Genomic DNA, 56,336 nt, shown 5'->3' with positions numbered 1-56,336 from the left:
CGCGATTTCATGAGCCGGTAAACCAATCCTTTTAAACGGTGAAAGTAATGACTCTAGCCCATCTGTGATCTCAATGGGTGTTGTTGTTAATGTTAGCAGCGTTGTCATCATGATGATTACAAGAAAACGAATAGAAATATAAATTCCCTGCTGCAGCCCTTTTTCATGGACAGCTACGGGGCCCAACTCAAACAAAAGAGTTCCTTCCTTCGTTGTCAATACATGAAGAAGGAAGGTGAACAGGAAAATCCATAGCATTGGTTTTAAACCCGTTAAGATGTAACGAAAAGGTACTCCCGAAAGAGCTGCAGGCAATAAGGAATACAGCAGCAATAAACCGTAGGAAGCAGAATTATTAGCAAGAAACACAATAAACACATAGAAGAAAACGATAGAGAGCTTCGCACGCGGATCGAGACGGTGAATAAGAGAGTCCCCTGGTATATACTTTCCAATCATCAATTGCTGCATTACCGCCTCTCTCCCTTCCGTATCAATTGAAGCAGCTCACTTGTCAGCTTCTCTATTGTAAGCGTGGAAGCAGGTAAGGATATACCGCACGTTTCCTCAAGCAGCTTTTTGTATTGAAGGGATAGAGGAAGAGATACACCAATGCCTTCTAGTTCATTCGAATAAGAAAATACATCTGTCGGCTCCCCCTGCAAAAACACAGTACCGTTATGCATAACAATTACTTCATCTGCATAACGTGCAGCATCGTCCATATTATGTGTCACAAGGATAACAGTAAGATCTTTTGCTTTATGAAGTTCATAAAACATATCCATTAATTCCTGTTGCCCTCTTGGATCAAGTCCAGCTGTTGGTTCATCAAGCACAAGTACCTCAGGATCCATTGCTAAAACACCAGCAATGGCCACTCGCCGCATTTGGCCCCCGCTTAATTCAAATGGTGATTTGTCTAGGAATTCTTCAGGAAGCCCAACCAAACCGATCACATCTCTTGCCTTTTGCTTTGCCTGCTCTTCTGTTGCACCAAAGTTTATCGGCCCAAAGCAAATATCTTTTTCTACTGTTTCTTCGAAAAGCTGATGTTCAGGAAATTGAAATACAACGCCTACCTTTTTACGAAGCGGCTTAAGCTTTTTCTCTTTTTTCCGAGATGAAATGACTTGTTCTCCAACTTGAATTTCCCCAGCAGTCGGCTGCAGCAAGCCGTTCAAATGCTGAATGAATGTAGATTTTCCTGAACCTGTATGTCCAATAACAGCATAATAGCATCCGCTCTTTAAACGAAGATCAATATCGTAAATTGCAAGCCGCTCAAACGGAGTGTTCCGTTGGTAACGATGCTCTACCTTTTGAAATATAATGTCCAAAGCTCATTCACCAAACTTTCCATTGTAAGATGCATGGATTGTAACGGAACAGTCCCTTTTTGCAGGCCTTCTGCCAATTTTACAGAAAATGGAACATCCAAACCAATCTTCCGTAACTCATCACCATATCGAAATACCTGTTCCGGTTTTCCTTCTCTTAAAATACTTCCTTCATTGAGAACAATCACTCTATCAGATTGTGCAGCTTCCTCTAGGTCATGCGTAATCGAAAGAACAGTAGCCCCTTTTGTGCGCACAAGCTCCCGTACCGTTTCTAGTACTTCTCTTCTCCCTTTTGGGTCCAACATTGAAGTAGCTTCGTCTAAAATAAGAATAGATGGCTCAAGTGCTAAAATACTAGCTATTGCAACACGTTGTTTTTGACCGCCCGACAAGGAATGAGGCTCTTGATTCTCATATTCCTTCATACCGACAAGCTGAAGTGCATACTCAAGACGCACAGCCATCTCAGCTCGAGACATTCCGATATTTTCAAGACCAAATACAATGTCATCCTTAACAGTTGTACCAACAAACTGATTATCAGGGCTTTGAAATACCATACCGATTTTCTTTCGGACATCCCAAATTGTTTCTTCTGACAGGACAATTTCCCCGTCTATTGTAATGGTTCCCTCACTCGGCAAGAGCAGTCCATTTAACAACTTTGCTAAAGTTGACTTACCGGAACCATTCTGACCGATAATACTAACCCATTCCCCTTTTTGTACAGAAAAAGAAATACCTTGCAAAGTATACGAATGGGCATGAGGATATTGGAACTTTAACATATCGACACGAAGTTTCTCCATAACCGCACACCCCCAGGCAACATTTCCTAAGAAATAATCAATTTCGACATTAGAGCATACAAAAAAAGGGCTGTGATCAGTTGATCCTGCCCTTTTACTGTTATTATACTAACTCGATGATTACCATTGGAGCACCGTCACCACGGCGTGGTCCGATCTTAGCGATACGAGTGTATCCGCCTTGACGCTCTGTGTAACGCGGTGCGATATCAGCGAATAGCTTTTGAAGTGCATCTTGGTTTGTTTCAGCGTCAGCTACTTCATTACGGATATATGCTGCTGCTTGACGGCGAGCATGAAGATCTCCGCGTTTCCCTAAAGTAATCATTTTTTCTACTACGGAACGAAGTTCTTTCGCACGTGTTTCAGTAGTTTGAATACGTTCGTTAATGATTAAATCAGTCGTTAAGTCACGTAACATCGCTTTACGCTGGGCACTTGTGCGGCCTAATTTTCTGTATCCCATTAGTAGTTCCCTCCTTTGTTAGTAGTATCGTAACAAAACAAAGAAACCTTAGTCATCTTTGCGTAAGCCTAAGCCAAGTTCTTCGAGCTTATGCTTCACTTCTTCTAAGGATTTGCGTCCTAAGTTACGAACCTTCATCATGTCTTCTTCTGTCTTGTTCGCAAGCTCTTGTACCGTATTGATACCAGCGCGCTTCAAGCAGTTATAAGAACGAACAGAAAGATCAAGCTCTTCGATCGTCATCTCCAAAACTTTCTCTTTTTGATCTTCTTCTTTTTCTACCATAATCTCAGCATTTTGTGCTTCGTCTGTTAAACCGACAAAGATATTTAAATGCTCTGTTAAGATTTTGGCTCCTAACGAGATTGCTTCTTTCGGTCCGATGCTTCCATCCGTCCACACGTCAAGCGTCAGCTTGTCGTAATTTGTCACTTGTCCAACACGTGTATTTTCTACTTGGTATGTCACACGTGAGACTGGAGTATAAATAGAGTCGATAGGAATAACACCTATCGGTTGATCCTCTCTCTTGTTCGCATCGGCTGGTGTATACCCGCGACCACGTCTAGCTGTAAGGCGCATACGTAAATGTGCATCCTTCGCAAGCGTTGCAACATGTAAATCTGGGTTTAAGATTTCCACGTCGCTGTCGTGAGTAATATCAGCAGCTGTGACAACACCCTCGCCCGTAATATCAATTTCGAGCGTTTTCTCTTCTTCAGAGTAAATTTTCAGGGCTAGCTTTTTTAAATTTAAGATAATCGTTGTGACATCTTCCACAACGCCCTCAATCGTAGAAAACTCGTGCAGTACACCATCAATTTGGATAGACGTTACAGCGGCACCAGGGAGTGAGGATAACAGAATACGACGTAAGGAGTTACCCAAAGTAGTACCATATCCACGCTCAAGCGGTTCAATGACGAATTTGCCATACTTGGCATCCTCGTTAATTTCAACCGTTTCGATTTTTGGTTTTTCAATCTCGATCATTTATTAAACCCTCCTTCAAAACGTCGAAACCCCGGCTAGACAACTTAAAATTGTCTAACCGAAAGTCCCCCTTAGGCAGTTCCCGATTGTGCACAACAATAAGCAATGTTTCTGTATAACTATTGTATCATATCCCATTATAGACAATGTTTAGAAATTTATACAGAACAATTACACACGGCGACGTTTTGGCGGACGGCATCCGTTATGAGGTACTGGAGTAACGTCTCTGATAGCTGTTACTTCTAATCCTGCAGCTTGAAGCGCACGGATAGCTGCTTCACGACCGGCACCAGGACCTTTAACAGTAACCTCCAAAGTTTTAAGACCATGCTCCATGGATGCTTTTGCAGCTGTTTCTGCAGCCATTTGCGCTGCAAATGGAGTGGATTTACGAGAACCCTTGAAACCAAGTGCACCTGCACTAGACCAAGAAAGTGCATTACCATGAGCGTCTGTAATCGTTACGATTGTGTTATTGAATGTAGAACGGATATGCGCGATACCAGTCTCAATATTCTTTCTCACACGACGTTTACGAGTGTTAGTTTTGCGTGCTGCCATTGTTTGTTCAACCTCCTTTACTTATTATTTCTTTTTATTTGCTACAGTACGACGAGGACCTTTACGTGTACGTGCGTTATTTTTCGTATTTTGACCACGAACTGGTAAGCCGCGACGATGACGAAGACCACGGTAAGAACCGATTTCCATCAAACGTTTGATGTTTAAGGATACTTCACGACGAAGGTCACCTTCTACCTTTAGACGATCGATGATATCACGGATCTTCCCTAATTCTTCTTCAGTTAGGTCACGAACTCGAGTATCTTCAGAAACACCAGCTTCCGCAAGAACTTTTTGAGCAGTCGGACGACCAATACCATATACGTAAGTTAAAGAAATAACGACGCGCTTGTCACGAGGAATATCTACACCTGCGATACGTGCCATTATGAACACCTCCTTTGATTAACCTTGTTTTTGCTTATGTTTCGGATTTTCACAGATCACCATTACTTTTCCTCTTCTGCGAATAACTTTACATTTTTCGCAAATCGGCTTAACGGATGGTCTTACTTTCATGTCTCGAACCTCCTTAACGATTACGGAGTGCTATATTATTTAAAACGATACGTAATACGACCACGATTTAAGTCATACGGAGATAATTCTACCGTAACTTTGTCTCCTGGTAAAATACGAATGAAGTTCATACGGATTTTACCAGAAACGTGAGCTAATACTACGTGTCCGTTCTCCAATTCTACTTTAAACATCGCGTTTGGCAAAGTTTCTACAACTGTGCCTTCTACTTCAATTACATCATCTTTAGCCATTTCATGTTCTCCCTTCTTCAAATCAGTAACCTTCTTAAACTGCTCTGAAATCTCGGAGAGTTTACTGCTTACAGGGTTGTCAGGATTTCATATCCTGCTTCCGTAACGGCAACAGTATGTTCAAAGTGAGCACACCATTTACCATCAACAGTCACCACTGTCCAGTTATCAGAGAGTGTTTTTACATATCTTGTTCCTTCATTAATCATCGGTTCAATGCAAATGACCATACCCGGTTTCAACCTAGGACCTTTATTAGGAGGACCGTAGTGTGGAATTTGCGGGTCTTCATGTAAGTCTTGCCCGATTCCATGACCGACATACTCTCTCACAACGGAAAAGCCATTGCTCTCCGCATATGTTTGAATCGCATGTGATACATTTGACAATCTTTCACTAGGCTTCACTTGCTCCAAACCGAGATATAATGATCTCTCTGTAACATCAAGCAGCTTTTGAACAGATTCTGAAATGCTTCCTACGGGATATGTCCATGCGGAATCTCCATGATATCCATTATATTTCGCACCTATATCGATGCTGATCACATCGCCATCCTTGAGCCTGCGGTCGCTTGGAATTCCGTGCACCAATTCTTCATTTACAGAAGTACAAATGCTTCCTGGGAAACCATGATATCCTTTAAAGGAGGGGGATGCCCCATACTTGCGAATGATTTGTTCCGCAATTGTGTCAAGCTCCTTTGTTGTGATATCCGGAACAATATGCTTTTTCAACTCTTGGTGAGTCAAGGCTACAATTCTTCCAGCCTCTCGCATAATCTCAATTTCGCGAGGTGTCTTGCAAATGATCATTATGCCAAATCTCCGATAAGGGCTTCAATATCTTCAAATACCTTGCCGATTTCCTGCACGCCGTTGATATTTCGCAAGTAACCAAGTTCTTCATAGAAATTAAGCAAAGGCTGTGTTTGCTTAATATTAACCTCTAAGCGGTTTGCTACAGTCTCCTCATTATCATCAGAGCGCTGGTAAAGCTCTCCGCCACATTTATCGCAAACACCCTCTACTGCAGGTGGATTAAAGACAAGGTGATAAGTTGCACCACAGTCTTTGCAAATACGTCTTCCAGTCAATCGTTTAAGCAATAAATCAGAATCTACATCAATATTGATGACATAATCGATTTTCTTGCCAAGATCTTTCACGATTTCTTCTAAAGCAGATGCCTGAGCCACTGTTCGAGGAAAACCATCTAGCAAGAAGCCGCCATTGCAATCTTCTTTGCTTAAACGTTCACGAACGATTCCAATTGTTACCTCGTCTGGAACAAGCGCACCTTGATCCATGAAAGATTTTGCTTTTAAACCTAGTTCGGTTCCTTCTTTAATAGCAGCACGAAACATATCTCCTGTTGAAATGTGAGGGATGTTATACTTGGCAATAATTCTTTCAGCCTGTGTACCTTTTCCGGCACCCGGAAGTCCCATTAAAATTAAATTCATCACGATTCCCCCCAGAATATAAATGAGCTATTAGGGAAGATTGCCTTCCCGCTTTGCTCATTGCTTAATGAAGCCTTTATAATGGCGTTTTACTAATTGGCTTTCCAGCTGTTTCATCGTTTCTAAAGCCACTCCAATTACAATCAACAAACTTGTTCCCCCAATTTGTGCAGAACTAGGTAAATTTGCAAGCTTGATGAAGATAACAGGCAGAATGGCGATTGCTGCTAAAAATATAGAACCGACAAAAGTTAAACGATAGAGAATTTTTGTTAAGTATTGCTCTGTATTTTTACCTGGACGAATACCAGGAACATATCCACCTTGCTTGTTCAGGTTCTCAGCCATCTGTTCAGGATTGACTTGAACAAATGCATAGAAGTACGAGAAGGCAATGATTAATGCAACATATATAATCATCCCCACAGGATGGGAATAGTTAAAGTTTTGAATAATCCATTGCGACACATCGTGTTTCGGGAAAAACTGAGCAATCGTCGGCGGTGTAATCAAGAACGAAACGGCAAAGATAACTGGAATAACGCCTGCGCTATTTACCTTTAACGGTAAATGCGTATTTTGTGCACCAGCATAACCGCCGCTTCCCGCTGCACGCTTTGCGTACTGAATCGGGATTTTTCTTGTTGCCTGTTGAATATAGATAACTCCAACAATAACTGCCAATATAGCAATTACAATTAGTGCTACTTTCACAATACGAATGAATAAATCTTCTCCAGCGTCTTGGAACTGCTGAACATAAATTTGATTCATTACGTTTGGAATTGCTGCTACGATACCAGCAAAGATGAGGATCGAAATTCCGTTTCCAACACCCTTCGCCGTAATTTGTTCGCCAACCCACATTAAAAAGGCTGTCCCTGCAGTAAGAACAGTAGCGATATACAAATATGTCGTCCAGCCCGGATTCTCAATTAACTGTCCGTTCGCTAAGTTATTGAATCCGATAGACATACCGATTGCTTGAATAAAAGCCAGCACAATTGTGAAATAGCGGGTAAACTGAGCTAATTTACGACGGCCCATCTCACCTTGCTTTGCCCATTCCGTAAACTTAGGCACAACATCCATCTGCAAAAGCTGCACGATGATGGATGCTGTAATATACGGCATGATTCCCATCGCGAAGATGGAGAAGTTTTGCAACGCTCCGCCGCCGAAGGTATTAAGAATACCTAATACGTTGAGTTGATCTTGGGCCTTTAGAACTTCAGCGTTAACATTAGGTACCGGAATAAACGTACCAATTCGGAAGACGATTAACATCGCCAAGGTAAATAGGATTTTATGTCTTATCTCAGCAACGCGCATAAAGTTGGAGATTGTACGAAACATTAAATCACCTCAGTTTTTCCGCCAGCCGCTTCAATTGCTGCTACTGCAGCAGAAGAAAATTTAGTAGCTTTCACAGTAAGCTTCTTCTCAAGTGTACCGTTCGCAAGAACTTTTACACCGTTGTTCAACTTGCTGATTACGCCAGTTTCAAGTAACAATTCAGCTGTTACTTCTGTACCATCTTCAAAGCGATTTAAAGCATCAAGGTTTACAATCGCGTATTCTTTACGACCGATATTAGTGAAGCCGCGTTTTGGAAGACGACGGAATAGAGGAGTTTGACCACCTTCGAAGCCAAGACGAACACCGCCGCCAGAGCGTGCGTTTTGTCCTTTATGACCTTTACCAGCAGTTTTACCGTTACCAGAACCAATACCGCGTCCTACACGGTTGCGAACTTTACGAGAACCTTCAGCAGGCTTTAATTCATGAAGTTTCATTCCCAGGCACCTCCTTATAGTATTGAATTACAATAAAATTAAGCTTCTTTTACAGTTACAAGGTGAGAAACCTTGTTTACCATTCCAAGAATAGCAGCATTTTCTTCTTTAACTACAGTTTGATGAAGCTTTTTCAAGCCAAGCGCTTCAACAGTCGCGCGTTGATCTTGCGGGCGACCGATCAAACTGCGAGTGAGGGTAATTTCTAATTTCTTTGCCATTGTCTATTCCCTCCTTATCTTAACCTAACAACTCTTCAACAGTTTTTCCACGAAGTTTTGCTACATCTTCAGCACGCTTTAATTGGTTCAATCCGTTCATAGTAGCGCGTACCATATTAATAGGCGTGTTAGATCCTAAAGACTTGGAAAGGATATCTTGTACGCCAGCTAATTCAAGAACCGCACGAACCGGTCCACCAGCGATAACTCCTGTACCTTCTGAAGCCGGCTTCAAGAATACTTCGCCTGCTCCGAATTGTCCAAGTACTTCATGTGGAACTGTTGTACCAACAAGCGGTACATGAATTAGGTTTTTCTTAGCATCTTCAATAGCCTTGCGGATCGCTTCTGGCACCTCTTGTGCTTTACCAGTACCGAATCCTACATGACCGTTCTTATCTCCAACTACAACTAACGCAGCGAAACGGAAACGACGACCGCCTTTAACAACTTTCGCAACACGGTTAACCGTTACTACGCGCTCTTCAAGTTCTAATTTGCTTGAGTCAATGCGACGCATCTTTTTTCCCTCCTTTTACCATTAAAATTGCAAGCCAGCTTCACGAGCAGCTTCAGCTAAAGCTTTTACACGACCATGATATAGGTAGCCGCCGCGATCGAATACTACCTCGCTAATACCCTTCTCAACCGCACGCTTTGCAACTAGCTCTCCAACCTTTTGAGCAGCAGCTGCGTTGCTAGTGCCTTCAAGAGAAAGCTCTTTATCAAGAGTAGATGCACTAACTAATGTAACACCGTTCACGTCGTCGATAACTTGAGCATAAATGTGCTGATTAGAACGGAACACGTTTAAGCGTGGACGCTGCGCAGTACCGGAAAGCTTTGTACGCACGCGCGCATGTCTTTTCTTACGAACCGCATTTTTATCAGGTTTAGTGATCATTGATGTCACTCCTTTCCTTTCATCTGCCAGGATTACTTACCTGTTTTACCTTCTTTACGACGTACAACTTCGCCTTCATAGCGAATACCTTTGCCTTTGTAAGGCTCTGGTGCACGTACTGCACGAATGTTAGCAGCTAAAGCGCCAACGCGCTCTTTATCGATACCTTTAACAAGAACCTTCGTGTTTGCAGGTACTTCGATTTCGATTCCAGCTTCAGGAGTAATCTCCACTGGGTGGGAATAACCAACGTTTAATACAAGCTTGTTACCTTGCTTAGACGCACGGTAACCAACCCCGATTAACTCAAGACCACGTTGGAATCCGTTTGTTACGCCCTCAACCATGTTGCCAAGAAGAGCACGAGTTGTACCGTGAAGCGCACGGTGCTCTTTTTGATCAGAAGGACGTGTCACTGTTAGTACGTTTTCTTCCATGTTGATTGTAATATCAGGATGGAAAGTACGAGTCAATTCACCTTTAGGGCCTTTTACAGTTACTGTGTTGTCCGCAGCTACTGTAATTGTTACGCCTGCAGGGATTTCAAGAATCTTTTTACCAATACGAGACATTTCTGTTACACCTCCGTTCGTTCAGAAAATATTACCAAACGTATGCTAGTACTTCTCCGCCAGTTTGTAATTGACGAGCATCTTTATCAGTCATTACTCCCTTAGAAGTAGAAACGATTGCAATACCTAATCCGTTAAGTACACGTGGTACTTCATCAGCTTTTGCATATACACGTAAGCCAGGCTTACTGATGCGTTTTAGTCCAGTGATTACACGCTCATTGTTTGGACCATATTTCAAGAAAATGCGCAGGATACCTTGCTTGTTATCCTCGATCATTTCTACATCACGAACGAAACCTTCACGCTTTAAGATTTCCGCGATTTCTTTTTTGATGTTAGAAGCAGGAACTTCTAATTTCTCGTGACGTACCATATTCGCATTACGGATGCGAGTAAGCAAATCTGCAATTGGATCTGTCATCACCATTTGTTTTACCTCCTTCCCATTCTTGGGTATTACCAGCTAGCTTTTTTAACACCAGGAATTTGACCTTTATAGGCAAGTTCACGGAAACAAATACGGCAAAGTTTAAATTTACGATATACGGAATGCGGACGACCGCAGCGCTCGCAACGTGTGTACGCCTGTACTTTAAACTTCGGCTCGCGTTTTTGCTTTGCAATCATTGATTTCTTAGCCACGTTTTCGCCTCCTCTACTTAGCGTTGGCTTCCATTATTTTTGGAATGGCATACCGAATTGTGTTAAAAGCTCACGAGCTTCTTCATCTGTGTTAGCAGTTGTTACGATTACGATGTCCATACCACGAACTTTGCTTACTTTATCGTAATCAATCTCAGGGAAGATTAATTGTTCTTTAACTCCCAGAGTGTAGTTACCGCGACCATCGAAAGAATTCTTAGAGATACCGCGGAAGTCACGAACACGTGGAAGAGAAACAGATACAAGCTTATCAAAGAACTCATACATTTTTTCTCCACGTAATGTAACCTTTGCACCGATCGGCATACCTTCACGAAGACGGAAGCCTGCGATCGATTTCTTCGCACGAGTTACAACAGGCTTTTGACCTGAGATTTGTGTTAACTCTTCAACAGCACTGTCTAATGCTTTAGAGTTTTGTACAGCATCACCAACACCCATGTTGATAACGATTTTTTCAAGTTTAGGAACTTGCATTACGGACTTATAGTTAAACTTGCTCATTAGAGCAGGTGTAATTTCCTTCTGGAACTTTTCTTTAAGGCGATTCAATTCAGGGACCTCCTTTCAAGAGAGATTATTTATCTAATACTTGACCTGATTTCTTTGCTACACGAACTTTTTTACCATCAACTACTTGATAGCCTACACGAGTAGGTTCACCTGTTTTTGGATCTAATGGCATAACATTAGATACATGAACTGGTGCTTCTTTCGTAATGATTCCACCTTGTGGATTCAACTGAGATGGCTTAGAGTGTTTCTTAACGATGTTAACACCCTCAACAATAACACGGTTTTCTTTAGGGAAAGCAGCGAGGATTACGCCTTGTTTTCCTTTATCTTTACCAGTGATTACTTGTACTTTGTCACCTTTTTTAACATGCATCTTTCTTGTGCACCTCCTTAGAAAGGCAATACTTCGAATTATAGAACTTCTGGAGCCAAGGAAACGATTTTCATGAAGTTGCTGTCGCGCAATTCACGAGCAACCGGTCCGAAGATACGAGTACCGCGTGGGCTCTTATCTTCTTTAATGATAACTGCTGCATTCTCATCAAAACGGATGTAAGAACCATCTTTACGACGAGCACCGCTCTTTGTACGAACAACTACAGCTTTAACTACATCACCTTTTTTAACAACGCCACCTGGTGTTGCTTGTTTTACAGAAGCAACGATAATGTCGCCGATGTTAGCGTATTTGCGGCCGGAACCACCTAATACTTTAATTGTTAACAATTCACGAGCACCAGAGTTGTCAGCAACTTTCAAACGAGTTTCTTGTTGAATCATGCTATGAAACCTCCCTTCGGATTTATCATTGATCCGATTCGTCTATTAAATAATAACAGCTTCTTCAACGACTTCAACTAAACGGAAGCGTTTAGTAGCGGAAAGCGGGCGAGTTTCCATAATCTTTACGATATCGCCAACTTTTGCTTGGTTTAATTCATCATGTGCTTTGTATTTTTTAGAATACTTAACACGTTTTCCGTACAAAGTATGTGTTTTGTAAGTTTCGACCAAAACTGTGATAGTTTTATCCATTTTGTCGGAAACAACACGTCCAGTGTAAACTTTACGTTGGTTGCGTTCGCTCACAGTGCAAACCTCCCCTCAATTATTATCCGTTAATTCCGATCTCTCTTTCACGAACTACAGTTTTCATACGAGCGATCGCTTTACGTACCTCACGAATACGTGCAGTGTTCTCTAATTGTCCTGTAGCCAATTGAAAGCGAAGGTTGAATAATTCTTCTTTCAAAGCTTTCACTTTTTGTTCGATTTCGACAGTGGTTAATTCACGAATTTCATTAGTTTTCATTAGATTCACCACCATTTTCTTCACGTTTTACGAACTTGCACTTAACCGGCAATTTATGAGCAGCAAGACGCAATGCTTCACGTGCCACTTCTTCGGATACACCTGCAATTTCAAACATGACTTTACCAGGCTTAACAACTGCTACCCAACCCTCTGGAGCACCTTTACCGGAACCCATGCGGACTTCTAGAGGCTTTGCAGTGTATGGCTTAGAAGGGAAAATCTTAATCCAAACTTTACCGCCACGTCTCATATAACGAGTCATCGCACGACGCGCAGCTTCGATTTGACGGTTTGTAATCCAAGAAGCTTCAGTAGCTTGTAAACCAAATTCACCGAAATGAACTTCTTTACCACCTTTAGCTTCACCACGCATTTTACCACGGTGTTCACGACGATATTTTACGCGTTTAGGCATTAACATAATTATTTTCCTCCTTCCTCAGAAGCTTTCTTTTTCGTAGGAAGGACTTCTCCACGATAAATCCATACTTTTACGCCAAGCTTGCCGTATGTTGTATCAGCTTCCGCTGTTGCATAGTCAATATCAGCACGAAGTGTATGAAGTGGAACAGTTCCTTCAGAGTAAGATTCTGCACGAGCGATATCAGCGCCCCCAAGACGTCCAGAAACTTGAGTTTTGATACCTTTTGCACCTGCACGCATAGCACGTTGAATTGTTTGCTTCTGTGCACGGCGGAAAGATACACGGTTTTCTAATTGACGAGCAATGTTTTCAGCAACCAATTTCGCATCAAGATCTGCTTTTTTGATTTCTAAAATATTAATGTGTACACGCTTGCCAGTTAATTGGTTAAGAGCTTTACGAAGTGCTTCAACTTCTGTACCACCTTTACCAATTACCATACCAGGCTTTGCAGTGTGTACTGTAATGTTCACACGGTTTGCAGCGCGCTCGATTTCAACTTTAGAAACAGCCGCATCTTTCAAACGAACGTTGATGTATTCACGGATTTTAATATCTTCGTGTAATAACTCAGCGAAATCTTTATCAGCGTACCATTTAGATTCCCAGTCACGGATAATACCAACCCGAAGACCTATCGGACTAACCTTTTGACCCATCGATTATCCCTCCTTCTTTTCAGATACCACGATTGTAATATGGCTTGTGCGTTTGTTAATTGCGCTTGCACGTCCCATTGCACGTGGACGGAAACGTTTCAATGTTGGACCTTCATCAGCGAATGCTGTGCTAACAACCAAGTTGTTGATGTCCATTTCATAGTTATGCTCTGCGTTTGCGATCGCAGATTTCAAAACCTTCTCTACAATTGGAGAAGCAGCTTTTGGAGTGTGGCGAAGAATTGCGATTGCTTCACCCACTTGCTTTCCTCGAACTAAATCTAATACTAGACGTACTTTACGAGGAGCAATACGAACTGTTCTAGCTACTGCTTTAGCTTGCATTGAAGTGCCTCCTCTCATTATCTTCTAGTTTTCTTATCTGCCTCATGGCCTTTGTACGTACGTGTTGGAGCAAATTCACCTAATTTATGACCAACCATATCCTCAGTAACGTAAACAGGAACGTGTTTACGGCCATCATACACAGCAATCGTGTGACCGATGAATTGAGGGAAAATTGTAGAACGACGAGACCAAGTTTTGATAACTTGCTTAGAGCCAGTTTCAGTAGCTTGCTCGACCTTTTTCATTAAATGATCATCGACAAATGGTCCCTTTTTTAAGCTGCGAGCCATTTTTGTACCTCCCTTCGTAATTGACGTACGGTTCTATAGAACCGTACTACAACCACGTTATTTTTTACGACGACGAACGATGAATTTATCAGAAGCTTTGTTTTTCTTACGAGTTTTCGCTCCAAGAGTTGGTTTGCCCCATGGAGACATTGGAGACTTACGTCCGATAGGTGCGCGACCTTCACCACCACCGTGTGGGTGATCTACAGGGTTCATTACGGAACCGCGAACTGTAGGGCGTTTGCCTAACCAGCGAGAACGACCAGCTTTACCGATTTTAATAAGTTCATGATGTTCGTTACCAACTTGACCGATTGTAGCACGGCAAGTTGCTAAGATAAGACGTACTTCACCAGAAGTTAAACGTACAAGTACGTATTTTCCTTCTTTACCAAGTACTTGAGCAGAAGAACCTGCAGAACGAACTAATTGTCCGCCTTTACCAGGCTTAAGCTCGATGTTGTGAATTAAAGTACCTACTGGAATGTTTGCAAGTGGTAATGCGTTACCTGGTTTAATGTCAGCTTCTGGGCCGGACATAATTTGAGTTCCTACTTCTAAGTTCTTAGGAGCAAGGATGTAACGCTTTTCACCGTCAACATAGTTGATCAATGCAATATTCGCAGAGCGGTTTGGATCGTACTCGATTGTAGCAACGCGTCCTGGAATTCCATCTTTATCGCGTTTAAAATCGATGATACGGTATTGACGCTTATGTCCGCCACCTTGATGACGTACAGTAATTTTACCTTGGTTGTTACGGCCAGCTTTTTTGCTTAAAGGTGCAAGCAAGGACTTTTCCGGTTTGTCAGTTGTGATTTCAGCGAAATCAGAAGCTGTCATGTTACGGCGACCGTTTGATGTTGGTTTGTACTTTTTAATAGCCATCTCAATTTCCCTCCTTCTCTGTTAGGATTAAACGCCTTCGAAAATTTCGATTTCTTTGCTATCAGCAGTTAATTTCACGATAGCTTTTCTACGACGATTTGTATAACCCGCATGGCGACCTACGCGCTTATACTTCGGCTTGTAGTTCATGATGTTTACTTTCTCAACTTGAACACCGAAAATTGCTTCAACAGCATCTTTTACTTCCGTCTTGTTCGCTTTCACGTCTACATCGAAAGTATATTTCTTTTCAGCCATCGCTTCCATAGAACGTTCAGTGATAACCGGGCGCTTAATGATATCACGAGGATCTCTCATTATGCAAGCACCTCCTCTACTTTTTCCACTGCCGCTTTAGTCAAGACAAGCTTCTCATGACCAAGAACGTCTAATACGTTCACGCCATTTGCAGTGACAACTGTTACTCCTGGGATATTACGAGCGGATAACTCAACTGCTTCATTTACATCAGCAGTAACGATAAGAGCTTTCTTCTCGATTGTCAATCCTTTAAGGATTGCAACCATATCCTTTGTTTTTGGTGCATTTAATACTAAATCTTCAAGAACGATTACGTTGTTCTCTAATACTTTAGTAGATAATGCAGATTTAATCGCCAAACGACGAACTTTTTTGTTTAATTTATAAGAGTAAGAACGTGGAGTCGGTCCGAATACAGTACCGCCGCCGCGCCATTGTGGGGAACGGATAGAACCTTGACGAGCACGACCAGTTCCTTTTTGACGCCATGGCTTACGTCCGCCACCGCGTACTTCTGAACGATTTTTTACTTTATGCGTACCTTGACGTAAAGATGCACGTTGCATAATTACTGCATCAAAAAGTACAGCTTCATTTGGCTCAATACCGAAAACAGCTTCTGCTAATTCGATTTCACCAACTTGAGATCCTGTTTGGTTAAATAACGTTACTTTTGGCATTTGGTTTCCTCCTTTCCGCTAAAGAATTATTTGCTTGCCTTAACGGCATTACGAACAGCTACTAACGATTTTTTAGCGCCCGGAACGTTACCTTTAATGAGTAACAAGTTACGTTCTGCATCAACTTTCACGACTTGTAAGTTTTGTACAGTAACTTGATCTCCACCCATACGTCCAGCAAGCTTTTTGCCTTTAAATACACGGTTCGGAGCAACTGGGCCCATTGAACCAGGACGACGGTGATAACGGGAACCGTGGGACATAGGTCCGCGGGATTGTCCGTGACGTTTAATCGCACCTTGGAATCCTTTTCCTTTAGAGATTCCAGTTACGTCAACTGTATCGCCTTCAGCGAAAATTTCTACTTTTACCTCTTGACCAACTTCGTACCCTGCTACGTCTGCATCGCGGAACTCGCGAATGAAGCGCTTAGGAGCAGTATTTGCTTTTGCAGCATGACCTTGCTCAGGTTTGTTAGCAAGCTTCGCACGCTTGTCTTCTAAACCTAATTGAACTGCATTGTAGCCGTCTGTTTCAACTGTCTTCTTTTGAAGAACCACGTTTGGAGCAGCTTCGATAACAGTTACAGGAATTAGCTCGCCGTTTTCTGCAAATACTTGAGTCATACCGATCTTTCTTCCTAAGATTCCTTTGGTCATGAGTCACACCTCCTACATATTAAGAATATTTCATTTATAGTTTGATTTCGATATCTACGCCAGATGGTAAATCTAAACGCATAAGTGAATCTACTGTTTGTGGAGTAGGATTCACGATGTCGATTAAGCGCTTGTGTGTACGCATCTCGAATTGCTCACGAGAATCTTTGTACTTGTGCACCGCACGAAGAATTGTGTAGATAGTCTTTTCAGTTGGTAACGGAATCGGACCAGATACCGCCGCACCAGAACGTTTAGCTGTTTCTACAATCTTCTCTGCTGATTGATCCAAAATACGGTGATCATAAGCTTTCAAACGGATACGAATTTTCTCTTTTGCCATTATTTTCCCTCCTTCTTCGCCTATTTTAAAAATAGACATTCTCCATGGAAATTTCCTCACACTCGCCATGGCAAAGCGGCCGGGTGTGTCAGCAACCTTCCACTTCATCGCAGTCAAAGACCAACATCGTCTATTATACATTATCTCTACAGCCTATGCAACATCAAAATGTAATTTTGCTGTTTTTGCCGTACCTTAGTTATTATACACACGGCTTCGTTGAATTTCAAGCTATGGACAAATGAGTTTATGTTCACAAATTTTGGTACTATGATGAACTTCCAAATTAGTAAGCAGCTCTTATCCATTATCTTAGTTAACACATCGAAGATGCAGTACACTTTAAACTGAAACGAACCTATAAAATTCAAAAGCCTATTCAATTCTATATAATAGAAGATTTTTTCTAACTCAGCTGAATAAAAAAGGGGAAAATCTGATTCAAACACCTATCAGAGAAACAAATTACTATAGAAGTAAGATAAGAATACTAATCCCATGATATAAGTTTTAGCACCCCTTCCTTCTAGCTTTTAAAGCAAAAAAGCTTGGAACCTTTGGTTCCAAGCTTTTTATTAAAAATTACTCAGTGATAGTAGCAACTACGCCAGCGCCTACTGTACGGCCGCCTTCACGGATAGAGAATTTAGTACCTTCTTCAACCGCGATTGGAGCGATAAGTTCTACAGTCATTTCGATGTTGTCGCCAGGCATAACCATTTCAACGCCTTCTGGTAATTGGATGATTCCAGTTACGTCAGTTGTACGGAAATAGAATTGCGGGCGGTAGTTAGCGAAGAATGGAGTATGACGTCCACCTTCTTCTTTAGAAAGAACGTAAACTTCCGCTTTGAATTTTGTATGTTGTTTAACAGAACCTGGCTTAGCAAGAACTTGTCCACGTTGGATTTCGTCACGAGCTACACCACGAAGAAGAGCTCCGATGTTGTCACCAGCTTGTGCTTGGTCAAGAAGCTTACGGAACATTTCAACACCTGTTACAGTTGTGTTCTTAGTTTCTTCAGCAAGACCGATGATTTCTACAACGTCACCAACTTTAACTGTTCCACGCTCTACGCGGCCAGTAGCAACTGTACCACGACCAGTGATAGAGAATACGTCCTCAACTGGCATTAAGAATGGCTTGTCAGTTTCACGCTCTGGAGTTGGGATGTAAGCATCAACTTCAGCCATAAGCTCGTTGATTTTGCCTTCCCACTCTGCATCTCCTTCAAGAGCTTTAAGAGCAGAACCTTTGATAACTGGAATGTCATCGCCAGGGAATTCATATTCGCTTAATAGATCGCGAACTTCCATTTCTACTAATTCAAGAAGCTCTTCGTCGTCTACCATATCACATTTGTTTAAGAATACAACGATGTATGGTACACCTACTTGGCGAGAAAGAAGGATGTGCTCACGAGTTTGTGGCATTGGACCATCAGTAGCAGATACTACTAGGATCGCGCCGTCCATTTGCGCAGCACCAGTGATCATGTTTTTAACATAGTCAGCGTGGCCTGGGCAGTCAACGTGTGCGTAGTGACGAGTTGCTGTTTCGTACTCAACGTGTGCAGTAGAGATTGTGATACCGCGCTCACGCTCTTCTGGAGCAGCGTCGATTTGGTCGTATGCACGAGCCTCAGCGCCACCTGCTTTTGCAAGTACTGTAGTGATAGCAGCAGTTAATGTAGTTTTACCATGGTCAACGTGGCCGATTGTACCAATGTTAACGTGTGGTTTGGAACGGTCAAATTTAGCTTTAGCCATTGGGAAATCCTCCTTAAATTTCAAATATATATAGGATAGAAGGCAGAAAGGGCAAAGCCCTTTCGCTTTCTAGACTTACATAAGTAGTTATACTTGAACAAGTGCCAAAAATCAATTATTGGCCTTTATTTTTTTTGATAATTTCTTCAGAGATTGCACGTGGAACCTCTTCATAGTGGTCAAATACCATAGAGAATGTTCCGCGTCCTTGTGTATTAGAACGCAAGGATGTTGCGTAACCAAACATTTCAGAAAGTGGAACCATCGCACGAACAACTTGAGCGTTACCGCGTGCTTCCATACCTTCTACACGACCACGACGGGAAGTGATATCACCCATGATGTCACCTAGGTACTCATCTGGGATTACAACTTCTACCTTCATGATCGGTTCAAGAATTGCAGGGTTACACTTAGAAGCAGCAGCTTTTAGAGCCATAGATGCAGCGATCTTAAATGCCATCTCAGAGGAGTCAACATCATGGTAAGATCCATCTACTAATGCAGCTTTGATGTCTACTACAGGGTATCCTGCAAGCACACCGTTTTGCAATGCATCTTCAAGACCCGCTTGTACAGCCGGGATGTATTCACGAGGAACAACACCACCAACGATCTTGTTTTCAAACTCAAAGCCTTTACCCTCTTCATTTGGTTCAAATTCGATCCAAACGTGTCCGAATTGTCCGCGACCACCGGATTGACGTGCGAACTTACCTTCAACACGCGCAGCAGCACGGAATGTTTCACGGTATGCTACTTGAGGAGCACCAACGTTCGCTTCTACTTTGAACTCGCGACGCATACGGTCAACGATGATATCAAGGTGAAGCTCACCCATACCAGAGATGATTGTTTGACCAGTCTCTTGGTCAGTATGAGCACGGAATGTTGGGTCTTCTTCAGAAAGCTTCACTAATGCTGTACCCATTTTATCTTGGTCAGCTTTAGATTTCGGCTCGATAGCTACAGAGATAACTGGCTCTGGGAACGTCATAGACTCAAGAATTACTGGGTTTTTGTCGTCACATAAAGTGTCACCAGTTGTTGTATCTTTTAAACCTACAGCAGCTGCAATGTCACCAGAGTAACATACAGAAATCTCTTGGCGAGAGTTTGCATGCATTTGTAAGATACGTCCTAAACGCTCACGCTTGCCTTTTGTTGAGTTGATAACGTAAGAACCTGCTTCTGCTTTACCGGAGTAAACGCGGAAGAATGTTAACTTACCAACATAAGGGTCAGTCATGATTTTGAATGCCAATGCAGAGAATGGACCGTTATCATCAGCAGGACGAGTTACTTCCTCATCAGTATCAGGAACGACACCTTTGATTGCAGGAATGTCAAGCGGTGATGGCAGATAGTCAATAACTGCATCTAGCATTAATTGAACGCCTTTGTTTTTGAAGGCAGAACCGCACACTACAGGGAAGAACTCTACGCTTAACGTAGCTTTACGGATAGCCGCTTTTAATTCTTCTGCTGTAATTTCTTCGCCTTCAAGATATTTCTCCATCAGTGCTTCGTCGAAGTCTGCAAGAGCTTCGATCAAACCACCGCGAAGTTCTTCAGCTTGATCTTGGAATTCTTCAGGAACATCTACAACTTGGATATCTGTTCCTAAATCATTTGTATACATATGCGCTTTCATTTCAATGATATCAATGATACCGCTGAATTGGTCTTCAGCACCGATCGGAAGCTGAATTGGGTGCGCATTTGCTTGTAAACGCTCATGCAATGTTTTTACAGAGTATAAGAAATCCGCACCGATCTTGTCCATTTTGTTAACGAACACGATACGAGGTACTCCGTAAGTTGTTGCTTGACGCCAAACTGTTTCTGTTTGAGGCTCTACGCCGGATTGTGCATCCAGAACCGCAACCGCACCGTCAAGTACGCGTAAAGAACGCTCTACCTCTACAGTGAAGTCTACGTGTCCAGGAGTATCAATGATGTTTACGCGATTACCTTTCCATTGGGCAGTTGTCGCAGCAGAAGTGATTGTGATACCACGCTCTTGCTCTTGCTCCATCCAGTCCATCGTTGCAGCGCCTTCATGCACTTCACCGATTTTGTGTACACGGCCTGTATAGAACAAGATACGCTCTGTCGTTGTTGTTTTACCAGCATCGATGTGAGCCATGATACCAATGTTCCGAGTGTTGTCTAAGGAGAACTCTCTTGACATGGGTGTTTTTCTCCTTCCTTTTAAAGGATTGGATTTTTATTTTTAAAAAAAGCATAAAATCTCTCTAATTGTCACACAGGTAAGTATATCCACAAACATTCCAAATATGTAAAGTGGACGTTCATTGAAGAGAGAGGAATTTCTCCCTCTCCCTGCTTTCCATGAACGACAACCAAAGCGAATTCATGCAAATAACTATAAGCTTAATTCTACCAACGATAATGAGCAAATGCTTTGTTAGCTTCTGCCATTTTATGAGTGTCTTCACGCTTCTTAACAGATGCACCAGTGTTGTTAGCAGCATCTAAGATTTCGTTAGCTAGACGCTCTTCCATCGTTTTCTCACCACGAAGACGAGCGTAGTTTACTAACCAGCGAAGACCTAAAGTAGTACGACGATCAGGGCGAACTTCTACCGGTACTTGGTAGTTAGCACCACCGACACGACGAGCACGAACTTCAAGAACAGGCATGATGTTCTTAAGAGCTTGCTCAAATACTTCCATAGGATCTTTTCCAGAACGATCACGTACGATGTCAAATGCATTATAAAGAATAGTTTGAGATTTACCTCTCTTGCCGTCGATCATCATCTTGTTAATAAGACGAGATACAAGCTTGGAGTTGTAAATCGGATCTGGTAAAACGTCACGTTTTGCAACAGGACCTTTACGAGGCATGTTGTATTCCTCCTTTCAGCAAAAAGTATTTATTATTTCTTAGCAGCTTTTGGTCTCTTTGTACCGTATTTAGAACGACCTTGCATACGGTTGTTAACACCAGCTGTGTCAAGCGCACCGCGCACGATGTGGTAACGTACCCCTGGTAAGTCTTTTACACGGCCGCCGCGGATTAATACTACGCTGTGCTCTTGTAAGTTGTGACCGATACCTGGGATATAAGCAGTAACCTCGATTCCGTTTGTTAAACGCACACGAGCGTATTTACGCAACGCGGAGTTCGGTTTCTTTGGAGTCATTGTACCAACACGTGTACATACACCACGCTTTTGTGGAGCAGACAGATCAGTTGCTTTTTTCTTCAAAGAGTTGAAACCTTTGTTTAACGCAGGAGATTTAGATTTCCATACTTTATCAGTACGACCTTTTCTAACTAATTGGTTAATTGTAGGCATGAGTTATCCTCCCTTCATTTCTTTTATAAGACCACTCATCCAGGTGGTTCATTATTAGTTGAAAACAAAGTTCTTGCAAGGGGAAGCGAAATGCTCCCGCCTCGCAAAAACAGTTTTAACTGACTATCATTAACTGTAAATCACTTACTCCTTCTACTCTGTTTTCACAGTGTGTAAGTATTATCGTAACGTACATGCTGTATCGTCCGTAATATCCCTCAGGAGCAACCTTGCTTATATTAACATCTTCAGTAAGACGATGTCAACCATTCCATACATGTTTTGCATGAAATTTATAATGGGAATTTTTAACTTTCTACATAAACCTCTTGATTTGCTACACTAGCCTCTTCAGGCGATGTTTTCACAAGATCTACCTTTCGGTATCTGTTCATACCTGTACCAGCTGGAACAAGTTTACCGATGATAACATTCTCCTTCAGACCAAGAAGTTCATCGCGCTTGCCTTTAATAGCTGCATCAGTAAGAACACGTGTTGTTTCTTGGAAGGATGCCGCGGACAAGAAGGAATCCGTCTCAAGCGATGCCTTCGTAATACCGAGAAGAACAGAACGTGCCGTAGCAGGTTGTTTACCTTCAAGCAATACCTTTTCGTTCGCATCTGTAAATTGGTGAATGTCAAGCAATGTTCCAGGCAGTACATCTGTATCGCCAGCATCCATAACACGTACCTTGCGCAGCATTTGACGTACCATTACCTCTACGTGCTTATCACCAATTTCTACCCCTTGCATACGGTATACTTTCTGTACCTCGCGCAGCAAGTATTCCTGTACTGCGTTCATATCCTTGACCTTTAGAAGTTCCTTCGGATCGATCGAACCTTCTGTAAGCTCTTGACCACGGTCTACACGTTGGCCTTCCGCCACCTTCAAGCGAGCACCGTAAGGGATTGTGTACGTACGAGCTTCTACGTCTCCTTGTACAACAACCTCTTGACGATCTTTTACATCATTAATCGCCGCAACTGTGCCGTCGATTTCTGTAATAACCGCTTGCCCCTTCGGATTACGCGCTTCAAATAGCTCCTGAATACGCGGTAAACCTTGTGTGATATCGTCTCCTGCAACACCGCCCGTATGGAACGTACGCATTGTCAGCTGTGTACCCGGCTCACCAATAGATTGAGCAGCGATAATACCTACCGCTTCCCCTACCTCTACGTCTGTGCCAGTTGCTAGGTTTCGTCCATAGCACTTCTTACACACACCGTGACGTGTATTACATGTAAATGCGGAGCGAATATGCATTTGTTCGATGCCAGCTTCTTCGATAAGTGCTGCGATGTCTTCCGTGATCAATTCATTTTCAGAAATGATTACCTCGCCTGTTACTGGATGTTTCACCATTCTTCTTGCGAAACGGCCAACAAGGCGATCGTATAACGACTCAATCACTTCATTTCCTTCTTTGATTGCACGTACTAGCAAGCCGCGATCTGTACCACAATCGTCTTCGCGAACAATTACATCCTGCGCTACGTCTACGAGACGGCGAGTTAGGTAACCAGAGTCCGCAGTCTTAAGGGCTGTATCGGCAAGACCTTTACGCGCACCGTGCGTGGAAATAAAGTACTCTAATACTGTTAGACCTTCACGGAAACTTGATTTGATTGGAAGTTCAATGATACGTCCGGATGGGTTTGCCATCAAACCACGCATACCTGCAAGCTGCGTAAAGTTCGATGCGTTACCACGGGCACCTGAATCACTCATCATGAAGATTGGATTGCGTCGATCCAAGGATTTCATCAATTTCCCTTGGATTACATCCTTTGCATTACTCCAAATAGAAATAACACGATCATAACGTTCTTCTTCCGTAATCAAACCGCGACGGAATTGTTTTGTTACTGTATCTACCTTCAATTGTGCTTCTTGTAAAATCTCTTCCTTCTCACCTAATACCACGATGTCTGCTACACCAACTGTGATACCCGCTTTTGTTGAGTATCTGAAGCCTAAATTCTTCATGCGGTCTAACATGCGGGAAGTTTCTGTAATTTTGAAACGTTTGAATACCTCTGCAATGATATTACCGAGAATTTTCTTTTTAAACGGCGCAACTTCTTCGCGTTCTGCGATAATTTCCTTTACACTAGCGCCCTTTGGAACAAAGTACTTGGCAGGTGTTTCTTTTTCCAAGTTTTCTTTTGTAGGCTCATTAATGTAAGGGAAGGATTTCGGTAAGATTTCATTAAAAATCAATTTACCGACAGTTGTTAAAAGCAGCATGTTGTTTTGCTCTTCTGTGAACGTTTCGTTCTGCAAGGAACCAGCTGCAACAGCAATACGAGTATGCAAGTGAACATAACCGTTTGCATACGCAAGCAACGCTTCGTTTGTATCTTTAAATGCCATTCCTTCTCCAACTGCACCAACGCGCTCCATCGTTAAGTAATAGTTTCCTAATACCATATCCTGAGATGGCGTAACAACTGGCTTTCCGTCTTTCGGATTCAAGATGTTTTGAGCCGCGAGCATAAGCAAACGGGCCTCTGCTTGTGCTTCAGCAGAAAGCGGAACGTGAACCGCCATTTGGTCGCCGTCAAAGTCCGCGTTATATGCTGTACATACAAGTGGATGAAGACGAATTGCACGACCTTCTACAAGAGTTGGCTCAAACGCTTGGATACCAAGACGGTGAAGAGTCGGGGCACGGTTTAATAGAACTGGGTGTTCCTTAATGACAGACTCTAATACATCCCAAACCTCTGGCTGTACTCGTTCAATTTTACGCTTTGCACTCTTAATATTATGAGCAAGGCCTTTTTCAACCAATTCTTTCATAACAAATGGTTTAAATAACTCAAGTGCCATTTCCTTAGGTAATCCGCACTGATACATCTTGAGGTTCGGCCCTACAACAATAACGGAACGTCCAGAGTAGTCAACACGTTTACCAAGTAAGTTTTGACGGAAACGCCCTTGCTTACCTTTTAACATATGTGAAAGAGATTTCAACGGACGGTTACCAGGTCCTGTTACAGGACGACCGCGACGACCGTTATCAATCAATGCATCAACCGCTTCCTGGAGCATACGCTTCTCATTTTGTACGATAATGCTTGGCGCACCAAGGTCTAGAAGACGCTTTAGACGGTTATTGCGGTTAATAACACGACGGTATAGGTCATTTAAATCAGATGTCGCAAAACGTCCTCCATCGAGCTGTACCATTGGACGAAGCTCAGGAGGAATAACAGGAAGAACATCGAGAACCATCCAAGATGGTTCATTTCCTGAACCACGGAATGCCTCTAGCACTTCAAGACGCTTAATAGCACGTGTACGGCGCTGTCCTTGTGCTGTTTTAAGCTCTTCCTTGAGATAATCTACCTCTTTGTCTAAGTCAATGTCTTGTAAAAGCTTTTTAATTGCTTCCGCACCCATGGATGCCTGGAAAGTGCTTCCGTATCTTTCACGGTATGCACGATATTCCTTCTCAGATAACAGTTGCTTTTTCTCAAGAGGAGTATCGCCACTTTCTGTTACTACATAAGAAGCAAAGTAAATAATTTCTTCAAGGGCACGAGGAGACATATCAAGTACAAGTCCCATACGACTAGGAATTCCCTTGAAATACCAAATGTGAGAGACTGGGGCTGCCAGCTCAATATGCCCCATACGCTCACGGCGGACTTTAGCACGTGTTACTTCCACACCGCATCGGTCACAGACAACACCTTTATAGCGAACTCGCTTGTACTTTCCGCAATGGCATTCCCAGTCCTTTGTAGGACCGAAAATGCGCTCGCAGAACAAACCGTCTTTTTCCGGTTTTAATGTACGGTAGTTAATTGTTTCTGGCTTTTTGACTTCCCCGTATGACCAAGAGCGAATTTTATCGGGCGAAGCAAGTCCAATCTTCATATATTCAAAGTTGTTTACATCTATCAAGGGGACTACCTCCCTTTCAATCTACAGGTTATATCGAATTATTCCTTCGTTGTCTCAACTTCGATATTCAATCTATCGGCAGACTGATGGTCATCATCATCATCCGTGTCACGCATTTCAATTTCTTTTTCGTCACTGGACAAAATCTTAACATCCATACCTAAGCTTTGCAGTTCCTTAATCAATACTTTAAATGATTCAGGTACACCTGGCTCCGGTACATTTTCTCCTTTAACGATTGCTTCATACGTTTTTACGCGTCCTACTACGTCATCAGATTTCACTGTTAAGATTTCTTGAAGTGTATAAGCAGCACCATAAGCCTCAAGCGCCCAAACCTCCATCTCACCGAAACGCTGTCCACCGAACTGTGCTTTACCTCCAAGGGGCTGCTGCGTAACAAGTGAATATGGTCCTGTAGAACGAGCATGAAGTTTGTCGTCAACCATGTGAGCAAGCTTAATCATGTACATAACACCTACGGATACACGGTTATCAAACGGTTCACCTGTACGACCGTCATACAGAACTGTTTTAGCATCGCGAGACATGCCTGCTTCTTCAATCGTTGCCCATACATCTTCTTCACGTGCTCCATCAAATACTGGAGTTGCTACATGAATTCCAAGGTAACGAGCTGCCATACCTAGATGAAGTTCTAATACCTGACCGATATTCATACGAGAAGGTACCCCTAATGGGTTTAACATGATATCAACCGGCGTACCATCTGGAAGGTATGGCATATCTTCTTCCGGTAAAATACGGGAGATAACCCCTTTGTTACCATGGCGTCCTGCCATTTTGTCACCCTCGGAGATTTTACGCTTCTGTACGATGTATACACGAACAAGTTGGTTTACACCTGGTGGAAGTTCATCTCCGTCTTCACGGTTAAAGACCTTCACATCAAGAATAATACCGCCGCCGCCGTGAGGTACACGAAGAGATGTATCGCGAACTTCACGTGCTTTCTCGCCAAAAATTGCATGTAACAAACGTTCCTCAGCTGTTAATTCCGTTACACCCTTTGGAGTAACCTTACCAACAAGAAGATCTCCGTCTTTTACTTCTGCACCAATACGAACGATTCCCCGCTCATCCAAGTTGCGAAGTGCATCTTCACCAACATTCGGAATATCGCGTGTAATCTCTTCAGGACCAAGCTTTGTATCACGCGCTTCTGATTCATACTCTTCAATATGAACAGATGTGTATACATCATCCTTCACAAGACGTTCGCTCATAATGATAGCATCCTCATAGTTGTAACCATCCCATGTCATGAAGGCAACAAGCACGTTACGTCCAAGAGCTAGCTCGCCCTTTTCCATCGATGGTCCATCTGCAAGAATTTCACCTCTTACAACTTCATCGCCCACACTTACAATCGGACGTTGGTTATAACACGTTCCTTGGTTAGAACGAATAAATTTCAACATTCTGTAGCGGTCTAAATCTCCTTTAACCTTCTGACCATCTACATCAATATAACGACGTACCCAAACCTCTTTTGCTTCAACTCGCTCTACAACGCCTGGATGCTTACAAATGACAGCTGCACCGGAGTCTTTAGCAGATACATATTCCATACCTGTTCCTACAATAGGTGCTTCCGGATTTAAAAGAGGAACTGCTTGACGCTGCATGTTCGCTCCCATTAGAGCACGGTTGGAGTCGTCATTTTCTAAGAATGGAATACATGCTGTTGCAGCTGAAACAACCTGCTTCGGCGATACATCCATATAGTCAACACGATCACGTTTTACTACGATGTTTTCACCACGGAAACGAGCAATGATGTCTTCATCAAGGAACTCGCCATCATCTGATAAACGCATGTTTGCCTGTGCTACCACATAGTTGTCTTCTTCATCTGCAGTCAGGTAATCTACACGATTTGTTACACGTCCTGTTTCGGGGTCGATTCGACGATACGGCGTTTCAATGAAACCAAACTCATTTACCTTCGCAAAGGAAGACAAAGAGTTAATCAAACCAATGTTCGGACCCTCCGGTGTTTCAATCGGACACATACGACCATAGTGGGAATAGTGAACGTCACGCACTTCAAAGCCTGCACGCTCACGAGTTAAACCGCCTGGTCCTAACGCAGATAAACGACGTTTATGCGTTAATTCTGCTAACGGGTTTGTTTGGTCCATGAACTGAGATAGCTGAGAGCTTCCAAAAAACTCTTTAATGGATGCGATAACCGGACGAATATTAATCAGCGCTTGTGGTGTAATTGCATTCGTATCCTGAATAGACATTCTCTCACGAACAACACGCTCCATACGAGAAAGACCGATACGGAATTGATTTTGAAGCAATTCTCCAACAGAACGAAGACGACGGTTTCCTAGATGATCAATATCGTCAGTGTCGCCCACTTTATAAAGCAAATTAAAGAAATAACTGATAGATGCGATAATATCCGCAGGCGTGATATGTTTCACATTCCGATCGATGTTCGCGTTTCCGATTACATTAATCGTCTGCTCCGCGTCTGCATCTGGCGCATAGATTCTAATGGATTGCATAAGAACCTCGTCCTCCACTACGCCACCCACCGGTCTGGAAGTTTTAAAACCAATGTTTTTCTCTAAGTATGGGAGGATTTTATCTAATGTACGGCGGTCCAAGGTTGTGCCTTCCGTAACTAGAATTTCACCTGTTTCCGGATCTACCAATGTTTCTGCTAAGCGTTGATTAAACAATCTATTTTTAATATGAAGCTTTTTGTTGATTTTATATCTTCCTACATTCGCCAAATCATAGCGCTTCGGATCAAAAAAGCGTGAGACAAGTAAACTCTTTGCATTGTCTACAGTCGGAGGTTCCCCCGGACGAAGACGCTCATAGATTTCAAGCAAAGCTTTTTCTGTACTGTCTGTGTTATCTTTTTCTAGTGTATTGCGCAAGTATTCATTTTCACCTAAAAGCTCAATAATCTCTTGGTCGGAACCGAAGCCAAGCGCCCGCAATAACACTGTTACAGGAAGCTTGCGTGTACGGTCGATGCGTACGTATACTACATCCTTCGCATCTGTTTCATACTCAAGCCAAGCACCGCGGTTCGGAATAACAGTCGCAGTAAAGCCACGTTTACCGTTTTTGTCTACCTTTCCGCTGTAATACACACTCGGTGAACGAACAAGCTGGGAAACAATAACACGTTCCGCACCATTAATGACAAACGTTCCCGTTTCTGTCATGAGCGGAAAATCCCCCATAAATACATCCTGTTCCTTCACTTCACCTGTTTCTTTATTGATAAGACGTACCTTCACGCGCAGCGGTGCTGCGAATGTAACATCACGCTCTTTACATTCCTCTACAGAATACTTAGGCTCACCTAAGCTGTAGTCAATGAATTCAAGAGACAGATTTCCCGTGAAGTCTTCGATTGGTGAAATGTCCTGGAACATTTCCCGCAAACCTTCATCAAGAAACCATTGATAAGAAGAGGTTTGAATTTCAATAAGATTTGGTAACTCTAATACTTCACTAATACGGGCATAACTTCTTCGTTGGCGGTGGCGGCCGTATTGAACTAGTTGACCTGTCAACTGCTTCACCCCTCAAATCATGAGTATTATAAAATGCAATAAAATTGCATAATTTACAAGCTAAAAACAGCCGACGCCCGGAGGCGCAGCCGTGCCTTAAGGACATGCAGAACCTTTGCTAATTATGCAAAAAGAAAAATGGCTTCTCCTAAGAAAACCACCATTCTGTTTCGCGCTCTACTGATTTTACTATCTTTCCCAACACATGAAGAATTATACATTCTATCCATTGCAAGGAATGATATATTTGGCATTTTATAATCTTAGCACAACCAAAAATAACCGTCAACGTTTTTTTGATTTTATGATATAATAGCCTTTTTCTTTCTTCACAACTTCTACAGTAGGGTAGATTTCTTCCATTTTCGCTAAAGCAGAAGGTGCACCCTGCTTTTTCTGGATTACAATCCAAAGCTCACCACCAGGAGCTAAGTGCTCGTTTGCCTGCTCCAAAATCTCATGGACTACTTTCTTACCTGCCCGAATTGGCGGATTGGATAAAATCGCAGCATATTGTCCGCTCACATTTTCATACACATTGCTCTGAAACACAGAAACATTCGTAACCCCATTCAACACTGCATTTTCCTTCGCTAATTCCAACGCCCGTTCATTCACATCCACCATATCAACACGGCGGTTTACAAACTCCTTGGCAAGCGATAATCCAATTGGGCCATACCCGCAGCCAACATCTAAAAAAGCACCATCTGCTTCTGGTTGTTCGAATGTATGAATCAAAAGACGCGAGCCAAAATCCACCTCATTTTTCGAAAAAACACCTTGATCCGATAAAAATGTGAACGTTTGTCCCCTTAATTCGAATTTCCATCGTCTTCGATCGCTTTTGCTTACAGGATTGTTTGAAAAGTAGTGATCTGCCATGCCCACAGCCCTCTTTCCTCAGGGTTATTGTTCGGTTAAAAAAAAAGCTCGCATAAGAGCGAGCTTTTTTTGCAGTACAAGTGAAATTACTTAACTTCAACAACTGCTCCAACTTCTTCAAGTTTAGCTTTGATTTCTTCAGCTTCTTCTTTAGAAGCACCTTCTTTAAGTGCTTTCGGAGTGTTGTCAACAAGTTCTTTCGCTTCTTTCAAGCCAAGGCCAGTAAGTTCACGAACAACTTTGATAACTTTGATTTTTTGAGCGCCTGCGTTAGCAAGTACTACATCGAATTCTGTTTGCTCAGCAGCTTCAGCAGCACCGCCGCCTACTACAGCTACTGGAGCAGCAGCAGTTACGCCGAATTCTTCTTCGATTGCTTTTACTAGATCGTTAAGTTCTAAAACAGTCATGGATTTAACTGCTTCAATGATTTGTTCTTTAGTCATTTGAGTGTTCCTCCTTGTTTTCCTTTTATTAATAAATCAGACCGAATAACCGGGAATTAAGCGCCTTGCTCTTCTTTTTGCTCAGCCACAGCTTTTGCAGCAAGTGCAAGGTTGCGGATTGGAGCTTGAAGAACGCTAAGCAACATAGAAAGTAAGCCTTCGCGGGAAGGAAGTTCTGCAATTGCTTTCACATCTTCAACGCTTACTAATTTACCTTCAATGACACCAGCTTTGATTTCTAAAGCTTCATGCTTTTTCGCGAAATCATTTAATACTTTAGCAGGAGCAACAACATCTTCGTTGCTGAACGCAATCGCGTTCGGTCCTGTTAGGTGAGCGTTCAATTCCGCTACCTCTGCTTGCTCAGCCGCACGACGAGTTAAAGAGTTTTTGTAAACCTTGAACTCGATGCCTGCTTCGCGCAATTGTTTACGAAGTTCAGTTGCCTCAGCTACTGTTAAACCACGGTAGTCAACTACAATTGTAGATTTGCTTGCACGTAGTTTATCAGCAATTTCAGTTACGACTTGTTGTTTAGCTTCAATTGCTTTGCTCATCGTTACACCTCCTGTAAGACTGGATTGTACCGACACCGAATGTGCATTAAAAAACCTCCATATCAAAACTAGACATGGAGGCATAATAGTCACAGAATAATCCGTTCTTATCATAACACCTCGGTAGGAAATTAAGCCTGCAAGGGCACCTACTGTCTACGGTACGGTTATTAAATTAACAACATCATTGATTATATAAAAACTTTATAGAAAAGTCAAATTCCATTTATTAGGCAAATGTAGAAACGTCTACACGTACGCCAGGTCCCATTGTAGAAGCAACTGTTACGTTCTTCATGTAAGTTCCTTTTGCAGCAGAAGGTTTTGCTTTTAACATTGCTTCATAAACTGCTTGTAAGTTCTCAGCAAGCTTTTCGTTGTCGAAAGATACTTTACCGATTGGCGCGTGGATATTACCAGCTTTGTCAACACGGTATTCTACTTTACCTGCTTTGATTTCGTTTACGGCTTTTGTTACATCAAATGTAACTGTACCAGTTTTAGGGTTTGGCATTAAACCTTTTGGTCCTAACACACGACCTAATTTACCAACTTCACCCATCATGTCTGGAGTTGCTACAACTACGTCAAAGTCGAACCAACCTTGTTGGATTTTGTTGATGTAGTCCGCATCGCCTACGTAGTCAGCGCCAGCTGCTTCTGCTTCTTTCGCTTTTTCGCCGCGAGCAAATACCAATACGCGTTGTACTTTACCAGTACCATGCGGAAGAACAACCGCACCGCGGATTTGTTGATCAGCTTTCTTAGGATCTACGCCTAAACGGAAAGCAACTTCAACAGTCGCATCAAATTTAGCTGTGTTTGTTTTCTTTGCTAACTCGATCGCCTCAGCAACAGAGTAAGCAGTTGCACGGTCTACAAGCTTTGCAGCTTCCAGATACTTTTTACCTCTTTTTGGCATTTTAATTTCCTCCTTGATTGTGGTTTTAGCGGAATAACCTCCCACGTGTGTGCTCCTATAATAGGTTTCAGCCTCTGCTGCGGGGGACACCAACCCTGTATTTAAAATGTTACGATTTGTTACGTTAATAAAGGTTGCGAATGTATAAGACCCGCAACCTTTTTACAAGAAACTAAAGCGAATTAGTCTTCGATAACAATACCCATGCTGCGTGCAGTACCTTCAACCATGCGCATTGCAGCTTCTACGCTAGCAGCGTTTAGGTCAGGCATCTTTTGTTCCGCGATTTCGCGAACTTTATCACGCTTCACTGTTGCCACTTTATTACGGTTTGGAACACCAGAACCAGACTGGATACCAGCTACTACTTTCAGAAGAACAGCAGCAGGCGGAGTCTTTGTAATGAAAGTGAAGGAACGGTCTTCAAATACCGTAATTTCAACTGGGATAATTAGACCAGCTTGGTCAGCTGTACGAGCGTTGAACTCTTTACAGAAGCCCATGATGTTAACGCCTGCTTGTCCTAGTGCTGGACCAACTGGCGGCGCTGGATTCGCTTTACCTGCAGGAATTTGCAATTTTACAACTTTGATTACCTTTTTAGCCACGAGACACACCTCCTTAAGTCCGTGATGTGGTCAATGGGCTGTCCGCCCTCCCACTCTATTCTTATCTTCTAAGAGATAAAAAACTTATTAAGCAATGCCTTTATCGTGAAAGACACTGACCTTAAAGATAGTATCACTTTTTACAGTTCTTTTCAAGTTTTTAATTTACAATTTTTCAACTTGGGCAAAATCGAGCTCTACAGGTGTTTCACGACCAAACATATCTACAAGAACTTTAACCTTTTGCTTCTCTATATCAATCTCTTCAATCGTGCCTGTATAATTTGCAAAAGGACCTTCCTTCAAGCGAACTGTTTCATTCATTTCAAAGTCAAAATCCACTTTTTCATTCTCAACGCCCATGCGTTTAAGAATCACAGCAACCTCTTCCTCCAATAAAGGAGTCGGTTTAGAACCAGAACCAGCAGAACCGACAAACCCTGTAACACCCGGTGTGTTACGGACAACATACCAAGAGTCATCTGTCATTACGAGTTCTACAAGTACATAGCCCGGAAACACCTTTCGCTTCGTAAGCTTTTCTTTTCCATTTTTCATTTCTACTTCTGTTTCTTCCGGTACAACTACTCTGAAGATTTTATCCTGCATGCCCATTGACTCGACACGCTTTTCCAAGTTTGTTTTCACTTTGTTTTCATATCCAGAATATGTATGTACAACATACCAACGTTTTTCCATATCGTGTAGGACGTTCGTCCTTCCCTCCCCGACCCTGCTTTTTTAGGCAAATGAAAAAACCCGTTCACCGGGTTTTAACACAGTTCGTATAGTTATCATTATATCATGTAAAAGTGTATCTTATTCAAGAACTAAACGAATTAAAGAAGAAATCCCCATATCCACAATCGCAAAGAAAATACCAAAAAGCACTACTGTTGCGATAACAGTCAATGTGGAACGGAATAACTCTTGTCTTTTCGGCCAGCTTACTTTTTTCATTTCGCGTGTTACGTCGCCAAAAAAGTTCGTCAAACGCATTTATGGAACCTCCATCATGTATAGCCGTTATTATTTTGTTTCCCTATGCATTGTATGTGTATTGCAGACTTTGCAAAATTTCTTTACTTCTAGACGCTCGGAGGCGTTATCATTTTTTACGGTAGAGTAGTTTCTGCTGCTGCATTCTGAACATGCAAGTACAAGCCTTTTTCCCATTATGCTACACCAGCCTTGAACACTATGTCCTTAAAACTGTACCATACATTAAAAGAAGCTGTCAATGATATGCCTAGAAGGACTAGAAAAGCAAATAAGACGGGTATTACACCCGTCTCATAATCTCGCAATCAATTAAAGGCTGTATTTTCTCTCATCTCCACATAGCGCTCTAATTTCCGCTTTACGCGCTGCAAAGCATTATCAATCGATTTCACATGACGATTCAACTGTTCTGAAATCTCTTGATAGGAACGCCCATCCAAATAAAGAGAAAGAACCTTTCTTTCTAAATCGCTTAGGAGTTCGGATATTTTCAATTCAATATCTACATACTCCTCTTGGTTGATAATTAGTTCTTCTGGATCCGTTACCTTTGTTTCTGAAATCACATCTAATAGAGTACGATCAGACTCCTCATCATAAATAGGCTTGTCCAGCGACACATACGAGTTTAAAGGAATATGCTTTTGTCTTGTTGCCGTTTTGATAGCGGTTATGATTTGTCTAGTAATACACAACTCCGCAAAAGCCTTAAAAGATGAGAGCTTGTCTTCTTTGTAATCACGAATCGCTTTAAATAGACCAATCATTCCCTCTTGAATAATATCCTCGCGATCTGCTCCTACAAGAAAATATGATCTTGATTTGGCACGAACAAAATTTTTATACTTGTTAATCAAATACTCCAAAGCTTCAGTATCACTGCCGCGCACAAGCTCTACTACTTCCTCGTCTTCCAATTCTCGAAATTGTACGTTGTGTTCACTTAAGAAGTCCGATTCCACTCTTATCACCCCGACGATGCTTAGTTAGAAATATTATACAGTAAGCGCTTTATGAGCGTCAATGCCTCAAAGCTCTCCCCGCCTTAATTTTTCTAACTTTTCTGTAATTTCCTTGTTGTATCGGGATTGAAATGCTCCTTTTTGTTCCTTTTGCTCTTTAATTCTACGGCGCACCTGCCCTTCCATTAGCTCTACTTCAATTTCCAGCTCACGTGCAGATTTGCGTAAGGCACCTTGCGCAAAAATAACCCATTGCTCCGTATAATCCGATGTAGCTACTGAAATGCTTGTATCAATTCCCCTAAGTTCAATGGCAAGCTGCTCAATTTTTTCATCAGCTGTTTGGTTTTTACGGGTAAAAATCACTTCCACCTTCGCTTGGTTCGTTTTCTTCTCGATCCCTTGTACATAATGCGCATCAAAAACGATAATGACCTTTATCCCTGTAAACCCTTGATAGTCTGCCATTTTATCGATGAGTACATCACGGGCCGCTTGCAAATCCGTATCCTTTAGCTTACGAAGCTCTTTCCAGGCACCGATAATGTTATAGCCGTCGACGATCAAGATTTCTTTCATCTCTATTCACCAAGAGGATGACGCTTACGGTATACCTCGTACATAAGAAGCCCAGCAGCCACGGAAGCATTAAGCGATGTAACCTTCCCCGCCATCGGCAATCGCACGAGAAAGTCGCATTGCTCCCTGACAAGCCTGCTCATTCCTTTTCCTTCGCTGCCGATTACAAGACCTAGCGGCATCGTACCATCCAATCTTCGGTAATCGTCTTTTCCCTTTGCATCAGTACCGGCAATCCATACACCACGTTCCTTTAATTCTTCAATCGTTCTCGTTAAATTCGTTACACGCGCGACCGGAATATACTCAATTGCTCCGGTGGATGCTTTTGCGACCGCTGCTGTTAAGCCGACTGCCCTGCGCTTCGGGATAATAATACCATGCGCACCAACAGCATCTGCCGTTCTCATAATAGAACCAAGATTGTGGGGATCTTCAATCTCATCCAAAATTAAGAAAAACGGTGTCTCCTGCCGTTCGTCAGCCCTGCGGAACAAATCATCCAAATCCGCGTACTTATAGGCTGCTACATGTGCAATAACCCCTTGATGATTTCCCTCCGCCAATTGATCAAGCTTTTTGTTTGGCGCTTGCTGAACAATGACTCCTTGCTCCTTTGCCAGCTGTAAAACAGTATGAATCTGTCCTTTGTTGGCTCCTTCTGCCACCCAAATTTTATTAATATCGCGACCTGACTTCAAAGCTTCAATGACAGGATTTCTACCGATGATATACTCATGATCCATCCTTCTTTTCTCCTTCCTGCTTCTCTAAAGCTAAAATAGCTGCTGACAACAGCTCCTGCAATCTCTCCTCATTACCGGATAAATAATGAAAGCCGATTACTGCCTCAAATGCTGTACTGTATCGATATGTTTGTACGTCCGTATTTTTTGGAACTGACCCTGATTTTGCATTGCGCCCCCTCATGAGAATGGCTTCTTCTTCCTCAGTTAAAAATTTTTCATCCAGCCACGCATACACAACCTTCGCCTGTGCCTTTGCACATACGTAGCTTGTACTTAAACGATGCAGCTGATTAGGACGTATGGATCCTTTCAAAAGGAGGTGATGCCGAACATACTGTTCATACACCGCATCACCCATATACGCTAAAGCAAGACTATTCAATTGCTTTACATCGATCATGCTTACCCTCTTTTCCATCTTACACCCTGCGGCGTATCTTCCAAGATAATATTACGAGCCTTTAAATCATCACGAATTTGGTCAGCCAATGCAAAATTGCGGTTTTTCCGTGCGTCATTCCGTTGCTCGATAAGCATTTCAATTTCTTCATCAAGAAGCTCTTCCTCTTGATCAAGGCTGAGCCCCAATACTCCAAACAGCTCCTCGTATTCCTTCAAAAATACCTCAATTACCGCTTTAGAAGTGTGTTGCTCAAGTAAATACTGATTCGTATAATTAGCTAAGTTATAGAGCTCTGTTACCGCATTCGCTGTATTAAAATCATCATCCATCGCCTGTTCAAATGCATTTCGGAACGCCTTAACTTCTAAAATCCAAGACTCATCGTTTTCTGTCAAATTTGTGCTGCTCTCCATCCGATGCTTTAAGTTAGCATAGGCTGTTTGAATGCGTTCCAAGCCGTTTTGCGTGCTTTGCAGCAATTCTTCATTAAAGTTAATTGGATTGCGATAATGTACAGATAGCATAAAGAATCGAATTAACTGCGGATTGTATTGCTTAATAATGTCATGTACCAAAATAAAGTTCCCAAGAGACTTCGACATTTTTTCATTATTAATATTAATATATCCATTATGGAGCCAATAACGCGAAAACGGCTTACCTGTTAACGCCTCCGATTGCGCAATTTCATTTTCATGGTGCGGGAATGCCAAATCCTGACCACCGGCATGAATATCAATCGTATCACCTAAATATTTTCTAGCCATAGCCGAGCACTCAATATGCCAGCCTGGACGACCTTTCCCCCATGGACTGTCCCAATAAATCTCTCCTTCCTTCGCAGCCTTCCATAATGCGAAGTCCAGCGGGTCCTGCTTTTTCTCACCCACTTCAATACGCGCGCCATGACGCAGATCTGTAATAGATTGGTGGGACAGCTTTCCGTATCCTTCAAATTCCTTTGTTCTGTAGTATACATCTCCTGCAGATTCATAAGCATATCCCTTTTTAATCAACTCTTCTATAAATGAAATAATCAAATCCATACTCTCCGTGACACGCGGATGTACATCAGCATGGCGGCATCCCAAAGCAGTCACATCCTCAAAATACGCCTTTATAAATCGATCAGCAATTGTCGGTACATCCTCCCCGAGTTCCTTTGCAGCTCGAATAAGTTTGTCGTCCACATCAGTGAAATTGGACACATACTGTACTTCGTAGCCCTTATATTCTAAATAACGGCGAACCGTATCAAATACGATAGCAGGACGGGCATTTCCGATATGAATGTAATTATATACAGTCGGACCACACACGTACATTTTTACCTTGTTTGCCTCAAGCGGAATAAACTCTTCCTTCTTGCGAGTAAGTGTATTATAAAGATAAATAGTCATTTGAATCCTTCCCTTCTTTAGTTAATGTAATCTGCTCCTTCAATTGCTGTATCTCTGCCTCCATTGCCTTCAATTTATCAGCAATTGGGTCTGGTAAGTCACAATGATTCAAATCGCGATTCACCTTCACCCCATCACGTATAACCACCCGGCCTGGTATCCCAACAACAGTGGAATTAGGCGGAACTTCCTTTAACACAACAGAGCCTGCACCGATTTTAGAATTTTTCCCAACAGTGATGGATCCAAGAACCTTTGCGCCTGTTGCAATTAACACGTTATCCTCAATAGTAGGGTGACGCTTGCCTTTTTCCTTCCCGGTTCCGCCTAGCGTTACACCCTGATAAAGGGTCACATTATCACCAATTTCACAAGTCTCGCCAATAACAACGCCCATACCATGGTCAATAAAAAGGCGACGGCCAATCCTAGCACCTGGATGAATTTCAATTCCGGTGAAAAAGCGGTTAACTTGCGAAATCAGACGGGCTATAAAGAAAAATCGTTTCTTATACAACACGTGAGCAATACGGTGGGACCAAATGGCATGCAATCCGGCATATGTGCATATAACTTCCAAATAGCTTCGTGCTGCTGGGTCCTGTTCAAAAATGACTTCAATATCCTCCCGAAGCTTTTGAAACATTCGTTTCCCCTCCTTTTCGGTTGATTTCTAATGCATAGCATAAACAGTACCAATAAAAAAGGCGCCTCTGTACAAACGACAGAGACGCCTTTTAGCGCGGTTCCACTCTGTTTAGGCCGGATCGACCTCCACTCATGTTTTCCATAACGGCTCTTCACCGCTTCTGTCTACTTTTATTTCAACAGAAGGCTCAAAGGCGCACTTCAAAAACCTATTCTTAAACCGCTCACAGCCGTTGACGATTCTCTCTGAAAAGAATATGGTTTTCTACTTTTCCTTCTCTTCGCTTTTTTATATTGGTGTATAGGTAAGTGTTTTTATTATATTGCATCTCATACAAAAATGTTAACCAATAACTTTTTGAATTCGTGCAGAAACCTTTTCCTTCCCAAGAAGGGAGATCGCTTTTGGCAAATCTGGACCATGCGCTTGGCCTGTTGTAGCAACACGGATTGGCATAAATAGCTTCTTCCCTTTTTGGCCAGTTTGCTTTTGAACGACTTTAATCGCCGCTTGTACTGCCTCTGGTGTAAAATCTTCAATTTCTTCTACTTGTGCCAAAAATACCTGCATCACTTCAGGTACTTGCTCTTCTCCTAGAACAGCTTGCGCTTCTTCATCGTAACTAATGTCATCTTTGAAAAATAATTCTGATAGCTCAACAATCTCTGCACCATAGCTCAGTTGATCATGATACAAAGCAACAAGTCCACGAACCCAATCTGCCTGAACTTCAGCTTCACTAATACGGCCTGCTTTGATAAGATGTGGTACACAAAGCTCTACCACACGGTCCAGCTCTTGTTTTTTCATATATTGATTGTTCATCCATTTCAGCTTTTGCGTATCAAACACAGCTGGAGATTTAGATAAACGAGCCGGGTCAAACATTTCAATAAATTGTTCCTTCGTAAAAATCTCCTCTTCGCCTACTGGAGACCATCCAAGTAAACAAATAAAATTAAACATCGCCTCTGGCAAATAGCCCAAATCAGCATATTGCTGAATAAATTGAATCACAGATTCATCACGCTTGCTCAATTTTTTTCGATTCTCATTTACAATAAGTGTCATATGACCAAACTGAGGTGCTTCCCAGCCAAATACCTCATAAATCATCAGCTGCTTCGGTGTGTTAGAAATATGCTCTTCCCCGCGAAGCACATGCGTAATTTCCATGAGATGATCATCTATAACAACAGCATAGTTATAAGTAGGAATTCCATCCTTCTTCACAATAACAAAATCGCCCATCTCATTCGAATCAAAGGAGATCGTTCCTTTTACCATGTCAGTAAATGTATATGATTTCTCCTTCGGTACTGCAAAACGAATGCTTGGAACTCGTCCCTCGGCTTCAAATGCCTCTTTTTGTTCCTGTGTTAAGTGACGACATTTTCCTGAGTAGTGAGGAGTTTCGCCGCGCTCCTGCTGCGCTTCTCGTTCTGCCTCAAGCTCCTCTTCTGTACAATAACAATGATACGCTAATCCCCGCTCCAGCAATTCATTTGTATATTTTTGATAAATATCCAAACGTTCCGTTTGACGGTATGGACCGTATGCGCCCTCCTTATCAATGCTTTCGTCCCATTCGATGCCGAGCCATTTTAAGTTTTGCAGCTGGCTTTCTTCTCCGCCTGCAATATTTCTCTTTAAATCAGTATCCTCAATACGGATAATGAAATCTCCGCCTTGGTTTTTCGCAAATAAATAGTTAAATAATGCTGTTCTTGTATTTCCGATATGTAAATGTCCTGTTGGACTTGGAGCATATCGCAATCTGACTCGTTTTGACATGTATGACACCTTCCGTTTTTAATTGTGTACGATACAAAGTGTATAAGGTTACGCTCTTTTTTTCAACAGGACAACTGCTTGAGAAGCAATTCCTTCTTCTCGCCCTGTAAAGCCAAGCTTTTCTGTTGTTGTTGCTTTCACATTTATATTTTCAACCGTTGTTTCTAATAGCTCACTGATCCGTACACGCATCGCTTCAATGTAAGGTGCCATTTTGGGCCTTTGAGCAATAATTGTACAATCTAGATTGCCTAGCTCATATCCTTTTTCACTTACAAATTCCCAAACACGCTGCAGTAAGATTGCAGAATCCGCATCCTTAAAGGCAGGATCTGTGTCTGGAAAATGCTTGCCGATATCTCCTGCTGCAATTGCTCCTAAGCAAGCATCCGCAATCGTGTGTAATAATACATCTGCATCAGAATGACCGAGCAAGCCTTTCTCGTAAGGTATTGTAATTCCTCCAATAATAAGAGGCCGTCCTTCTGTAAAGGCATGTACATCAAACCCTTGTCCGATTCGAAACATGTAAAATCTCTCCTATCCTCTTACTAAAAAGCTTTCTGCTACTATTAAATCATCTGGAGTCGTTACTTTTATATTAAAATAACTTCCTGGCACAACTCCAACCTCTTTCCCAAGCCGCTCCACGAGGCTTGCATCATCGGTTCCTACATATCCGGCCTTACGGGCCTCCTCGTGAGCCTCCGACAGGGTCGAAAAGTGAAAGCCCTGTGGTGTTTGAACAGCCCATAGCTTAGAACGTTCCACCGTTTCTACAACACTTCCATCTTCTACTCTCTTAATGGTATCCTTTACCGGAACAGCACAAATGGAGGCACCCTTCTGCATCGCCTCTTCTAATACATTCTTAATAATTTCTATTGTAATAAAGGGGCGTGCACCATCATGCACAAGCACATAAGATGCCCCGCTTGCTTGAAGCAACCCGTTATAGACACTGTCCTGCCGTTCTTGGCCACCCGCAGTAAATATAATTTCTTTCTTCACACCGTATTTCTTAATAAAACGTTCAAAAATAGGTTGTTCATCCGCGTTAATAGCAAGAATAATTCGCTCACATGCTTCATCCTTCTCAAAAACGCGCAATGTATGAATGATAAGCGGCACAGAGGCAATGGGGAGAAACAGCTTATTTTGTCCCGCCCCCATACGCTTTCCTTGTCCCGCTGCTGGAATAATTAAAGTATACCTCATGACAAACCTCTGCTTATAATGCTTTTTCTAATAGCTTTCGTTTTGCAAAAATCATTCGTCCTGCAGAAGTTTGCAAAACACTTGTAACAAGAACATCAATTTGTGAACCAATGGAATCTCTTCCGTCCTCTACAACAATCATTGTACCGTCATCTAAGTAGGCCACACCTTGATTATGCTCTTTTCCATCCTTTACAACATATACCCGGAGTTCTTCTCCTGGAAGCACTACAGGCTTAATTGCATTGGCTAGATCATTAATATTTAATACCTTCACACCCTGCAGCTCACACACCTTATTCAGGTTAAAATCATTCGTGATAACCGTGCCGTTCATCACCTTAGCAAGCTTCACAAGCTTGCTGTCAACCTCCTGTATATCCTCAAAATCACCCTCATAAATTTCTACCGGTATCAAAAGCTCCTTTTGAATTTTATTTAAAATATCAAGTCCGCGTCTTCCGCGATTACGCTTTAACGTGTCAGAAGAATCGGCAATATGCTGCAATTCAGCTAATACAAATTGCGGTATGAGAATTACACCCTCTAAAAAACCTGTCTGGCAAATATCCGCGATGCGTCCATCAATAATAACACTTGTATCGAGAATTTTAAAATTCCCTTGCTGTACGTCGACCTCAACCTCTTCTCCGCTATTGTTTTTACGTTTCACCACGCGCTGCGGCAAGGAGAAAAGCGCTACAAGTTCATTTCTCTTTTTTAAGCCTACCTGAAATCCTAAATATCCAAATAAAAGCGTAACAAAGATTTGGAGCACTGTGCTGATAATTTGCACTGTAATTGTTTTGATAGGAATAAGAATTAAATAAGCAAATATAAGTCCGGTAATAAGTCCTACACTTCCAAATAATACATCTGTCACCGGCGCTTTAACTAATGTTTCCTCCACATATTTAATCAAATGAACAATATAATCGACAAGCCAGAATGTTGTAACAAACAAGACGATTGCACCAATAATCGCACGAATATACGATTCCTCTAGCACAGGGACTGATCCAATATTGAGCATCTTGGCTATTGTAGGAATCAGAAAGATTCCTAAGGCACCCCCAACTATTAAAAAGAAGAGCTGCACAATCCGTTTTAACATTCAACCACCTCCTACTCATTATTGACAGTATGATTTTCCCAAAAACATAAAACGGAAAAATAAGCTGTATTCTCTGTCTTTAGTTCGCTTTCCAAATATATCATACCACAATTTGAAAAAGTTCATATGTTATCGTACTGTTATACGAATAGCACATTATTAGCTATGGCGGCTCATATAAAGATGCTCTTGAATCCGCTTTAGTCCTTCTCGTATCTTCTTCGCCCGTACTTCCCCAATTCCTTCCACTTCGTCAAGATCATCAAGGGAAGCTCGGCAAATACCTTGTAAATTTTTAAATTTGTTTGTTAAATTTTCAATCACAAGAGGCGGCAAACGTGAAATCTTCCCAAGGATTCGATAACCGCGCGGCATCATGCTTTCCTCAAGGCTAACTTGACCGGAATGCCCGAGCAGCTTTAACAGATCATTATCTTCAAGTAAACCTGTATTAGATAAGTCCTGCAGCTTTTTTAAAATGTGATAATGGTCTTGCGTTTTTTCATAATGATAATCCTTAATAAGAAGAGCTGCTTCTTCCTCCAAGTCTGCCAATAGCTCAGCCAATTGCAACCGTATGAGGCGTCCTTCTGTTCCAAGCTCATGAATATAGTTATAGATTTCATTTTTTATACGAAGCACCATCTCCACACTATGTAACACATGTAACACCTCTCCGAGAGTCACAGCCTCCTCAAACTCTAACACACCTAAATGAGTAATTCCTTCACTCCAAACAGCTTTATATTTCTCTAAAGTTTGAATAGCTTGATTGGCCTTAGTTAAGATTACGCCGATATCTCGCAATGTATAACGTAAGTTTCCTTGATACAGAGTAATTACATTCCGCCTTTGCGAAATCGCAATTACAAGGCTGCCTGTCTGTTTTGCAACTCGTTCTGCTGTCCGATGACGCATCCCAGTCTCAATAGACTCTATTGAAGCATCTGGTGTGAGCTGGGCATTGGCTAGCAAGATTTTACTGCCAGTCTCATTTAGAATAAGAGCTCCGTCCATTTTAGCAAGTTCATATAAGCTTGCTGGGGAGAACGAACAGTTAATATGAAAGCCGCCGTCAACAATCCCTTTAATTTGTTCATTATACCCTAGCACAATGAGACCGCCTGTTTGAGCACGGAGGACATTATCTATTCCTTCCCGTATAGGAGTGCCCGGAGCTACAAGTTGCAGAATATTGATGATATTTTTCGATCGCTGCTTATTTTCCTCCATCTTTATCCTCCTAACGTATATCTAAGGGCCTCTCCTATATTGGACACTCCAACAACTTCAATCCCCTCTGGAATGCTCCAGCCTCCTAAATTTTTATTTGGGATAATTGCTCGTTTAAAGCCAAGCTTTGCCGCCTCTTGCACCCTTTGCTCAATTCGTGATACCCTTCGCACCTCACCTGTCAAACCGACTTCTCCGATTACTACATCTGTCGGAGCAGAGGATTTATCACGAAAGCTAGAAGCAATGCTTAAAGCGACTGCCAAATCAATTGCGGGTTCATCCAATTTGAGGCCGCCTGCTACCTTCAAATATGCATCCTGATTCTGAAGCAACATGCCTGCTCGCTTTTCGAGAACAGCCATAATAAGCGAAACACGATTATGATCAATACCCGTGGCCATACGGCGGGGATTACCGAAGCTTGTCGGAGAAATAAGCGCCTGAATTTCTACAAGAACGGGACGAGTTCCTTCCATAGAAGCTACAACCGTTGAACCAGCCACTCCGACAGGCCGTTCTTCAAGAAAAATCTCTGAAGGATTTAACACCTCCTGCAGCCCAAGCTCCTTCATTTCAAAAATTCCCATCTCATTTGTAGAGCCAAATCGATTTTTAACAGCCCGTAAAATACGGTATGTATGATGACGTTCCCCTTCAAAATATAAAACTGCATCTACCATATGCTCCAGTAAACGCGGACCCGCAATGGCTCCTTCCTTCGTTACATGCCCAACGATAAAGATAGGAATTCCTTTCGTCTTAGCAAGCCGCATAAGCTCCGCTGTACATTCCCTTACCTGTGCCACACTTCCTGGTGCAGATGTAACCTCAGGCAAATGGATTGTTTGAATCGAATCAATGACTACAAAAGCTGGATTTAACTCTTCTATGTATCGAGAAATACGCTGTAAATCTGTTTCTGAAAGTACTAACAATTGATCACTGCTCACGTCTAAACGATCTGCACGAAGACGAATTTGCTTCGGAGATTCCTCTCCTGATATATACAATACACTGTAAGAGCTGTCTGCTAATTGAGATGATACTTGGAGCAGCAAGGTAGACTTTCCAATCCCCGGGTCACCCCCAATCAGGACGAGAGAACCGCTAACAATCCCGCCTCCAAGCACACGGTTAAACTCTTGAAAACGTGTTTCGATACGGGACTCCAACTTTGTTTCCACCTGCGTAATGGGACGCGGATGAGAAAACTCTACCTGAGCACCTGTTGCAAATGTAAGGCGCCGACTTGATACAGCCTCCTCTATTTCCTCTACCATCGTATTCCATGAGCCGCATCCAGGACATTTCCCCATATATTTCGGCGATTGATAGCCGCACTCTTGACATACAAATTTTGTTTTTTTCTTCGCCATTCAATTTCCCTCTTCGTTTCTATACATAAAATATATTATCATTTTCTCCGAATTTTCTATATTTAAAAAATAAAAATAGTAAGAAAATGGCATGAACCAACTTTACTAACCACAGATTATCGATACTTTCCTTAGTAAGCACTTTTCCTCAGGCGGTAGTCTCCCTAAAGGTTATGTTTTTCTTATATAAGAAAAGGAGCTACTGCTTAGCCCCTTTTCCATTCTTACCACTATTTTACCTTTTCTGCGCTGCGGATGACAAATGATTCTCCTTCTGCATCAAGTACAACCTTTTGTCCTTTCTCAATCGTGCCCTTGAGAAGCTCCTCTGATAATCTATCTTCTACATGTTTTTGGATAGCACGGCGCAATGGACGCGCACCATACTCTGGATCAAAGCCTTTATCAGCAATCTGCTCAATGGCAGTATCTGTTAGCTCAAGATCAATTTCTTGTTCAACAAGACGCTTTTTCAGCTGATTTAACATAAGCGTTACAATCTCTTTGATATGCTTTTTCTCTAGTGGATGGAAGACAATAATTTCATCAATCCGATTTAAAAACTCCGGACGGAATGATTTCTTCAATTCCTCCATGACTCTTCCTTTCATATCCTTGTATTGTGCATTTTCATCTTGAACATTAAACCCAAGATGCTTACCGCGTTTTAAAGCATCTGCACCAACATTGGATGTCATAATCACAATTGTGTTACGGAAATCAACTGTACGTCCTTTGGAATCTGTTAAACGCCCATCCTCTAATACCTGCAATAAGATATTGAACACGTCTGGATGCGCTTTTTCCACTTCATCCAATAAAATAACTGAATATGGCTTGCGTCGAACCTTCTCCGTGAGCTGACCGCCTTCCTCATACCCAACATAACCCGGAGGAGAACCAACAAGACGAGAAGTAGAATGTTTTTCCATATACTCGGACATATCAATGCGAATCATTGCATCTTCGTCACCAAACATAGACTCTGCTAAAGCACGGGCAAGCTCTGTTTTACCAACACCAGTCGGTCCAAGGAAAATAAAGGAGCCGATTGGACGCTTCGGATCTTTTAAACCTGCTCTTGCACGGCGCACTGCTTTTGCAACTGCAACGACCGCTTCTTCTTGACCAATTAAACGATCATGAAGAATGTTTTCTAGGTTCAATAGTTTCTCAGTTTCTGTCTGAGCAAGCTTGGAAACAGGAATACGAGTCCATGTAGATACAACATTTGCAATATCCTCTACAGTTACTTCCGAGTTTTCCTTACCTTGCTTTTCCTTCCACTGACGTTTTGTATCCTCTAGCTGCTCACGCAGACGCTGCTCCGTATCACGCAAGGATGCTGCCTTCTCAAATTCCTGGCTTTGTACTGCAGCATCTTTCTCTTTTCTTACTTCCTCAAGCTTTTGCTCAAGCTCTTTTAGATTTGGAGGAGCAGTGTAAGAGCGTAAACGAACCTTAGATGCTGCCTCATCAATTAGGTCAATTGCTTTATCTGGTAAGAAACGATCTGTAATATAACGATCCGAGAACTTAACAGCTGCCTCAATTGCATCATCTGTAATAGATACTCGGTGATGTGCTTCATAACGATCACGCAAACCTTTTAAGATTTGGATAGACTCTTCAGTACTTGGCTCATCTACTTGAATCGGCTGAAAACGGCGCTCTAGCGCAGCATCTTTTTCAATATATTTGCGGTACTCATCAAGTGTTGTTGCACCAATACATTGTAGTTCACCACGTGCTAAGGATGGTTTTAAAATATTAGAGGCATCAATAGCACCTTCTGCTCCTCCTGCACCGATCAGTGTATGCAATTCATCAATAAATAGGATGATATTTGCCGCCTGACGAATCTCATCCATTACCTTCTTCAGACGATCTTCAAACTCACCGCGGTATTTCGTTCCAGCAACCACTGTCCCCATGTCAAGTGTCATAACACGTTTATCACGCAATGTCTCCGGCACTTCATTGTTTATAATTTGTTGAGCTAATCCTTCCGCAATTGCAGTTTTACCAACACCTGGCTCACCAATTAGAACTGGATTATTTTTTGTTCTGCGGCTTAATACCTCAATTACACGCTGAATTTCCTTGCTGCGGCCGATAACAGGATCCAAGCGGCCTTCACGAGCGATCGCGGTTAAATCACGAGCTAGACTATCAAGTGTCGGAGTATTAGCATTAGCAGCTGCTCCTCCTTGATGACCGGACGATGATTCGTTGCTTCCAAGAAGCTGAAGCACCTGCTGTCTTGCTTTATTTAAGCTGACTCCAAGATTATTAAGGACTCTCGCCGCTACTCCTTCTCCTTCACGAATTAAGCCAAGCAAAATATGCTCTGTACCTACGTATGAATGTCCAAGCTTACGTGCCTCATCCATAGAAAGCTCTATTACCTTTTTAGCACGCGGTGTGTAATGAACTGTTTGCGCTACTTCTGTTCCTCTCCCGATTAAAGCCTCTACTTCCTTTTGAATTTTCTCGGGACTCAGCCCTAATGCAATTAACGCTTTTGCAGCGATTCCTTCTCCTTCTCTCACAAGACCGAGAAGAATATGCTCAGTGCCAATATTATTATGACCGATACGAATTGCTTCCTCTTGAGATAATGCCAGCACTTTTTGCGCGCGCTCTGTAAATCTTCCAAACATCATACGAATCAGCCTCCTACTTATCTTTATTTTGCTCGAGCAGCAGCCTTTCCCGAATAAGTGCGGCCCTGCGAAAGTCACGTTCCTCAGGATGGAGAGGACCTCCTGTATATTGTTGTAAAATACCAGGCTGCATTAAAATCATTAATTCCGTCAAAATATTTCGGGAAAGATTTTCAATGTACCCTAGGTCAATTCCAAGACGAACATAAGAAAGGCAGTTTGCCGCTTCTCCTGATTCAATCAAACGACTATGAGAGAGTATACCGTAGGAACGATAGACTTTATCCTCAAGCTGAATACCCCACGTTTTAACAAGATATTCTCTCGCACTGCGTTCCTGTTGGACAAGCTGCTGCACTACACCTTTTAAATCCTCAACAATGTCTTGCTCTGATTTACCTAGTGTAATCTGATTAGAGATTTGGAATATATTCCCTAACGCTTCGCTTCCTTCTCCATAAATACCACGCACAACTAAACCTAGTTGATTAATGGCAGGAATAATTCGGTTCATTTGCTGCGTTAGGATTAATGCTGGCAAATGCATCATGACAGAAGCACGAAGTCCAGTCCCTACATTAGTAGGACAGCTTGTTAAATATCCTCTCTTTTCATCGAATGCATACTCTATATGCTGCTCAAGCCAATCATCTACGCGATTCGCAACATCCAGTGCCTCTGATAACTGAAAGCCAGGAAATAAACATTGTATGCGAACATGGTCTTCTTCATTAATCATAATGCTAATTTGTTCATTTTCCGATAATAGGCAAGCCCCAATCTGGGAGTTTTCTGCTAAATCCGGACTAATTAAATGCTTTTCTATGAGCACGCGACGTTCAATTGGCTGCATATTCTCCATCTTCAATATTTCAAGACTTCCAAAGTGCGCCAAATGTTGTCCCGAGAAGGTGCTCTCAAACATATGGATGATTTGCGAAGCAACTTCATTTGACAATAGGGTCGGAAACGTATAGCTTTTTAAGTTCCTTGCCAAACGAATACGGGTGCTTAACACAATATCAGAATCCGGACCATCTTCCCTCATCCAAGGGCTGATAGCCTCATTAATAATACGATCGAGTGACATAGAACTACTCCTCCCTTCTATGTTCACTTAATTGCTTTTCAATATTTCGGATTTTATCGCGTACCATAGCTGCATTCTCGAACTCTTCTTGGTGGATATACTGTTGTAATTTCACCTTTAACTCGTCTAATTCCTTCCTTAAATGAAGATTTCCTCCCATACGCTTCGGAATTTTTCCTTGATGCACTGTATTTCCGCTATGAACACGACGTAAAATTGGCTCCACATGCGGTAGAAAAGCCTCATAGCACCCGGCACATCCGAAACGACCAAGCTTTGTAAACTTTTGATAAGTCATACCGCATTGTTTGCACGAAAGTACTTCCTCTTTAGGGATCGCAGTTGCTTGCTTTCCCGCAGACGTTTGATCATGATTTAACAACCCTGATAAAAGTTTGCTAAAGGAAAAATTAGTTGCTGATGAAGAAAAGAATGATGAGTATCCTTTTTCCTGAGCACATTGCTCACAAATATGAAACTCATTCTTTTGACCGTTTACAATCTTTGTGAAATGTAAAGCAGCAGGCCTCATATTACATTCTTGACATATCAAAGTGCATCCCCACCTTTAAATAGGAACTACTTATATTTTAAAGCTGTTAGCATTGCTTTTAGCATACGGGCACGAAGTTCATCACGATAAGGTAGATCTGTCAATAAAACAGAGCGATCTAGAACACTTAACATTAACTTTGCCTCCCTGTTGGTAATGATCCCCTCTTCCGCAAGACGGCCTACAATACTCTCGGAGTTTACCTGTGAAATGCTATTCTTCACAAGTTGAAGCATTTGCTGTATTACATCCACTTCATCATGAAGTTTGACCTTCATAATGCGAATATAGCCGCCTCCGCCTCTTTTGCTCTCTACGATAAATCCTCTCTCTATCGTAAATCGCGTATTAATCACATAGTTAATTTGAGAAGGAACACAATCAAATTTGTCAGCAATTTCACTCCTTTTAATTTCAATAACCTGGTTTCCGCTTAAGTCAATAATTTGCTTCAAGTACTGTTCAATGATATCAGATATATTTCTCATTCACCCTCCACCTTTATTGACTTTGACTATCTTTGACTTTAATTATATATGTATTTTAAAATTTTGCAACTCTTTTGCATTTCATCACTATCCTTTCCAGATTGGTATATCGTTAATCGCCCGAAAATCATATTTCATACTTTTTCTAAATATGACCTTTACACAATCTATATTCGTGATTCCATTACTGCATTTTATTTTCTAAAAAAGATTATGTTCATTGTACGATTAACTAAATTCGTATACTTTGGCAAAATAAAAAGGATGAGTCACTTATACTGCTCAATCCTTCTTATTACCTTTATATAGTTATTATAGTACGCATATTTAAGTGGTGTGTCTGTCACCTTTAAAAAACAAAGACTGTTTTCGCATAGATTGTTGCTTTTGCATCTGGCCAGCAGCAACAATTGTTTAGAAAAGAACCAAAACAAAAAAGAACCGCCCAGAAAGAACGGTTCTTTTTTTCCTGCCTAGCGACGTCCTACTCTCACAGGGGGAAACCCCCAACTACCATCGGCGCTGAAGAGCTTAACTTCCGTGTTCGGTATGGGAACGGGTGTGGCCTCTTCGCCATCATCACTAGACCTATTTTGTTTGAAGGATATTCCCTCAAAACTAGATAACATGCTGTGCTGTGTAATTATGATTAAGCCCTCGATCGATTAGTATCTGTCAGCTGCACGTGTCGCCACGCTTACACCTCAGACCTATCAACCTGATCATCTTTCAGGGATCTTACTAGCTTGACGCTATGGGAAATCTCATCTTGAGGGGGGCTTCATGCTTAGATGCTTTCAGCACTTATCCCGTCCGCACATAGCTACCCAGCGATGCCCTTGGCAGAACAACTGGTACACCAGCGGTGCGTCCATCCCGGTCCTCTCGTACTAAGGACAGCTCCTCTCAAATTTCCTGCGCCCGCGACGGATAGGGACCGAACTGTCTCACGACGTTCTGAACCCAGCTCGCGTACCGCTTTAATGGGCGAACAGCCCAACCCTTGGGACCGACTACAGCCCCAGGATGCGATGAGCCGACATCGAGGTGCCAAACCTCCCCGTCGATGTGGACTCTTGGGGGAGATAAGCCTGTTATCCCCGGGGTAGCTTTTATCCGTTGAGCGATGGCCCTTCCATGCGGAACCACCGGATCACTAAGCCCGACTTTCGTCCCTGCTCGACTTGTAGGTCTCGCAGTCAAGCTCCCTTATGCCTTTACACTCTTCGAATGATTTCCAACCATTCTGAGGGAACCTTTGGGCGCCTCCGTTACACTTTAGGAGGCGACCGCCCCAGTCAAACTGCCCACCTGACACTGTCTCCCGCCCCGATGAGGGGCGCGGGTTAGAACTTCAATACAGCCAGAGCGGTATCCCACAGGCGCCTCCACCGAAGCTGGCGCTCCGGCTTCCCAGGCTCCCGCCTATTCTGTACAAGCTGTACCAAAATTCAATATCAGGCTACAGTAAAGCTCCACGGGGTCTTTCCGTCCTGTCGCGGGTAACCTGCATCTTCACAGGTACTATAATTTCACCGAGTCTCTGGTTGAGACAGTGCCCAAGTCGTTACACCTTTCGTGCGGGTCGGAACTTACCCGACAAGGAATTTCGCTACCTTAGGACCGTTATAGTTACGGCCGCCGTTTACTGGGGCTTCGATTCAAAGCTTCGCCTAGAGCTAACCTCTCCTCTTAACCTTCCAGCACCGGGCAGGTGTCAGCCCCTATACTTCGCCTTGCGGCTTCGCAGAGACCTGTGTTTTTGCTAAACAGTCGCTTGGGCCTATTCACTGCGGCTCTCCTTACGAAGAGCACCCCTTCTCCCGAAGTTACGGGGTCATTTTGCCGAGTTCCTTAACCAGAGTTCTCTCGCTCACCTTAGGATTCTCTCCTCGCCTACCTGTGTCGGTTTGCGGTACGGGCACCATTTACCTCGCTAGAAGCTTTTCTTGGCAGCGTAGAATCAGGGAGTTCGCCCATAAAGGGCTTCCCCATCACAGCTCAGCCTTTACGGTAAGCGGATTTGCCTGCTTACCAGCCTAACTGCTTAGACATGCACAACCAGCGGCATGCATCCCCTATCTTTCTGCGTCCCTCCATCGCTCAAACGGTAAAGAGGTGGTACAGGAATATCAACCTGTTGTCCATCGCCTACGCCTTTCGGCCTCGGCTTAGGTCCCGACTAACCCTGAGCGGACGAGCCTTCCTCAGGAAACCTTAGGCATTCGGTGGATAGGATTCTCACCTATCTTTCGCTACTCATACCGGCATTCTCACTTCTAAGCGCTCCACCAGTCCTTCCGATCTGGCTTCACCGCCCTTAGAACGCTCCCCTACCACTGATACCAAAAGGTATCAATCCGCAGCTTCGGTAGTATGTTTAGCCCCGGTACATTTTCGGCGCAGAGTCACTCGACTAGTGAGCTATTACGCACTCTTTAAATGGTGGCTGCTTCTAAGCCAACATCCTAGTTGTCTAAGCAACTCCACATCCTTTTCCACTTAACATACATTTTGGGACCTTAGCTGGCGGTCTGGGCTGTTTCCCTTTTGACTACGGATCTTATCACTCGCAGTCTGACTCCCAAGGATAAGTCATTGGCATTCGGAGTTTGACTGAATTCGGTAACCCGATGGGGGCCCCTAGTCCAATCAGTGCTCTACCTCCAAGACTCTCACACTTGAGGCTAGCCCTAAAGCTATTTCGGGGAGAACCAGCTATCTCCGGGTTCGATTGGAATTTCTCCGCTACCCACACCTCATCCCCGCACTTTTCAACGTGCGTGGGTTCGGGCCTCCAGTAGGTGTTACCCTACCTTCACCCTGGACATGGGTAGATCACCCGGTTTCGGGTCTACGACCACGTACTATGACGCCCTATTCAGACTCGCTTTCGCTGCGGCTCCGCTTTTTCAGCTTAACCTTGCACGGGATCGTAACTCGCCGGTTCATTCTACAAAAGGCACGCCATCACCCATGAACGGGCTCTGACTACTTGTAGGCACACGGTTTCAGGATCTCTTTCACTCCCCTTCCGGGGTGCTTTTCACCTTTCCCTCACGGTACTGGTTCACTATCGGTCACTAGGGAGTATTTAGCCTTGGGAGATGGTCCTCCCGGATTCCGACGGAATTTCACGTGTTCCGCCGTACTCAGGATCCGCTCAAGAGGGAACGAAGTTTCGACTACAGGGTTGTTACCTTCTATGACAGGCCTTTCCAGACCGTTTCATCTACCCCGTTCCTTTGTAACTCCATATAGAGCGTCCTACAACCCCAAGAGGCAAGCCTCTTGGTTTGGGCTATCTTCCGTTTCGCTCGCCGCTACTTAGGAAATCGCGTTTGCTTTCTCTTCCTCCGGGTACTTAGATGTTTCAGTTCCCCGGGTATGCCATCAACACCCTATGGATTCAGGTGAAGATACCATCCCATTACGGATGGTGGGTTTCCCCATTCGGAAATCTCCGGATCAAAGCTCACTTACAGCTCCCCGAAGCATATCGGTGTTAGTCCCGTCCTTCATCGGCTCCTAGTGCCAAGGCATCCACCGTGCGCCCTTTCTAACTTAATCATTAAAAAGTTTACACTTTGTTTTTACTATAGCACAGTATTTGTTATCTAGTTTTCAAGGAACATCATTTGAAGGATAGTTCCTTCAAAACTGAACAAAACATCTAAAACGTCTTTTACTTATCACGAACTGCATTCGTGAAAGTCTCCATAGAAAGGAGGTGATCCAGCCGCACCTTCCGATACGGCTACCTTGTTACGACTTCACCCCAATCATCTGTCCCACCTTAGGCGGCTGGCTCCCGTAAGGGTTACCCCACCGACTTCGGGTGTTACAAACTCTCGTGGTGTGACGGGCGGTGTGTACAAGGCCCGGGAACGTATTCACCGCGGCATGCTGATCCGCGATTACTAGCGATTCCAGCTTCATGCAGGCGAGTTGCAGCCTGCAATCCGAACTGAGAACGGTTTTATGAGATTAGCTCCACCTCGCGGTCTTGCGACTCTTTGTACCGTCCATTGTAGCACGTGTGTAGCCCAGGTCATAAGGGGCATGATGATTTGACGTCATCCCCACCTTCCTCCGGTTTGTCACCGGCAGTCACCTTAGAGTGCCCAACTGAATGCTGGCAACTAAGATCAAGGGTTGCGCTCGTTGCGGGACTTAACCCAACATCTCACGACACGAGCTGACGACAACCATGCACCACCTGTCACTCTGTCCCCGAAGGGAAAGCCCTATCTCTAGGGTTGTCAGAGGATGTCAAGACCTGGTAAGGTTCTTCGCGTTGCTTCGAATTAAACCACATGCTCCACCGCTTGTGCGGGCCCCCGTCAATTCCTTTGAGTTTCAGTCTTGCGACCGTACTCCCCAGGCGGAGTGCTTAATGCGTTAACTTCAGCACTAAAGGGCGGAAACCCTCTAACACTTAGCACTCATCGTTTACGGCGTGGACTACCAGGGTATCTAATCCTGTTTGCTCCCCACGCTTTCGCGCCTCAGCGTCAGTTACAGACCAGAAAGCCGCCTTCGCCACTGGTGTTCCTCCACATCTCTACGCATTTCACCGCTACACGTGGAATTCCGCTTTCCTCTTCTGCACTCAAGTTTCCCAGTTTCCAATGACCCTCCACGGTTGAGCCGTGGGCTTTCACATCAGACTTAAGAAACCGCCTGCGCGCGCTTTACGCCCAATAATTCCGGATAACGCTCGCCACCTACGTATTACCGCGGCTGCTGGCACGTAGTTAGCCGTGGCTTTCTCGTTAAGTACCGTCAAGGTACGAGCAGTTACTCTCGTACTTGTTCTTCCTTAACAACAGAGCTTTACGACCCGAAGGCCTTCATCGCTCACGCGGCGTTGCTCGGTCAGGCTTTCGCCCATTGCCGAAGATTCCCTACTGCTGCCTCCCGTAGGAGTCTGGGCCGTGTCTCAGTCCCAGTGTGGCCGATCACCCTCTCAGGTCGGCTACGCATCGTCGCCTTGGTGAGCCGTTACCTCACCAACTAGCTAATGCGCCGCGGGTCCATCTGTAAGTGACAGCCGAAGCCGCCTTTCCATTCCGCATCATGCGATGCGAAAAACTATCCGGTATTAGCTTCGGTTTCCCGAAGTTATCCCAGTCTTACAGGCAGGTTACCCACGTGTTACTCACCCGTCCGCCGCTAGGTTCCGAAGAACCTCGCTCGACTTGCATGTATTAGGCACGCCGCCAGCGTTCATCCTGAGCCAGGATCAAACTCTCCATAAAAGTGTTTGTCTAGCTTCATAAATAAAAATTGACGTTTTGTGTTTTGTTCAGTTTTCAAAGAACTATAATGGTGGAGCCTAGCGGGATCGAACCGCTGACCTCCTGCGTGCAAAGCAGGCGCTCTCCCAGCTGAGCTAAGGCCCCAAATATCGGGAAGACAGGATTTGAACCTGCGACCCCCTGGTCCCAAACCAGGTGCTCTACCAAGCTGAGCCACTTCCCGTTCAAGCGCGCCCGAAAGGACTCGAACCCATAACCTTCTGATCCGTAGTCAGACGCTCTATCCAATTGAGCTACGGGCGCATATGTTGAACATATTTTGTATGAAGCAGTGCCGAGGGCCGGGCTCGAACCGGCACGGTAGTCACCTACCGCAGGATTTTAAGTCCTGTGCGTCTGCCAATTCCGCCACCCCGGCATCATAAAAGCGGAAGACGGGATTCGAACCCGCGACCCCAACCTTGGCAAGGTTGTATTCTACCACTGAACTACTTCCGCATGACAAACACTGCAATCATATACAATTGTAAATGGTGCGGGTGAAGGGACTCGAACCCCCACGCCAAAGGCGCCAGATCCTAAGTCTGGTGCGTCTGCCAATTCCGCCACACCCGCAAATGTGAGCCATGAAGGACTCGAACCTTCGACCCTCTGATTAAAAGTCAGATGCTCTACCGACTGAGCTAATGGCTCATAAATATGGTGCCGGCTAGAGGACTTGAACCCCCAACCTACTGATTACAAGTCAGTTGCTCTGCCAATTGAGCTAAGCCGGCATATTTATGGTGGAGGATGACGGGCTCGAACCGCCGACCCTCTGCTTGTAAGG

General features: G+C 43.1%; 63 protein-coding genes, 9 tRNA genes, 3 rRNA genes and 2 other annotated features (2 of these 77 running past the window's edge). All 75 genes read right to left on the bottom strand.

Annotated elements, in window-relative coordinates; all coding sequences use genetic code 11:
- Positions 1–471: the 5' portion of an energy-coupling factor transporter transmembrane component T family protein gene (locus tag AC6HZ4_RS00865; RefSeq protein WP_497493168.1), read on the bottom strand. It extends 324 nt beyond the left edge of the window; 471 of the gene's 795 nt are visible here — the first part of the coding sequence; the start codon lies at positions 469–471; the stop codon falls past the left edge of the window.
- A complete protein-coding gene (locus AC6HZ4_RS00860; RefSeq protein WP_497493167.1) occupies positions 471–1,340 on the bottom strand; it encodes an energy-coupling factor ABC transporter ATP-binding protein in 870 nt (289 codons plus the stop codon). Before AC6HZ4_RS00860 ends, AC6HZ4_RS00865 begins: the two co-directional genes overlap by 1 nt.
- A complete protein-coding gene (locus AC6HZ4_RS00855) occupies positions 1,316–2,152 on the bottom strand; it encodes an energy-coupling factor ABC transporter ATP-binding protein (RefSeq protein ID WP_497493166.1) in 837 nt (278 codons plus the stop codon). The genes AC6HZ4_RS00860 and AC6HZ4_RS00855 overlap by 25 nt, the downstream gene beginning before the upstream one ends.
- Before the next feature lie 103 nt (positions 2,153–2,255).
- Entirely contained in the window at positions 2,256–2,618 is a 363-nt protein-coding gene (gene rplQ, locus AC6HZ4_RS00850; protein ID WP_497493165.1) for a 50S ribosomal protein L17, read from the bottom strand.
- Positions 2,619–2,666: 48 nt separating this feature from the next.
- Positions 2,667–3,611: a DNA-directed RNA polymerase subunit alpha gene (locus tag AC6HZ4_RS00845; RefSeq protein WP_129730377.1), complete on the bottom strand. Its 945-nt coding sequence runs from the start codon at positions 3,609–3,611 to the stop codon at positions 2,667–2,669.
- A gap of 171 nt (positions 3,612–3,782) precedes the next feature.
- On the bottom strand, positions 3,783–4,175 hold the full coding sequence (gene rpsK, locus AC6HZ4_RS00840) for a 30S ribosomal protein S11 (protein WP_497493164.1): 393 nt from the start codon (positions 4,173–4,175) through the stop codon (positions 3,783–3,785).
- A 24-nt stretch (positions 4,176–4,199) separates the two neighbouring features.
- Entirely contained in the window at positions 4,200–4,565 is a 366-nt protein-coding gene (rpsM, locus tag AC6HZ4_RS00835; RefSeq protein ID WP_497493162.1) for a 30S ribosomal protein S13, read from the bottom strand.
- A gap of 18 nt (positions 4,566–4,583) precedes the next feature.
- Entirely contained in the window at positions 4,584–4,697 is a 114-nt protein-coding gene (gene rpmJ / locus AC6HZ4_RS00830; RefSeq protein ID WP_000868344.1) for a 50S ribosomal protein L36, read from the bottom strand.
- 35 nt (positions 4,698–4,732) lie between these two features.
- Complete coding sequence (infA, locus tag AC6HZ4_RS00825; RefSeq protein WP_254761063.1) at positions 4,733–4,951, bottom strand: translation initiation factor IF-1; 219 nt, start codon at positions 4,949–4,951, stop codon at positions 4,733–4,735.
- 68 nt (positions 4,952–5,019) lie between these two features.
- On the bottom strand, positions 5,020–5,766 hold the full coding sequence (gene map, locus AC6HZ4_RS00820) for a type I methionyl aminopeptidase (protein WP_497493161.1): 747 nt from the start codon (positions 5,764–5,766) through the stop codon (positions 5,020–5,022).
- Positions 5,766–6,416: an adenylate kinase gene (locus tag AC6HZ4_RS00815; protein WP_497493160.1), complete on the bottom strand. Its 651-nt coding sequence runs from the start codon at positions 6,414–6,416 to the stop codon at positions 5,766–5,768. Before AC6HZ4_RS00815 ends, map begins: the two co-directional genes overlap by 1 nt.
- A gap of 57 nt (positions 6,417–6,473) precedes the next feature.
- Entirely contained in the window at positions 6,474–7,772 is a 1,299-nt protein-coding gene (gene secY, locus AC6HZ4_RS00810; protein ID WP_497493158.1) for a preprotein translocase subunit SecY, read from the bottom strand.
- Positions 7,772–8,212: a 50S ribosomal protein L15 gene (gene rplO / locus AC6HZ4_RS00805; protein WP_497493157.1), complete on the bottom strand. Its 441-nt coding sequence runs from the start codon at positions 8,210–8,212 to the stop codon at positions 7,772–7,774. The genes secY and rplO overlap by 1 nt, the downstream gene beginning before the upstream one ends.
- A gap of 38 nt (positions 8,213–8,250) precedes the next feature.
- Positions 8,251–8,433 (bottom strand): 50S ribosomal protein L30, encoded by a 183-nt coding sequence (gene rpmD / locus AC6HZ4_RS00800; RefSeq protein ID WP_129730361.1) that lies wholly within the window; start codon positions 8,431–8,433, stop codon positions 8,251–8,253.
- 19 nt (positions 8,434–8,452) lie between these two features.
- The gene (gene rpsE, locus AC6HZ4_RS00795; RefSeq protein ID WP_497493156.1) at positions 8,453–8,953 is read right to left on the bottom strand and encodes a 30S ribosomal protein S5; all 501 of its coding nucleotides are present in this window, start codon (positions 8,951–8,953) and stop codon (positions 8,453–8,455) included.
- 21 nt (positions 8,954–8,974) lie between these two features.
- Entirely contained in the window at positions 8,975–9,337 is a 363-nt protein-coding gene (gene rplR / locus AC6HZ4_RS00790; RefSeq protein WP_497493155.1) for a 50S ribosomal protein L18, read from the bottom strand.
- Between the two features lie 32 nt (positions 9,338–9,369).
- Positions 9,370–9,909, bottom strand: a complete 540-nt coding sequence (rplF, locus tag AC6HZ4_RS00785; protein WP_497493154.1) for a 50S ribosomal protein L6 — start codon at positions 9,907–9,909, stop codon at positions 9,370–9,372.
- 31 nt (positions 9,910–9,940) lie between these two features.
- Entirely contained in the window at positions 9,941–10,339 is a 399-nt protein-coding gene (rpsH, locus tag AC6HZ4_RS00780; RefSeq protein WP_497493153.1) for a 30S ribosomal protein S8, read from the bottom strand.
- Between the two features lie 29 nt (positions 10,340–10,368).
- Positions 10,369–10,554, bottom strand: a complete 186-nt coding sequence (locus AC6HZ4_RS00775; protein ID WP_129730350.1) for a type Z 30S ribosomal protein S14 — start codon at positions 10,552–10,554, stop codon at positions 10,369–10,371.
- A 33-nt stretch (positions 10,555–10,587) separates the two neighbouring features.
- Positions 10,588–11,127 carry a 50S ribosomal protein L5 gene (rplE, locus tag AC6HZ4_RS00770; protein WP_497493151.1) on the bottom strand — a complete coding sequence of 180 codons (540 nt, stop codon included), beginning with the start codon at positions 11,125–11,127 and terminating at the stop codon, positions 10,588–10,590.
- A 25-nt stretch (positions 11,128–11,152) separates the two neighbouring features.
- Complete coding sequence (gene rplX / locus AC6HZ4_RS00765; protein WP_497493150.1) at positions 11,153–11,464, bottom strand: 50S ribosomal protein L24; 312 nt, start codon at positions 11,462–11,464, stop codon at positions 11,153–11,155.
- 38 nt (positions 11,465–11,502) lie between these two features.
- The gene (gene rplN / locus AC6HZ4_RS00760) at positions 11,503–11,871 is read right to left on the bottom strand and encodes a 50S ribosomal protein L14 (RefSeq protein WP_497493149.1); all 369 of its coding nucleotides are present in this window, start codon (positions 11,869–11,871) and stop codon (positions 11,503–11,505) included.
- A gap of 45 nt (positions 11,872–11,916) precedes the next feature.
- Positions 11,917–12,180 carry a 30S ribosomal protein S17 gene (gene rpsQ / locus AC6HZ4_RS00755; protein ID WP_497493148.1) on the bottom strand — a complete coding sequence of 88 codons (264 nt, stop codon included), beginning with the start codon at positions 12,178–12,180 and terminating at the stop codon, positions 11,917–11,919.
- Between the two features lie 22 nt (positions 12,181–12,202).
- A complete protein-coding gene (gene rpmC, locus AC6HZ4_RS00750; RefSeq protein ID WP_028400864.1) occupies positions 12,203–12,403 on the bottom strand; it encodes a 50S ribosomal protein L29 in 201 nt (66 codons plus the stop codon).
- Entirely contained in the window at positions 12,393–12,827 is a 435-nt protein-coding gene (gene rplP, locus AC6HZ4_RS00745; RefSeq protein ID WP_497493147.1) for a 50S ribosomal protein L16, read from the bottom strand. The genes rpmC and rplP overlap by 11 nt, the downstream gene beginning before the upstream one ends.
- Before the next feature lie 2 nt (positions 12,828–12,829).
- A complete protein-coding gene (gene rpsC, locus AC6HZ4_RS00740; protein ID WP_497493146.1) occupies positions 12,830–13,489 on the bottom strand; it encodes a 30S ribosomal protein S3 in 660 nt (219 codons plus the stop codon).
- 3 nt (positions 13,490–13,492) lie between these two features.
- Complete coding sequence (gene rplV, locus AC6HZ4_RS00735) at positions 13,493–13,834, bottom strand: 50S ribosomal protein L22 (protein ID WP_497493145.1); 342 nt, start codon at positions 13,832–13,834, stop codon at positions 13,493–13,495.
- A gap of 17 nt (positions 13,835–13,851) precedes the next feature.
- The gene (rpsS, locus tag AC6HZ4_RS00730) at positions 13,852–14,127 is read right to left on the bottom strand and encodes a 30S ribosomal protein S19 (protein ID WP_497493144.1); all 276 of its coding nucleotides are present in this window, start codon (positions 14,125–14,127) and stop codon (positions 13,852–13,854) included.
- A 57-nt stretch (positions 14,128–14,184) separates the two neighbouring features.
- Positions 14,185–15,015 (bottom strand): 50S ribosomal protein L2, encoded by an 831-nt coding sequence (rplB, locus tag AC6HZ4_RS00725; RefSeq protein ID WP_497493143.1) that lies wholly within the window; start codon positions 15,013–15,015, stop codon positions 14,185–14,187.
- Between the two features lie 27 nt (positions 15,016–15,042).
- Entirely contained in the window at positions 15,043–15,333 is a 291-nt protein-coding gene (rplW, locus tag AC6HZ4_RS00720; protein WP_497493142.1) for a 50S ribosomal protein L23, read from the bottom strand.
- The gene (gene rplD, locus AC6HZ4_RS00715) at positions 15,333–15,956 is read right to left on the bottom strand and encodes a 50S ribosomal protein L4 (RefSeq protein WP_497493141.1); all 624 of its coding nucleotides are present in this window, start codon (positions 15,954–15,956) and stop codon (positions 15,333–15,335) included. The genes rplW and rplD overlap by 1 nt, the downstream gene beginning before the upstream one ends.
- Positions 15,957–15,982: 26 nt before the next feature.
- Entirely contained in the window at positions 15,983–16,615 is a 633-nt protein-coding gene (gene rplC, locus AC6HZ4_RS00710; protein ID WP_497493140.1) for a 50S ribosomal protein L3, read from the bottom strand.
- Between the two features lie 34 nt (positions 16,616–16,649).
- Positions 16,650–16,958 (bottom strand): 30S ribosomal protein S10, encoded by a 309-nt coding sequence (gene rpsJ, locus AC6HZ4_RS00705; protein ID WP_129730321.1) that lies wholly within the window; start codon positions 16,956–16,958, stop codon positions 16,650–16,652.
- 582 nt (positions 16,959–17,540) lie between these two features.
- A complete protein-coding gene (gene tuf, locus AC6HZ4_RS00700) occupies positions 17,541–18,728 on the bottom strand; it encodes an elongation factor Tu (RefSeq protein WP_497493139.1) in 1,188 nt (395 codons plus the stop codon).
- Positions 18,729–18,843: 115 nt separating this feature from the next.
- The gene (gene fusA, locus AC6HZ4_RS00695) at positions 18,844–20,922 is read right to left on the bottom strand and encodes an elongation factor G (RefSeq protein ID WP_497493138.1); all 2,079 of its coding nucleotides are present in this window, start codon (positions 20,920–20,922) and stop codon (positions 18,844–18,846) included.
- 209 nt (positions 20,923–21,131) lie between these two features.
- On the bottom strand, positions 21,132–21,602 hold the full coding sequence (rpsG, locus tag AC6HZ4_RS00690; RefSeq protein WP_497493137.1) for a 30S ribosomal protein S7: 471 nt from the start codon (positions 21,600–21,602) through the stop codon (positions 21,132–21,134).
- A 32-nt stretch (positions 21,603–21,634) separates the two neighbouring features.
- Entirely contained in the window at positions 21,635–22,057 is a 423-nt protein-coding gene (gene rpsL, locus AC6HZ4_RS00685; RefSeq protein ID WP_129730313.1) for a 30S ribosomal protein S12, read from the bottom strand.
- Between the two features lie 308 nt (positions 22,058–22,365).
- The gene (gene rpoC / locus AC6HZ4_RS00680; RefSeq protein WP_497493136.1) at positions 22,366–25,977 is read right to left on the bottom strand and encodes a DNA-directed RNA polymerase subunit beta'; all 3,612 of its coding nucleotides are present in this window, start codon (positions 25,975–25,977) and stop codon (positions 22,366–22,368) included.
- Between the two features lie 38 nt (positions 25,978–26,015).
- The gene (gene rpoB / locus AC6HZ4_RS00675; protein ID WP_497493135.1) at positions 26,016–29,549 is read right to left on the bottom strand and encodes a DNA-directed RNA polymerase subunit beta; all 3,534 of its coding nucleotides are present in this window, start codon (positions 29,547–29,549) and stop codon (positions 26,016–26,018) included.
- Between the two features lie 285 nt (positions 29,550–29,834).
- Positions 29,835–30,434: a class I SAM-dependent methyltransferase gene (locus AC6HZ4_RS00670; RefSeq protein WP_497493134.1), complete on the bottom strand. Its 600-nt coding sequence runs from the start codon at positions 30,432–30,434 to the stop codon at positions 29,835–29,837.
- An 86-nt stretch (positions 30,435–30,520) separates the two neighbouring features.
- On the bottom strand, positions 30,521–30,880 hold the full coding sequence (rplL, locus tag AC6HZ4_RS00665) for a 50S ribosomal protein L7/L12 (RefSeq protein ID WP_497493133.1): 360 nt from the start codon (positions 30,878–30,880) through the stop codon (positions 30,521–30,523).
- Positions 30,881–30,936: 56 nt separating this feature from the next.
- Positions 30,937–31,437, bottom strand: a complete 501-nt coding sequence (gene rplJ, locus AC6HZ4_RS00660; RefSeq protein WP_497493132.1) for a 50S ribosomal protein L10 — start codon at positions 31,435–31,437, stop codon at positions 30,937–30,939.
- 39 nt (positions 31,438–31,476) lie between these two features.
- Positions 31,477–31,617 (bottom strand) — a sequence feature (ribosomal protein L10 leader region).
- Positions 31,618–31,666: 49 nt separating this feature from the next.
- Positions 31,667–32,359, bottom strand: coding sequence for a 50S ribosomal protein L1 (gene rplA / locus AC6HZ4_RS00655; protein WP_497493131.1), 693 nt, complete (start codon positions 32,357–32,359; stop codon positions 31,667–31,669).
- A gap of 182 nt (positions 32,360–32,541) precedes the next feature.
- Entirely contained in the window at positions 32,542–32,967 is a 426-nt protein-coding gene (gene rplK / locus AC6HZ4_RS00650; RefSeq protein WP_165350875.1) for a 50S ribosomal protein L11, read from the bottom strand.
- Between the two features lie 165 nt (positions 32,968–33,132).
- Entirely contained in the window at positions 33,133–33,666 is a 534-nt protein-coding gene (nusG, locus tag AC6HZ4_RS00645; RefSeq protein WP_497493130.1) for a transcription termination/antitermination protein NusG, read from the bottom strand.
- Between the two features lie 120 nt (positions 33,667–33,786).
- Complete coding sequence (gene secE / locus AC6HZ4_RS00640; RefSeq protein WP_497493129.1) at positions 33,787–33,966, bottom strand: preprotein translocase subunit SecE; 180 nt, start codon at positions 33,964–33,966, stop codon at positions 33,787–33,789.
- A 30-nt stretch (positions 33,967–33,996) separates the two neighbouring features.
- Positions 33,997–34,143, bottom strand: a complete 147-nt coding sequence (gene rpmG / locus AC6HZ4_RS00635; protein WP_497493128.1) for a 50S ribosomal protein L33 — start codon at positions 34,141–34,143, stop codon at positions 33,997–33,999.
- A gap of 131 nt (positions 34,144–34,274) precedes the next feature.
- Positions 34,275–34,931: an RNA polymerase factor sigma-70 gene (locus AC6HZ4_RS00630; RefSeq protein WP_497493127.1), complete on the bottom strand. Its 657-nt coding sequence runs from the start codon at positions 34,929–34,931 to the stop codon at positions 34,275–34,277.
- Positions 34,932–34,997: 66 nt separating this feature from the next.
- Complete coding sequence (locus AC6HZ4_RS00625) at positions 34,998–35,510, bottom strand: NYN domain-containing protein (protein ID WP_497493126.1); 513 nt, start codon at positions 35,508–35,510, stop codon at positions 34,998–35,000.
- A 2-nt stretch (positions 35,511–35,512) separates the two neighbouring features.
- Positions 35,513–36,256 carry a 23S rRNA (guanosine(2251)-2'-O)-methyltransferase RlmB gene (rlmB, locus tag AC6HZ4_RS00620; protein WP_497493125.1) on the bottom strand — a complete coding sequence of 248 codons (744 nt, stop codon included), beginning with the start codon at positions 36,254–36,256 and terminating at the stop codon, positions 35,513–35,515.
- Positions 36,246–36,659, bottom strand: a complete 414-nt coding sequence (locus AC6HZ4_RS00615; RefSeq protein ID WP_497493123.1) for a Mini-ribonuclease 3 — start codon at positions 36,657–36,659, stop codon at positions 36,246–36,248. The genes rlmB and AC6HZ4_RS00615 overlap by 11 nt, the downstream gene beginning before the upstream one ends.
- A 2-nt stretch (positions 36,660–36,661) precedes the next feature.
- Entirely contained in the window at positions 36,662–38,062 is a 1,401-nt protein-coding gene (gene cysS, locus AC6HZ4_RS00610; protein WP_497493122.1) for a cysteine--tRNA ligase, read from the bottom strand.
- Positions 38,043–38,708 carry a serine O-acetyltransferase EpsC gene (gene epsC / locus AC6HZ4_RS00605; RefSeq protein ID WP_497493121.1) on the bottom strand — a complete coding sequence of 222 codons (666 nt, stop codon included), beginning with the start codon at positions 38,706–38,708 and terminating at the stop codon, positions 38,043–38,045. The genes cysS and epsC overlap by 20 nt, the downstream gene beginning before the upstream one ends.
- A gap of 77 nt (positions 38,709–38,785) precedes the next feature.
- Positions 38,786–39,001 (bottom strand) — a binding site (T-box leader).
- A gap of 52 nt (positions 39,002–39,053) precedes the next feature.
- A complete protein-coding gene (gene gltX, locus AC6HZ4_RS00600; protein ID WP_497493120.1) occupies positions 39,054–40,505 on the bottom strand; it encodes a glutamate--tRNA ligase in 1,452 nt (483 codons plus the stop codon).
- Positions 40,506–40,553: 48 nt separating this feature from the next.
- A complete protein-coding gene (gene ispF / locus AC6HZ4_RS00595) occupies positions 40,554–41,033 on the bottom strand; it encodes a 2-C-methyl-D-erythritol 2,4-cyclodiphosphate synthase (protein WP_497493119.1) in 480 nt (159 codons plus the stop codon).
- Between the two features lie 12 nt (positions 41,034–41,045).
- On the bottom strand, positions 41,046–41,723 hold the full coding sequence (ispD, locus tag AC6HZ4_RS00590) for a 2-C-methyl-D-erythritol 4-phosphate cytidylyltransferase (protein ID WP_497493118.1): 678 nt from the start codon (positions 41,721–41,723) through the stop codon (positions 41,046–41,048).
- A 13-nt stretch (positions 41,724–41,736) separates the two neighbouring features.
- Entirely contained in the window at positions 41,737–42,837 is a 1,101-nt protein-coding gene (locus tag AC6HZ4_RS00585) for a PIN/TRAM domain-containing protein (RefSeq protein WP_497493117.1), read from the bottom strand.
- A gap of 159 nt (positions 42,838–42,996) precedes the next feature.
- Positions 42,997–44,070: a DNA integrity scanning diadenylate cyclase DisA gene (gene disA / locus AC6HZ4_RS00580; RefSeq protein WP_497493116.1), complete on the bottom strand. Its 1,074-nt coding sequence runs from the start codon at positions 44,068–44,070 to the stop codon at positions 42,997–42,999.
- A gap of 2 nt (positions 44,071–44,072) precedes the next feature.
- Positions 44,073–45,449, bottom strand: a complete 1,377-nt coding sequence (gene radA / locus AC6HZ4_RS00575; RefSeq protein WP_497493115.1) for a DNA repair protein RadA — start codon at positions 45,447–45,449, stop codon at positions 44,073–44,075.
- A gap of 230 nt (positions 45,450–45,679) precedes the next feature.
- On the bottom strand, positions 45,680–48,115 hold the full coding sequence (gene clpC, locus AC6HZ4_RS00570; protein ID WP_497493114.1) for an ATP-dependent protease ATP-binding subunit ClpC: 2,436 nt from the start codon (positions 48,113–48,115) through the stop codon (positions 45,680–45,682).
- 13 nt (positions 48,116–48,128) lie between these two features.
- Positions 48,129–49,205, bottom strand: coding sequence for a protein-arginine kinase McsB (gene mcsB, locus AC6HZ4_RS00565; RefSeq protein WP_497493113.1), 1,077 nt, complete (start codon positions 49,203–49,205; stop codon positions 48,129–48,131).
- 4 nt (positions 49,206–49,209) lie between these two features.
- Entirely contained in the window at positions 49,210–49,758 is a 549-nt protein-coding gene (mcsA, locus tag AC6HZ4_RS00560; RefSeq protein WP_497493112.1) for a protein-arginine kinase activator protein McsA, read from the bottom strand.
- Between the two features lie 26 nt (positions 49,759–49,784).
- Entirely contained in the window at positions 49,785–50,246 is a 462-nt protein-coding gene (locus AC6HZ4_RS00555; RefSeq protein WP_497493111.1) for a CtsR family transcriptional regulator, read from the bottom strand.
- A 471-nt stretch (positions 50,247–50,717) separates the two neighbouring features.
- Positions 50,718–50,833 (bottom strand): 5S ribosomal RNA (rrf, locus tag AC6HZ4_RS00550).
- A 58-nt stretch (positions 50,834–50,891) separates the two neighbouring features.
- Positions 50,892–53,816, bottom strand: a 23S ribosomal RNA gene (locus AC6HZ4_RS00545).
- 153 nt (positions 53,817–53,969) lie between these two features.
- Positions 53,970–55,507 (bottom strand): 16S ribosomal RNA (locus tag AC6HZ4_RS00540).
- Together the 16S, 23S and 5S rRNA genes with 9 tRNA genes alongside form the textbook arrangement of a ribosomal RNA operon.
- A gap of 68 nt (positions 55,508–55,575) precedes the next feature.
- Positions 55,576–55,651, bottom strand: a tRNA-Ala gene (locus AC6HZ4_RS00535).
- A gap of 5 nt (positions 55,652–55,656) precedes the next feature.
- Positions 55,657–55,730 (bottom strand) — tRNA-Pro (locus AC6HZ4_RS00530).
- A 6-nt stretch (positions 55,731–55,736) separates the two neighbouring features.
- Positions 55,737–55,810 (bottom strand) — tRNA-Arg (locus AC6HZ4_RS00525).
- 29 nt (positions 55,811–55,839) lie between these two features.
- Positions 55,840–55,925, bottom strand: a tRNA-Leu gene (locus AC6HZ4_RS00520).
- Between the two features lie 8 nt (positions 55,926–55,933).
- Positions 55,934–56,005: transfer RNA gene (locus AC6HZ4_RS00515), tRNA-Gly, on the bottom strand.
- A gap of 33 nt (positions 56,006–56,038) precedes the next feature.
- Positions 56,039–56,122: transfer RNA gene (locus tag AC6HZ4_RS00510), tRNA-Leu, on the bottom strand.
- A gap of 5 nt (positions 56,123–56,127) precedes the next feature.
- Positions 56,128–56,200 (bottom strand) — tRNA-Lys (locus AC6HZ4_RS00505).
- A 7-nt stretch (positions 56,201–56,207) separates the two neighbouring features.
- Positions 56,208–56,283: transfer RNA gene (locus AC6HZ4_RS00500), tRNA-Thr, on the bottom strand.
- A 7-nt stretch (positions 56,284–56,290) separates the two neighbouring features.
- Positions 56,291–56,336, bottom strand: a tRNA-Val gene (locus tag AC6HZ4_RS00495) (it continues 30 nt past the right edge of the window).

The sequence above is a fragment of the Ectobacillus sp. OTK genome (assembly GCF_059698935.1).
This window is presented reverse-complemented; position numbering and strand designations above follow the sequence as displayed.

What these genes read in the sequence shown, in the direction of transcription:
- rpmJ (WP_000868344.1), bottom strand. Translation starts at nt 4,697, where the DNA reads ATGAAAGTAAGACCATCCGTTAAGCCGATTTGCGAAAAATGTAAAGTT.
- mcsB (WP_497493113.1), bottom strand. Translation starts at nt 49,205, where the DNA reads ATGTCACTCGATCGTATTATTAATGAGGCTATCAGCCCTTGGATGAGG.
- tuf (WP_497493139.1), bottom strand. Translation starts at nt 18,728, where the DNA reads ATGGCTAAAGCTAAATTTGACCGTTCCAAACCACACGTTAACATTGGT.
- AC6HZ4_RS00555 (WP_497493111.1), bottom strand. Translation starts at nt 50,246, where the DNA reads ATGAGAAATATATCTGATATCATTGAACAGTACTTGAAGCAAATTATT.
- rpmG (WP_497493128.1), bottom strand. Translation starts at nt 34,143, where the DNA reads ATGGGAAAAAGGCTTGTACTTGCATGTTCAGAATGCAGCAGCAGAAAC.
- secY (WP_497493158.1), bottom strand. Translation starts at nt 7,772, where the DNA reads ATGTTTCGTACAATCTCCAACTTTATGCGCGTTGCTGAGATAAGACAT.
- ispF (WP_497493119.1), bottom strand. Translation starts at nt 41,033, where the DNA reads ATGTTTCGAATCGGACAAGGGTTTGATGTACATGCCTTTACAGAAGGA.
- secE (WP_497493129.1), bottom strand. Translation starts at nt 33,966, where the DNA reads ATGCGTTTGACGAACTTTTTTGGCGACGTAACACGCGAAATGAAAAAA.
- clpC (WP_497493114.1), bottom strand. Translation starts at nt 48,115, where the DNA reads ATGATGTTTGGAAGATTTACAGAGCGCGCGCAAAAAGTGCTGGCATTA.
- gltX (WP_497493120.1), bottom strand. Translation starts at nt 40,505, where the DNA reads ATGTCAAAACGAGTCAGATTGCGATATGCTCCAAGTCCAACAGGACAT.
- rplR (WP_497493155.1), bottom strand. Translation starts at nt 9,337, where the DNA reads ATGATCACTAAACCTGATAAAAATGCGGTTCGTAAGAAAAGACATGCG.
- rplW (WP_497493142.1), bottom strand. Translation starts at nt 15,333, where the DNA reads ATGAGAGATCCTCGTGATATCATTAAGCGCCCGGTTATCACTGAACGT.
- rplF (WP_497493154.1), bottom strand. Translation starts at nt 9,909, where the DNA reads ATGTCTCGTATTGGTAAAAAGATTCTTGAAATCCCTGCAGGCGTAACA.
- rpsC (WP_497493146.1), bottom strand. Translation starts at nt 13,489, where the DNA reads ATGGGTCAAAAGGTTAGTCCGATAGGTCTTCGGGTTGGTATTATCCGT.
- rplL (WP_497493133.1), bottom strand. Translation starts at nt 30,880, where the DNA reads ATGACTAAAGAACAAATCATTGAAGCAGTTAAATCCATGACTGTTTTA.
- rpsG (WP_497493137.1), bottom strand. Translation starts at nt 21,602, where the DNA reads ATGCCTCGTAAAGGTCCTGTTGCAAAACGTGACGTTTTACCAGATCCG.
- AC6HZ4_RS00845 (WP_129730377.1), bottom strand. Translation starts at nt 3,611, where the DNA reads ATGATCGAGATTGAAAAACCAAAAATCGAAACGGTTGAAATTAACGAG.
- rpmD (WP_129730361.1), bottom strand. Translation starts at nt 8,433, where the DNA reads ATGGCAAAGAAATTAGAAATTACCCTCACTCGCAGTTTGATCGGTCGC.
- rpsE (WP_497493156.1), bottom strand. Translation starts at nt 8,953, where the DNA reads ATGCGTCGCATTGACTCAAGCAAATTAGAACTTGAAGAGCGCGTAGTA.
- rplO (WP_497493157.1), bottom strand. Translation starts at nt 8,212, where the DNA reads ATGAAACTTCATGAATTAAAGCCTGCTGAAGGTTCTCGTAAAGTTCGC.
- epsC (WP_497493121.1), bottom strand. Translation starts at nt 38,708, where the DNA reads ATGTTTCAAAAGCTTCGGGAGGATATTGAAGTCATTTTTGAACAGGAC.
- rplX (WP_497493150.1), bottom strand. Translation starts at nt 11,464, where the DNA reads ATGCATGTTAAAAAAGGTGACAAAGTACAAGTAATCACTGGTAAAGAT.
- AC6HZ4_RS00585 (WP_497493117.1), bottom strand. Translation starts at nt 42,837, where the DNA reads ATGTTAAAACGGATTGTGCAGCTCTTCTTTTTAATAGTTGGGGGTGCC.
- rpsM (WP_497493162.1), bottom strand. Translation starts at nt 4,565, where the DNA reads ATGGCACGTATCGCAGGTGTAGATATTCCTCGTGACAAGCGCGTCGTT.
- rplQ (WP_497493165.1), bottom strand. Translation starts at nt 2,618, where the DNA reads ATGGGATACAGAAAATTAGGCCGCACAAGTGCCCAGCGTAAAGCGATG.
- AC6HZ4_RS00670 (WP_497493134.1), bottom strand. Translation starts at nt 30,434, where the DNA reads ATGGCAGATCACTACTTTTCAAACAATCCTGTAAGCAAAAGCGATCGA.
- disA (WP_497493116.1), bottom strand. Translation starts at nt 44,070, where the DNA reads ATGGAGGAAAATAAGCAGCGATCGAAAAATATCATCAATATTCTGCAA.
- AC6HZ4_RS00625 (WP_497493126.1), bottom strand. Translation starts at nt 35,510, where the DNA reads ATGAAAGAAATCTTGATCGTCGACGGCTATAACATTATCGGTGCCTGG.
- rpsL (WP_129730313.1), bottom strand. Translation starts at nt 22,057, where the DNA reads ATGCCTACAATTAACCAATTAGTTAGAAAAGGTCGTACTGATAAAGTA.
- ispD (WP_497493118.1), bottom strand. Translation starts at nt 41,723, where the DNA reads ATGAGGTATACTTTAATTATTCCAGCAGCGGGACAAGGAAAGCGTATG.
- rpsH (WP_497493153.1), bottom strand. Translation starts at nt 10,339, where the DNA reads ATGGTGATGACAGATCCAATTGCAGATTTGCTTACTCGCATCCGTAAT.
- rplB (WP_497493143.1), bottom strand. Translation starts at nt 15,015, where the DNA reads ATGGCTATTAAAAAGTACAAACCAACATCAAACGGTCGCCGTAACATG.
- rpsS (WP_497493144.1), bottom strand. Translation starts at nt 14,127, where the DNA reads ATGGCTCGCAGCTTAAAAAAGGGACCATTTGTCGATGATCATTTAATG.
- fusA (WP_497493138.1), bottom strand. Translation starts at nt 20,922, where the DNA reads ATGTCAAGAGAGTTCTCCTTAGACAACACTCGGAACATTGGTATCATG.
- rplC (WP_497493140.1), bottom strand. Translation starts at nt 16,615, where the DNA reads ATGACCAAAGGAATCTTAGGAAGAAAGATCGGTATGACTCAAGTATTT.
- radA (WP_497493115.1), bottom strand. Translation starts at nt 45,449, where the DNA reads ATGGCGAAGAAAAAAACAAAATTTGTATGTCAAGAGTGCGGCTATCAA.
- rplP (WP_497493147.1), bottom strand. Translation starts at nt 12,827, where the DNA reads ATGTTAATGCCTAAACGCGTAAAATATCGTCGTGAACACCGTGGTAAA.
- map (WP_497493161.1), bottom strand. Translation starts at nt 5,766, where the DNA reads ATGATCATTTGCAAGACACCTCGCGAAATTGAGATTATGCGAGAGGCT.
- rplJ (WP_497493132.1), bottom strand. Translation starts at nt 31,437, where the DNA reads ATGAGCAAAGCAATTGAAGCTAAACAACAAGTCGTAACTGAAATTGCT.
- nusG (WP_497493130.1), bottom strand. Translation starts at nt 33,666, where the DNA reads ATGGAAAAACGTTGGTATGTTGTACATACATATTCTGGATATGAAAAC.
- rplN (WP_497493149.1), bottom strand. Translation starts at nt 11,871, where the DNA reads ATGATTCAACAAGAAACTCGTTTGAAAGTTGCTGACAACTCTGGTGCT.
- rpsJ (WP_129730321.1), bottom strand. Translation starts at nt 16,958, where the DNA reads ATGGCAAAAGAGAAAATTCGTATCCGTTTGAAAGCTTATGATCACCGT.
- rlmB (WP_497493125.1), bottom strand. Translation starts at nt 36,256, where the DNA reads ATGGATCATGAGTATATCATCGGTAGAAATCCTGTCATTGAAGCTTTG.
- AC6HZ4_RS00815 (WP_497493160.1), bottom strand. Translation starts at nt 6,416, where the DNA reads ATGAATTTAATTTTAATGGGACTTCCGGGTGCCGGAAAAGGTACACAG.
- rpsK (WP_497493164.1), bottom strand. Translation starts at nt 4,175, where the DNA reads ATGGCAGCACGCAAAACTAACACTCGTAAACGTCGTGTGAGAAAGAAT.
- rplA (WP_497493131.1), bottom strand. Translation starts at nt 32,359, where the DNA reads ATGCCAAAAAGAGGTAAAAAGTATCTGGAAGCTGCAAAGCTTGTAGAC.
- rplD (WP_497493141.1), bottom strand. Translation starts at nt 15,956, where the DNA reads ATGCCAAAAGTAACGTTATTTAACCAAACAGGATCTCAAGTTGGTGAA.
- rplV (WP_497493145.1), bottom strand. Translation starts at nt 13,834, where the DNA reads ATGCAAGCTAAAGCAGTAGCTAGAACAGTTCGTATTGCTCCTCGTAAA.
- rpmC (WP_028400864.1), bottom strand. Translation starts at nt 12,403, where the DNA reads ATGAAAACTAATGAAATTCGTGAATTAACCACTGTCGAAATCGAACAA.
- cysS (WP_497493122.1), bottom strand. Translation starts at nt 38,062, where the DNA reads ATGACTATTTATCTTTATAATACACTTACTCGCAAGAAGGAAGAGTTT.
- infA (WP_254761063.1), bottom strand. Translation starts at nt 4,951, where the DNA reads ATGGCTAAAGATGATGTAATTGAAGTAGAAGGCACAGTTGTAGAAACT.
- AC6HZ4_RS00615 (WP_497493123.1), bottom strand. Translation starts at nt 36,659, where the DNA reads ATGATCGATGTAAAGCAATTGAATAGTCTTGCTTTAGCGTATATGGGT.
- AC6HZ4_RS00855 (WP_497493166.1), bottom strand. Translation starts at nt 2,152, where the DNA reads ATGGAGAAACTTCGTGTCGATATGTTAAAGTTCCAATATCCTCATGCC.